The 54,286-nt window shown below is 62.6% G+C and carries 63 protein-coding genes and 2 tRNA genes (2 of these 65 cut by a window edge); 27 read left to right on the top strand and 38 right to left on the bottom strand.

The window, feature by feature from the left end:
• From ugpB to ugpQ, 6 genes are all read left to right on the top strand, one after another.
• Positions 1–1,059: the 3' portion of a sn-glycerol-3-phosphate ABC transporter substrate-binding protein UgpB gene (gene ugpB, locus ACODS0_RS15370; RefSeq protein WP_055399138.1), read on the top strand. It extends 258 nt beyond the left edge of the window; 1,059 of the gene's 1,317 nt are visible here — the last part of the coding sequence; its start codon lies beyond the left edge, outside the window; it ends in the stop codon at positions 1,057–1,059.
• A 120-nt stretch (positions 1,060–1,179) separates the two neighbouring features.
• Positions 1,180–2,061, top strand: a complete 882-nt coding sequence (gene ugpA, locus ACODS0_RS15365; protein ID WP_121422466.1) for a sn-glycerol-3-phosphate ABC transporter permease UgpA — start codon at positions 1,180–1,182, stop codon at positions 2,059–2,061.
• 2 nt (positions 2,062–2,063) lie between these two features.
• Positions 2,064–2,915, top strand: coding sequence for a sn-glycerol-3-phosphate ABC transporter permease UgpE (ugpE, locus tag ACODS0_RS15360; RefSeq protein ID WP_121422465.1), 852 nt, complete (start codon positions 2,064–2,066; stop codon positions 2,913–2,915).
• A gap of 61 nt (positions 2,916–2,976) precedes the next feature.
• Positions 2,977–3,987 carry a sn-glycerol-3-phosphate import ATP-binding protein UgpC gene (locus tag ACODS0_RS15355; RefSeq protein ID WP_055399144.1) on the top strand — a complete coding sequence of 337 codons (1,011 nt, stop codon included), beginning with the start codon at positions 2,977–2,979 and terminating at the stop codon, positions 3,985–3,987.
• Positions 3,988–3,991: 4 nt separating this feature from the next.
• On the top strand, positions 3,992–4,360 hold the full coding sequence (locus tag ACODS0_RS15350) for a bleomycin resistance protein (protein WP_121422464.1): 369 nt from the start codon (positions 3,992–3,994) through the stop codon (positions 4,358–4,360).
• Entirely contained in the window at positions 4,357–5,142 is a 786-nt protein-coding gene (gene ugpQ / locus ACODS0_RS15345) for a glycerophosphodiester phosphodiesterase (RefSeq protein WP_488835865.1), read from the top strand. The genes ACODS0_RS15350 and ugpQ overlap by 4 nt, the downstream gene beginning before the upstream one ends.
• A gap of 111 nt (positions 5,143–5,253) precedes the next feature.
• On the opposite strand, the gene ACODS0_RS15340 is transcribed toward ugpQ, so the two are convergent.
• Positions 5,254–6,222, bottom strand: a complete 969-nt coding sequence (locus tag ACODS0_RS15340) for a Bug family tripartite tricarboxylate transporter substrate binding protein (protein ID WP_055399149.1) — start codon at positions 6,220–6,222, stop codon at positions 5,254–5,256.
• A gap of 176 nt (positions 6,223–6,398) precedes the next feature.
• The gene (locus tag ACODS0_RS15335) at positions 6,399–6,677 is read right to left on the bottom strand and encodes a hypothetical protein (RefSeq protein WP_121422462.1); all 279 of its coding nucleotides are present in this window, start codon (positions 6,675–6,677) and stop codon (positions 6,399–6,401) included.
• 72 nt (positions 6,678–6,749) lie between these two features.
• Here ACODS0_RS15335 and hemA point away from each other — a divergent pair, with 72 nt between their 5' ends.
• From hemA to paeA, 6 genes are all read left to right on the top strand, one after another.
• Positions 6,750–8,069 carry a glutamyl-tRNA reductase gene (gene hemA / locus ACODS0_RS15330; protein ID WP_488835864.1) on the top strand — a complete coding sequence of 440 codons (1,320 nt, stop codon included), beginning with the start codon at positions 6,750–6,752 and terminating at the stop codon, positions 8,067–8,069.
• Between the two features lie 113 nt (positions 8,070–8,182).
• Positions 8,183–9,295 (top strand): peptide chain release factor 1, encoded by a 1,113-nt coding sequence (gene prfA / locus ACODS0_RS15325; protein ID WP_488835863.1) that lies wholly within the window; start codon positions 8,183–8,185, stop codon positions 9,293–9,295.
• Between the two features lie 73 nt (positions 9,296–9,368).
• A complete protein-coding gene (gene prmC / locus ACODS0_RS15320; protein WP_488835862.1) occupies positions 9,369–10,220 on the top strand; it encodes a peptide chain release factor N(5)-glutamine methyltransferase in 852 nt (283 codons plus the stop codon).
• A 61-nt stretch (positions 10,221–10,281) separates the two neighbouring features.
• Entirely contained in the window at positions 10,282–10,605 is a 324-nt protein-coding gene (gene grxD, locus ACODS0_RS15315) for a Grx4 family monothiol glutaredoxin (RefSeq protein ID WP_055399159.1), read from the top strand.
• 155 nt (positions 10,606–10,760) lie between these two features.
• Positions 10,761–11,768: an AAA family ATPase gene (locus ACODS0_RS15310; RefSeq protein WP_055399161.1), complete on the top strand. Its 1,008-nt coding sequence runs from the start codon at positions 10,761–10,763 to the stop codon at positions 11,766–11,768.
• Positions 11,769–11,939: 171 nt separating this feature from the next.
• The gene (gene paeA, locus ACODS0_RS15305) at positions 11,940–13,298 is read left to right on the top strand and encodes a polyamine export protein PaeA (protein ID WP_488835861.1); all 1,359 of its coding nucleotides are present in this window, start codon (positions 11,940–11,942) and stop codon (positions 13,296–13,298) included.
• Positions 13,299–13,433: 135 nt separating this feature from the next.
• Here paeA and ACODS0_RS15300 read toward each other — a convergent pair whose 3' ends face one another.
• Together ACODS0_RS15300 and ACODS0_RS15295 are read right to left on the bottom strand one after the other, a co-directional pair.
• A complete protein-coding gene (locus ACODS0_RS15300; RefSeq protein ID WP_306553531.1) occupies positions 13,434–14,135 on the bottom strand; it encodes a lytic transglycosylase domain-containing protein in 702 nt (233 codons plus the stop codon).
• Positions 14,132–15,874, bottom strand: a complete 1,743-nt coding sequence (locus ACODS0_RS15295; protein ID WP_488835860.1) for a proline--tRNA ligase — start codon at positions 15,872–15,874, stop codon at positions 14,132–14,134. The genes ACODS0_RS15300 and ACODS0_RS15295 overlap by 4 nt, the downstream gene beginning before the upstream one ends.
• Positions 15,875–15,966: 92 nt before the next feature.
• On the opposite strand from ACODS0_RS15295, the gene ACODS0_RS15290 reads away from it, so the two are divergent.
• Positions 15,967–16,635 carry an RNA pyrophosphohydrolase gene (locus tag ACODS0_RS15290; RefSeq protein WP_055399169.1) on the top strand — a complete coding sequence of 223 codons (669 nt, stop codon included), beginning with the start codon at positions 15,967–15,969 and terminating at the stop codon, positions 16,633–16,635.
• 113 nt (positions 16,636–16,748) lie between these two features.
• Here the strand turns inward: ACODS0_RS15290 and proB are convergent, their stop codons facing one another.
• Together proB and cgtA are read right to left on the bottom strand one after the other, a co-directional pair.
• Positions 16,749–17,888 (bottom strand): glutamate 5-kinase, encoded by a 1,140-nt coding sequence (gene proB / locus ACODS0_RS15285; RefSeq protein ID WP_121507427.1) that lies wholly within the window; start codon positions 17,886–17,888, stop codon positions 16,749–16,751.
• Positions 17,889–17,980: 92 nt separating this feature from the next.
• Complete coding sequence (cgtA, locus tag ACODS0_RS15280) at positions 17,981–18,991, bottom strand: Obg family GTPase CgtA (protein WP_233559599.1); 1,011 nt, start codon at positions 18,989–18,991, stop codon at positions 17,981–17,983.
• On the opposite strand from cgtA, the gene ACODS0_RS15275 reads away from it, so the two are divergent.
• Entirely contained in the window at positions 18,920–19,219 is a 300-nt protein-coding gene (locus tag ACODS0_RS15275) for a hypothetical protein (protein WP_233559615.1), read from the top strand. The genes cgtA and ACODS0_RS15275 overlap by 72 nt on opposite strands.
• Before the next feature lie 3 nt (positions 19,220–19,222).
• Here the strand turns inward: ACODS0_RS15275 and rpmA are convergent, their stop codons facing one another.
• Together rpmA and rplU are read right to left on the bottom strand one after the other, a co-directional pair.
• Positions 19,223–19,480 carry a 50S ribosomal protein L27 gene (rpmA, locus tag ACODS0_RS15270; RefSeq protein ID WP_008905145.1) on the bottom strand — a complete coding sequence of 86 codons (258 nt, stop codon included), beginning with the start codon at positions 19,478–19,480 and terminating at the stop codon, positions 19,223–19,225.
• Positions 19,481–19,495: 15 nt separating this feature from the next.
• Positions 19,496–19,807, bottom strand: coding sequence for a 50S ribosomal protein L21 (gene rplU / locus ACODS0_RS15265; RefSeq protein WP_005794184.1), 312 nt, complete (start codon positions 19,805–19,807; stop codon positions 19,496–19,498).
• A 226-nt stretch (positions 19,808–20,033) separates the two neighbouring features.
• Between rplU and ACODS0_RS15260 the strand changes: the two genes are divergently transcribed.
• The 8 genes from ACODS0_RS15260 (at position 20,034) to ACODS0_RS15225 (ending at position 26,798) form a co-directional block, all read left to right on the top strand.
• Positions 20,034–20,963 carry a polyprenyl synthetase family protein gene (locus ACODS0_RS15260; protein ID WP_228898900.1) on the top strand — a complete coding sequence of 310 codons (930 nt, stop codon included), beginning with the start codon at positions 20,034–20,036 and terminating at the stop codon, positions 20,961–20,963.
• 40 nt (positions 20,964–21,003) lie between these two features.
• Positions 21,004–21,080 (top strand) — tRNA-Pro (locus ACODS0_RS15255).
• 133 nt (positions 21,081–21,213) lie between these two features.
• A complete protein-coding gene (pilB, locus tag ACODS0_RS15250; RefSeq protein WP_176888507.1) occupies positions 21,214–22,953 on the top strand; it encodes a type IV-A pilus assembly ATPase PilB in 1,740 nt (579 codons plus the stop codon).
• A gap of 17 nt (positions 22,954–22,970) precedes the next feature.
• Positions 22,971–24,188: a type II secretion system F family protein gene (locus ACODS0_RS15245; protein ID WP_488835859.1), complete on the top strand. Its 1,218-nt coding sequence runs from the start codon at positions 22,971–22,973 to the stop codon at positions 24,186–24,188.
• Positions 24,188–25,063 (top strand): prepilin peptidase, encoded by an 876-nt coding sequence (locus ACODS0_RS15240; protein WP_488835858.1) that lies wholly within the window; start codon positions 24,188–24,190, stop codon positions 25,061–25,063. Before ACODS0_RS15245 ends, ACODS0_RS15240 begins: the two co-directional genes overlap by 1 nt.
• Positions 25,064–25,066: 3 nt before the next feature.
• Positions 25,067–25,687: a dephospho-CoA kinase gene (gene coaE / locus ACODS0_RS15235; protein WP_436131054.1), complete on the top strand. Its 621-nt coding sequence runs from the start codon at positions 25,067–25,069 to the stop codon at positions 25,685–25,687.
• A gap of 85 nt (positions 25,688–25,772) precedes the next feature.
• The gene (gene zapD, locus ACODS0_RS15230; RefSeq protein WP_055399185.1) at positions 25,773–26,528 is read left to right on the top strand and encodes a cell division protein ZapD; all 756 of its coding nucleotides are present in this window, start codon (positions 25,773–25,775) and stop codon (positions 26,526–26,528) included.
• A gap of 51 nt (positions 26,529–26,579) precedes the next feature.
• Positions 26,580–26,798 carry a DNA gyrase inhibitor YacG gene (locus ACODS0_RS15225; protein ID WP_055399187.1) on the top strand — a complete coding sequence of 73 codons (219 nt, stop codon included), beginning with the start codon at positions 26,580–26,582 and terminating at the stop codon, positions 26,796–26,798.
• Between the two features lie 95 nt (positions 26,799–26,893).
• Here the strand turns inward: ACODS0_RS15225 and ACODS0_RS15220 are convergent, their stop codons facing one another.
• The 5 genes from ACODS0_RS15220 to ACODS0_RS15200 form a co-directional block, all read right to left on the bottom strand.
• Positions 26,894–27,364: an NUDIX domain-containing protein gene (locus tag ACODS0_RS15220; protein WP_431151979.1), complete on the bottom strand. Its 471-nt coding sequence runs from the start codon at positions 27,362–27,364 to the stop codon at positions 26,894–26,896.
• The gene (locus ACODS0_RS15215; protein ID WP_176888501.1) at positions 27,357–28,229 is read right to left on the bottom strand and encodes an ATP-binding protein; all 873 of its coding nucleotides are present in this window, start codon (positions 28,227–28,229) and stop codon (positions 27,357–27,359) included. Before ACODS0_RS15215 ends, ACODS0_RS15220 begins: the two co-directional genes overlap by 8 nt.
• Before the next feature lie 56 nt (positions 28,230–28,285).
• Positions 28,286–29,515: a bifunctional glutamate N-acetyltransferase/amino-acid acetyltransferase ArgJ gene (argJ, locus tag ACODS0_RS15210; protein ID WP_488835857.1), complete on the bottom strand. Its 1,230-nt coding sequence runs from the start codon at positions 29,513–29,515 to the stop codon at positions 28,286–28,288.
• Between the two features lie 95 nt (positions 29,516–29,610).
• Positions 29,611–32,364, bottom strand: coding sequence for a preprotein translocase subunit SecA (gene secA / locus ACODS0_RS15205; RefSeq protein WP_488835856.1), 2,754 nt, complete (start codon positions 32,362–32,364; stop codon positions 29,611–29,613).
• 137 nt (positions 32,365–32,501) lie between these two features.
• A complete protein-coding gene (locus ACODS0_RS15200) occupies positions 32,502–33,485 on the bottom strand; it encodes a M23 family metallopeptidase (RefSeq protein ID WP_488835855.1) in 984 nt (327 codons plus the stop codon).
• A 31-nt stretch (positions 33,486–33,516) separates the two neighbouring features.
• On the opposite strand from ACODS0_RS15200, the gene ACODS0_RS15195 reads away from it, so the two are divergent.
• Positions 33,517–33,816 carry a hypothetical protein gene (locus ACODS0_RS15195; protein WP_055399197.1) on the top strand — a complete coding sequence of 100 codons (300 nt, stop codon included), beginning with the start codon at positions 33,517–33,519 and terminating at the stop codon, positions 33,814–33,816.
• A 46-nt stretch (positions 33,817–33,862) separates the two neighbouring features.
• Here ACODS0_RS15195 and ACODS0_RS15190 read toward each other — a convergent pair.
• From ACODS0_RS15190 to petA, 6 genes are all read right to left on the bottom strand, one after another.
• Positions 33,863–33,938, bottom strand: a tRNA-Thr gene (locus ACODS0_RS15190).
• A 51-nt stretch (positions 33,939–33,989) separates the two neighbouring features.
• Positions 33,990–34,541: a ClpXP protease specificity-enhancing factor gene (locus tag ACODS0_RS15185; RefSeq protein ID WP_055399369.1), complete on the bottom strand. Its 552-nt coding sequence runs from the start codon at positions 34,539–34,541 to the stop codon at positions 33,990–33,992.
• 48 nt (positions 34,542–34,589) lie between these two features.
• A complete protein-coding gene (locus ACODS0_RS15180; RefSeq protein WP_007854512.1) occupies positions 34,590–35,201 on the bottom strand; it encodes a glutathione S-transferase N-terminal domain-containing protein in 612 nt (203 codons plus the stop codon).
• A gap of 109 nt (positions 35,202–35,310) precedes the next feature.
• Entirely contained in the window at positions 35,311–36,069 is a 759-nt protein-coding gene (locus tag ACODS0_RS15175; protein WP_055399199.1) for a cytochrome c1, read from the bottom strand.
• 19 nt (positions 36,070–36,088) lie between these two features.
• Positions 36,089–37,501, bottom strand: coding sequence for a cytochrome b (locus ACODS0_RS15170; protein ID WP_055399201.1), 1,413 nt, complete (start codon positions 37,499–37,501; stop codon positions 36,089–36,091).
• Positions 37,502–37,512: 11 nt separating this feature from the next.
• Positions 37,513–38,109, bottom strand: coding sequence for a ubiquinol-cytochrome c reductase iron-sulfur subunit (petA, locus tag ACODS0_RS15165; protein ID WP_055399203.1), 597 nt, complete (start codon positions 38,107–38,109; stop codon positions 37,513–37,515).
• Between the two features lie 145 nt (positions 38,110–38,254).
• Between petA and mscL the strand changes: the two genes are divergently transcribed.
• On the top strand, positions 38,255–38,686 hold the full coding sequence (gene mscL / locus ACODS0_RS15160) for a large conductance mechanosensitive channel protein MscL (protein WP_055399204.1): 432 nt from the start codon (positions 38,255–38,257) through the stop codon (positions 38,684–38,686).
• Positions 38,687–38,868: 182 nt separating this feature from the next.
• On the opposite strand, the gene pdxA is transcribed toward mscL, so the two are convergent.
• Positions 38,869–39,897, bottom strand: coding sequence for a 4-hydroxythreonine-4-phosphate dehydrogenase PdxA (gene pdxA, locus ACODS0_RS15155; protein ID WP_121507436.1), 1,029 nt, complete (start codon positions 39,895–39,897; stop codon positions 38,869–38,871).
• A 94-nt stretch (positions 39,898–39,991) separates the two neighbouring features.
• Positions 39,992–40,753: a Nif3-like dinuclear metal center hexameric protein gene (locus ACODS0_RS15150; protein WP_055399371.1), complete on the bottom strand. Its 762-nt coding sequence runs from the start codon at positions 40,751–40,753 to the stop codon at positions 39,992–39,994.
• A 122-nt stretch (positions 40,754–40,875) separates the two neighbouring features.
• Between ACODS0_RS15150 and ACODS0_RS15145 the strand changes: the two genes are divergently transcribed.
• Positions 40,876–42,027, top strand: coding sequence for a S1C family serine protease (locus ACODS0_RS15145; protein ID WP_488835854.1), 1,152 nt, complete (start codon positions 40,876–40,878; stop codon positions 42,025–42,027).
• A 223-nt stretch (positions 42,028–42,250) separates the two neighbouring features.
• On the opposite strand, the gene tatC is transcribed toward ACODS0_RS15145, so the two are convergent.
• The 8 genes from tatC to hisI all read right to left on the bottom strand — a co-directional run bounded on the left by tatC (position 42,251) and on the right by hisI (position 46,716).
• Positions 42,251–43,045 (bottom strand): twin-arginine translocase subunit TatC, encoded by a 795-nt coding sequence (gene tatC / locus ACODS0_RS15140; protein ID WP_121422440.1) that lies wholly within the window; start codon positions 43,043–43,045, stop codon positions 42,251–42,253.
• Between the two features lie 62 nt (positions 43,046–43,107).
• Positions 43,108–43,569 carry a Sec-independent protein translocase protein TatB gene (gene tatB / locus ACODS0_RS15135; RefSeq protein WP_055399209.1) on the bottom strand — a complete coding sequence of 154 codons (462 nt, stop codon included), beginning with the start codon at positions 43,567–43,569 and terminating at the stop codon, positions 43,108–43,110.
• 43 nt (positions 43,570–43,612) lie between these two features.
• Positions 43,613–43,855, bottom strand: coding sequence for a Sec-independent protein translocase subunit TatA (gene tatA, locus ACODS0_RS15130; RefSeq protein ID WP_055399211.1), 243 nt, complete (start codon positions 43,853–43,855; stop codon positions 43,613–43,615).
• Positions 43,856–43,961: 106 nt separating this feature from the next.
• Entirely contained in the window at positions 43,962–44,318 is a 357-nt protein-coding gene (locus tag ACODS0_RS15125) for a histidine triad nucleotide-binding protein (RefSeq protein ID WP_488835853.1), read from the bottom strand.
• A gap of 164 nt (positions 44,319–44,482) precedes the next feature.
• Positions 44,483–45,547: a patatin-like phospholipase family protein gene (locus tag ACODS0_RS15120; RefSeq protein WP_121507439.1), complete on the bottom strand. Its 1,065-nt coding sequence runs from the start codon at positions 45,545–45,547 to the stop codon at positions 44,483–44,485.
• On the bottom strand, positions 45,540–45,926 hold the full coding sequence (locus ACODS0_RS15115; protein ID WP_055399217.1) for a DUF4870 family protein: 387 nt from the start codon (positions 45,924–45,926) through the stop codon (positions 45,540–45,542). Before ACODS0_RS15115 ends, ACODS0_RS15120 begins: the two co-directional genes overlap by 8 nt.
• Positions 45,923–46,297, bottom strand: a complete 375-nt coding sequence (locus ACODS0_RS15110; RefSeq protein ID WP_055399375.1) for a phosphoribosyl-ATP diphosphatase — start codon at positions 46,295–46,297, stop codon at positions 45,923–45,925. The genes ACODS0_RS15115 and ACODS0_RS15110 overlap by 4 nt, the downstream gene beginning before the upstream one ends.
• Positions 46,298–46,317: 20 nt before the next feature.
• Positions 46,318–46,716, bottom strand: coding sequence for a phosphoribosyl-AMP cyclohydrolase (hisI, locus tag ACODS0_RS15105; protein WP_176889144.1), 399 nt, complete (start codon positions 46,714–46,716; stop codon positions 46,318–46,320).
• Between hisI and ACODS0_RS15100 the strand changes: the two genes are divergently transcribed.
• Positions 46,706–46,948 carry a hypothetical protein gene (locus tag ACODS0_RS15100; RefSeq protein WP_228898915.1) on the top strand — a complete coding sequence of 81 codons (243 nt, stop codon included), beginning with the start codon at positions 46,706–46,708 and terminating at the stop codon, positions 46,946–46,948. The two genes, hisI and ACODS0_RS15100, sit on opposite strands and share 11 nt — an antisense overlap.
• An 8-nt stretch (positions 46,949–46,956) precedes the next feature.
• On the opposite strand, the gene ACODS0_RS15095 is transcribed toward ACODS0_RS15100, so the two are convergent.
• The 9 genes from ACODS0_RS15095 to ACODS0_RS15055 all read right to left on the bottom strand — a co-directional run bounded on the left by ACODS0_RS15095 (position 46,957) and on the right by ACODS0_RS15055 (position 53,946).
• Entirely contained in the window at positions 46,957–47,532 is a 576-nt protein-coding gene (locus ACODS0_RS15095) for a hypothetical protein (RefSeq protein WP_488835852.1), read from the bottom strand.
• On the bottom strand, positions 47,529–48,329 hold the full coding sequence (gene hisF / locus ACODS0_RS15090) for an imidazole glycerol phosphate synthase subunit HisF (protein ID WP_121422436.1): 801 nt from the start codon (positions 48,327–48,329) through the stop codon (positions 47,529–47,531). The genes ACODS0_RS15095 and hisF overlap by 4 nt, the downstream gene beginning before the upstream one ends.
• Before the next feature lie 122 nt (positions 48,330–48,451).
• Positions 48,452–49,192: a 1-(5-phosphoribosyl)-5-[(5-phosphoribosylamino)methylideneamino]imidazole-4-carboxamide isomerase gene (gene hisA, locus ACODS0_RS15085; protein WP_121422435.1), complete on the bottom strand. Its 741-nt coding sequence runs from the start codon at positions 49,190–49,192 to the stop codon at positions 48,452–48,454.
• A gap of 65 nt (positions 49,193–49,257) precedes the next feature.
• The gene (gene hisH, locus ACODS0_RS15080; protein ID WP_055399227.1) at positions 49,258–49,935 is read right to left on the bottom strand and encodes an imidazole glycerol phosphate synthase subunit HisH; all 678 of its coding nucleotides are present in this window, start codon (positions 49,933–49,935) and stop codon (positions 49,258–49,260) included.
• 51 nt (positions 49,936–49,986) lie between these two features.
• Positions 49,987–50,625 (bottom strand): imidazoleglycerol-phosphate dehydratase HisB, encoded by a 639-nt coding sequence (gene hisB / locus ACODS0_RS15075; RefSeq protein ID WP_121422434.1) that lies wholly within the window; start codon positions 50,623–50,625, stop codon positions 49,987–49,989.
• Complete coding sequence (hisC, locus tag ACODS0_RS15070; protein WP_306553168.1) at positions 50,622–51,743, bottom strand: histidinol-phosphate transaminase; 1,122 nt, start codon at positions 51,741–51,743, stop codon at positions 50,622–50,624. Before hisC ends, hisB begins: the two co-directional genes overlap by 4 nt.
• Positions 51,740–52,192 (bottom strand): PIN domain-containing protein, encoded by a 453-nt coding sequence (locus ACODS0_RS15065; RefSeq protein WP_056060234.1) that lies wholly within the window; start codon positions 52,190–52,192, stop codon positions 51,740–51,742. The genes hisC and ACODS0_RS15065 overlap by 4 nt, the downstream gene beginning before the upstream one ends.
• Before the next feature lie 14 nt (positions 52,193–52,206).
• A complete protein-coding gene (locus tag ACODS0_RS15060; RefSeq protein WP_015012682.1) occupies positions 52,207–52,431 on the bottom strand; it encodes a hypothetical protein in 225 nt (74 codons plus the stop codon).
• Positions 52,432–52,491: 60 nt separating this feature from the next.
• Positions 52,492–53,946 (bottom strand): aminotransferase-like domain-containing protein, encoded by a 1,455-nt coding sequence (locus ACODS0_RS15055; protein WP_487255607.1) that lies wholly within the window; start codon positions 53,944–53,946, stop codon positions 52,492–52,494.
• Positions 53,947–54,097: 151 nt separating this feature from the next.
• Between ACODS0_RS15055 and ACODS0_RS15050 the strand changes: the two genes are divergently transcribed.
• A protein-coding gene (locus tag ACODS0_RS15050; RefSeq protein WP_121507443.1) for a DUF2917 domain-containing protein crosses the window boundary here: on the top strand, positions 54,098–54,286 show its start. The gene runs 222 nt beyond the window's last position; only the first 189 of its 411 coding nucleotides appear in the window; its start codon is at positions 54,098–54,100; the stop codon falls past the right edge of the window.

Here is a 54,286-nt window from a genome sequence, read left to right as displayed (position 1 = left end):
CTGCAGGTGTTTGAAGTGGGCACCGCCACCATGATGGCCAGCAAGGGCGCCATCGTGCCCGTCGCCAAGGTATTGAACGACGGCGGCTTCAAGTTCGACCCCACCCAGTACGTGTCAGCTGTGGCTGGCTACTACACCGCGCCCAATGGCCAGATGCTGAGCTACCCGCTCAACAGCTCCACGACGGTGTTCTATTACAACAAGGATGCCTTCAAGAAGGCCGGCCTGGACGCCGACAAGCCGCCCAAGACCTGGCCCGAAGTGTTTGCCGCCGCGTCCAAGCTCAAGGCCAGCGGTCACAGCTGCCCGTTCACCACCAGCTGGATCAGCTGGACGCAGCTTGAAAGCTTCTCGCTGTGGCACAACACGCTGTTCGCGTCCAAGAACAACGGCTTTGACGGCAACGACGCCCAGCTGCAGGTCAACTCGCCATTGCACGTGCGCCACTTTGAGAACCTGGCCAAGGCCTCCAAGGACGGCAGCTTCGTCTACAAGGGCCGTGGCAACGTGCCGGACGCATCCTTCCCCTCGGGCGAGTGCGCCATGATGACGGGCTCCTCGGGCCTGTACGCCCGCGTGGCCAAGGAAGCCAAGTTTGCCTACGGCATCTCGGCCCTGCCCTACTACCCTGACGTGAAGGGTGCCCCCCAGAACACCGCCATTGGTGGTGCCAGCCTGTGGGTGATGTCTGGCAAGAAGGCCGAGGAATACAAGGGCGTGGCCGATTTCCTGAACTTCCTGAACGACACCAAGGTGCAGGCTGCGAGCCACCAGCGCACGGGCTACCTGCCTGTGACCATGGGCGCCTACCAGCTGACTGAGGCGTCGGGCTTCTACACCAAGAACCCCGGCACCGACGTGGCCGTGACGCAGATGATCAAGAAGGCCACGGACAAGTCGCGCGGCATCCGCCTGGGCAACTTCGTGCAGATCCGCGCCATCATCGACGAGGAAACCGAGCAGATCTGGTCGGGCAAGAAGTCGCCCAAGGAAGCACTGGACACCGCCGTGACCCGTGGCAACGAGCAACTGGGCCGCTTCGCCCGCGCCAACAAGTAAACACTGCCGAACATCTGCCGATACCGCCCAGCAGCACTGCCGGGTGGCATCGAAAGCCCGCCGCCCCGTCAACCCTATTGGTTCACGGGGCGGCGGGGTTTTCTTTTTGAGAGTTTCGACATGGAAAAACGCGTTTTATTCCGCTCTGCATGGTTGCCATGGGTGCTTCTGGCACCCCAACTGGCCATCATCAGCGTCTTCTTTTTCTGGCCAGCCGGCCAAGCCCTGGTGCAGTCGTTCCAGATGCAGGACTCCTTCGGGTTTTCGAAGGAATGGGTCGGTTTCGACAATTTCCGGGACCTGTTCCAGGACCCGGGTTACCTGGCATCGTTCAAGACCACGGCCTTCTTCTCGATCCTGGTGGCGGTGAGCGGCATCACGCTGTCGCTGTTCCTCGCGATCTTTGCCGACCGCATCATCAAGGGCGCCATGGTCTACAAGACCGCGTTGCTGCTGCCCTACGCTGTGGCGCCTGCGGTGGCGGGCGTGCTGTGGATGTTCATGTTCTCGCCCTCGCTGGGCGTGGTGGCCTACATGCTGCGCCAGTCGGGTTTCGACTGGAACCACATGCTCAACTCCGACCACGCGATGGCGCTGATCGTGATTGCGGCGGTGTGGAAGCAGATCTCCTACAACTTCCTGTTCTTCCTAGCGGGCTTGCAGTCCATCCCCAAGTCGCTCATCGAGGCGGCCGCGATTGACGGTGCAGGCCCATGGCGCCGCTTCTGGAGCATCCAGTTCCCGCTGTTGTCGCCCACAACGTTCTTCCTGCTGGTGATCAATGTGGTGTATGCGTTCTTCGACACCTTCGCCATCGTGGACGCCACCACGCAGGGCGGCCCGGGCCGCGACACGTCCATCTTGGTCTACAAGGTCTACCACGATGGCTTCAAGGCCATGGACATGGGCGGATCGGCCGCACAGTCGGTGGTGCTGATGGCCATCGTCGTTGTGCTCACCGTCATCCAATTCCGCTACGTCGAGAAAAAGGTTCAATACTAAAAATGGTCGAACGCAGCCCTTATCTCACCGCGTTCTCGCACCTCATCATGGTGCTGGGCGTGATCATCGTCGGCTTCCCGCTGTACCTGGCCTTCGTGGCCTCCACCCACACGGCGCAGGACATCGTGCAGGTGCCCATGCCCATGGTGCCCGGCGGCAACTTCTGGCAGACCTACCACGACGCCTTGTTCGGCGGCGGAACCGGCGCGGGCTCTACCGCACCCGTGGCGCACATGATGTGGGTGAGTTTTGTCACCGCCATGGTCATCACGCTGGGCAAGATCGCCATCTCGCTGTTGTCGGCGTTTGCCATCGTGTACTTCCGCTTCCCTTTCAAGGGCATCTGCTTCTGGCTGATCTTCATCACGCTGATGCTGCCCGTGGAAGTGCGTATCGGGCCCACCTACCAGGTGGTGTCGGACCTCGGCATGCTCAACACCTATGCGGGCCTCACGGTGCCGCTGATCGCCTCGGCCACGGCCACGTTCCTGTTCCGGCAGTTCTTCCTCACGGTGCCCGATGAACTCGTCGAAGCCGCCCGCGTGGACGGCGCCGGTCCGATGCGCTTTTTCAAGGACATCCTGGTGCCACTGTCGCGCACCTCGATTGCCGCGCTGTTCGTGATCCAGTTCATCTATGGCTGGAACCAGTATCTTTGGCCCCTGTTGGTGACCACGTCCGAAGACATGTACCCCGTGGTGATCGGCATCAAGCGCATGCTGGCCGGCGGCGACGCAGGCAACGAGTGGAACATCGTGATGGCCACGGCCCTGCTGGCCATGCTGCCACCTGCCTTTGTGGTGGTGGTCATGCAGCGCTGGTTCGTCAAGGGCCTGGTGGACACCGAAAAATAAAGACAAAACAGGCCCTACCGCTTCATACATCTGCGCTAGCAGCTACATATTTAATAGCAAAATGGCATCCATCTCTCTACGCAACATCATCAAGCGCTACGGGCACGGACCCAAGGCCAACCAGGTCATCCACGGCGTGAACGCCGAGGTCAAGGACGGTGAATTCATCGTGATCGTCGGCCCCTCGGGCTGCGGCAAATCCACCCTGCTGCGCATGGTGGCAGGCCTGGAAGAAATCTCTGGCGGCGAACTGCGCATCGGCGACCGTGTGGTGAACAACCTGGAACCTGCCCAGCGCGACATCGCGATGGTGTTCCAGAACTACGCGCTGTACCCGCACATGACGAACTTCGACAACATGGCGTATGGCCTGAAGATCGCCAAGGTGCCCAAGGACGAGATCAAGGCGCGCGTGGACAAGGCCGCCAAGATCCTCGAACTGGGCCACCTGCTGGAGCGCAAGCCGCGCGAACTCTCGGGCGGCCAGCGCCAGCGCGTGGCCATGGGCCGCGCCATCGTGCGCCAGCCCCAGGTGTTTCTGTTCGACGAGCCGCTGTCCAACCTGGACGCCAAGCTGCGCGCCCAGACCCGCCTGGAGATCCAGAAGCTGCACCGCGAGCTGGGCATCACCAGCCTGTTCGTCACACACGACCAGGTCGAGGCCATGACATTGGCCGAACGCATGATCGTGATGAACGCCGGCAACATGGAACAGTTCGGCACGCCCGAAGAGGTCTACCACACGCCCGCCTCCACCTTCGTGGCCAGCTTCATCGGCTCGCCGCCCATGAACTTGCTCAAGAACGCGCCGAGCGCCGCCCCCGGCACCATCCTGGGCATCCGCCCCGAGCACCTGGATGTGCGCAGCGAAGGCTGGGCGGTCACGGTCGAGACGGTGGAGCTGCTGGGCGCCGAGCGCCTGATCTATGGCCGCATCAATGGCGAGCAGATCATCGTGCGCGTTGAAGAAGGCACGCACTCCCCTGCGCCCGATTCCGTGATCCATGTTCAGCCCCGCGCAGATCGCCTGCACGCGTTCGATGCCACCACCGGCAAGCGCATCGCGGCCTGAACCGATGCCACCCAAGCCAGCTGCCAGTACCGGGGGCAAGGTTCAGGCCACAGTCCCGGTGCTGGCGTCTCTGGACCTTGCAGAAACCCTGCGGTTCTACACCAGGCACCTGGGCTTTGATCCGCTGCTGGAGATGGACAACTACCTGATCCTGCAGCGCGATGGCTGCGAGCTGCACTTCTGGCCCTGCACCGAGCGCCACATTGCAGAGAACACCTCGTGTTATGTGCGTGCCGACACAGAAGCGCTGCACGCGGATTTCACGGCGCGCGGCCTGCAGCTGGCGCCACCTGTTGTCCAGCCCTGGGGCATGAAGGAGATGTTCGTCATCGACCCCCACGGCAACCTGCTGAAATTTGGTGAACCCGCATGAGCGTACCCTCGCCCGCCCTCGCCCCCTGGCCCTACCCCCGCTGGATCGCCCACCGTGGCGCTGGCAAGCTCGCCCCTGAAAACACCCTGGCCGCCTTCCGGCTGGGAGCACAGTATGGCTATCGCATGTTCGAGTGCGATGCCAAGCTGAGTGCCGACGGCGTACCGTTTCTGATGCACGATGCCACGCTGGACCGCACGACCAATGGCGCGCAGGCACTGGGCTCGGCAGCCAGCGCGGTCGGGGGCGATCACCCCTGGGCGGCCCTGTCACAGCTGGATGCTGGCGCCTGGCATTCACGCAGCCACGCCGGCGAGCCGCTCCCCACGCTGGAGAACATTGCGCACTACTGCATTGCCAACGGGTTCTTGCTGAACATCGAGATCAAGCCAACACCCGGCGTGGAGGAAAAGACTGGCCAGGTAGTGGGCGAGCATGCGGCGCGGCTGTGGCACGGCCAGGCGGTGTTGCCCCTGTTCTCGTCATTCCGACCCGAAGCGCTGGCTGGCGCCCGCGCCACAGCACCCCACATCCCCCGCGCCCTGTTGCTGGACACGCTGTGGGACGGCTGGCACAACACGGCCCGCGAGCTGGGCTGCGTGGCCATCGTCTGCAACCACGCGCTGTGGGATGCGGCGCTGGTTGCGCGCATCCACGGCGACGGCCTGCGCGCGCTGAGCTACACGGTGAACGACGACTGGGCCGCACAGCGGCTCATCGCCCTGGGCACGGACGGCATCATCACCGACCGCGTGGACTTCTTTTCGCCCGCCACGCCATAGGGCGCGCCTTCAAACCATCCACGCCCCAAGCCAGTGCCACCCTGGAACCGGCTTCGCCGGGCCAGGGGTCGCGTCCCCCTTCAGGGGGAAGGCGTGCAGCGCCTCAGGGGGTCAGTCCAGCTTCGCGCCCGACTTTTTCACCGCCTCGGCCCAGCGTGGCATCTCGGACGCCAGGAATTTCGCGAAGTCCTCCGAGCCCAGAAACGCCGGGTCGGCCCCCTGGCTCACCATGCGGTTGCGCACATCGGGCATCTGCAGCACTTGGCCGAAGGCCTCGCTGAGCTTGTTCACAGCCTCCTTGGGCGTGCCGGCCGGGGCCAGAAAGCCATAGAAACCCACCACCTCGAATCCCTTGATGCCGCTCTCGATCACCGTGGGCACATCGGGCAGTGCGGGGTTGCGCTCCTTGCTGGTCACCGCCAGGGCGCGCACCTTGCCCTGTTTGTGGTACGCGGCGGCCTGGGGAATGCTCTCGGCCATGAACTGCACCTGCCCGCCCATGAGGTCGGTGAACGCCGGGGCGCTGCCCCGGTAGGGGATGTGCACCATGAACAGACCCGTGGCGGTCTTGAACATCTCGGGCACCAGGTGGCTGATGCCACCATTGCCCGCCGAGCCAAAGTTGACCTGGCCCGGCTTGGCCCGGGCGTAGTCCATGAACTCCTTGAGGCTCTTGGCAGGCACGTTGGGGTTCACCAGCAGCGCCAGTGGCTGCATGGCGGTGCGCGCAATCGGCACAAAGTCCTTGAGGGTCGAATACGGCAACCGGCTGTAGAGCCCCGGGTTGATCACCATCACACCCGTGTTGGCCAGCATGATGGTGTGGCCGTCGGGCGGTGCTTTCATCACGTCCTGCGCGCCCACGGTGCCACCGGCACCGGCCTTGTAGTCCAGCACCACCGGCTGGCCGAGCACGGCCTGCAGCTTATCGGACAGCAGGCGTGCATGCTGGTCCAAAGGCCCGCCAGCCGGGAAGCCCACGACCACACGTATGGGTTTGGACGGGAAAGCCTGTGCGTGCACGGCAGCGGAAAGGGCCAAGCCCGCAGCCAGGGTGATCCAGGTACGCAGCAGCTTCATTGGGAATGTCTCCAGCAGTCGGTGTAGGGGGCTTCGTCAGCGGCGGGTGAAACCGCCAATACCCATGACATGGCACGCCATAGGGGCGGCACCAAGGCTATCAGACACAAGGGCGCCAGAGCCCCCAAAACCACCCCTCGCAAACCCTCAAAACACGTGACGGCTTGCTGAAAGCTTCAAGCTTTCCAGCCCCGCACCAGCACCCACTGGCAGGTAGCGCAGGCCACAACCAGGGCGGCATAGGTCAGCATCTTGCCGTCACGCCCCCACAGCACCAGCCCCGCTGCGAGCACCGCCACACCCACGGCAAACAGAATCACCCAGCGCAGCCACACCGACATCGCCGAGGCACTGCGGGAGCCCACCAGACGGCCCGAAAGCACCAACACCAGCGCCATGGCGGCGGCGGGTGCAACAAAGTTGAGAAGGTGGTTGGCGATGTCCAGTGGACCCATGGAATTGACCCAAATCAAGGCTTGAACAAGCAAGGCCGCCTGTTCGGGCCAACAATTTTATAATCGCAGCTTATGGCAGTCTGGGCCCTCGGCATCAACCACACCACCGCGCCGCTCGATCTGCGTGGCCGGTTCGCGTTCGCGCTCGACCAGATTGCCCCCACGTTGCACGGTTTGCGCCAGTCGCTGGGCACCACCAGCCGCCACCCCGGGGTGGAAACAGCCATCATCTCCACCTGCAACCGCACCGAAATTTACTGCGCGGGCGAGCAGGCAGCCATGGACCATACGCTGGGCTGGCTGGCCCAGAGCGGCGGCGTGAGCCCCGCGCTGCTGCGCTCGCACTCGTACACCCTGGAAGACAGCCTCGTCGCACGCCACGCCTTCCGCGTGGCCAGCGGGCTCGATTCGATGGTGCTGGGCGAGGCCCAGATCCTCGGCCAGATGAAAGACGCCGTGCGCGCTGCCGAAACCGCTGGCGCCCTGGGCACCACGCTCAACCAGCTGTTCCAGCGCAGCTTTGCCGTGGCCAAGGAAGTGCGCAGCAGCACCGAGATTGGTGCGCACAGCATCAGCATGGCCGCCGCCGCAGTGCGTCTGGCGGGCCAGCTGTTTGAAGACATCTCCGAGACCAAGATTTTGTTCGTCGGCGCGGGCGAGATGATTGAGCTGTGTGCCACGCACTTCGCCGCCAAGAACCCCAAGGCCATCGCCATTGCCAACCGCACCCTGGAGCGCGGCGAAAAGCTCGCCACCCGCTTTGGCGGCGAGGTGATGCGCCTGGCCGACCTGCCCGAGCGCCTGCACGAGTTCGACGCCGTCATCAGCTGCACCGCCAGCAGCCTGCCCATCATCGGCCTGGGCGCCGTAGAACGCGCTTTGAAGAAGCGCCGCCACCGCCCCATGTTCATGGTCGATCTGGCCGTGCCGCGCGACATCGAACCCGAAGTGAAAGCGCTAGGCGATGTGTACCTGTACACCGTGGACGACCTGGCCACCGTGGTGCAGACCGCGCAGGCCAACCGCCAGGCCGCCGTGGCCCAGGCCGAGGCCATCATCGACGCGGGCGTGCAGAGCTTCATGCACTGGATGGAGCTGCGCAGCCCTGTCGGCCAAGCCGGTGGTGTGGTACCTCTGATTCAGCAGCTCAACGCCCAGACCGACGAGTGGCGTGCGCTGGAAATCGCGCGCGCCAAGAAGCTGCTGGCCAAGGGCGAGGATGTGGACGCCGTGCTCGAAGCCCTCTCGCGCGGCCTCACGCAGAAGATGCTGCACGGCGCCTTGGCCGAGCTGCGGGCGGGCGACGCCGAGATGCGCGCCCAGACGGCACAGACCGTCTCGCGCCTGTTCCTGCGCTCGCAAAGCAAGACGCCCAGCAACAACGGCCTGTAGCGGCGCTCGCCTGCCCTGCCCGCCCCGATTTTTAGCCAAATCGGCACCTGGCGCCTGACCTACAAGCGTCAATAGCTACAAATTTTGTAGCATTTCATTTTCCTCAGAATTCCATGAAACCCTTTCTCCGAAGCCAGCTGGAGCGCTACGCACAGCGCCTGGGCGAACTCGACTTCCTGCTCTCGCGCGAAGACATCATGAGCGACATGGCGCAGTACCGGCGCATCTCCGTCGAGCATGCCGAAGTCACGCAGGTCGCCGGCCGCTACGCCCGCTACCAGCAGCGTGAGGCCGATCTGGCCGGCGCGCGCGAGATGCTGGCCGACCCCGACATGGCCGAGATGGCGCAGGAAGAAATCACCAGCGCCGAGGCCGAGCTGCTGCAGCTGGAAGACGAACTGCAGCGCCTGCTGCTGCCCAAGGACCCCGACGACGCCCGCAACGCGTTTGTGGAAATCCGCGCGGGCACGGGCGGCGACGAATCCGCCCTGTTTGCGGGCGACCTCACGCGCATGTACACCCGCTACGCCGCCAACGTAGGGTGGAAGGTGGAGGTGGTGAGCGAGAACGCCGCCGAGCTGGGCGGCTACAAGGAAATCGTGCTGCGCATTGAAGGCCAGCCCGGTACGGGCCCCTCCGGTAGCGGTGTGTATGGCGCGCTCAAATTCGAATCCGGCGGCCACCGTGTGCAACGCGTGCCCGCCACCGAAACGCAAGGCCGCATCCACACCAGCGCCTGCACCGTGGCCGTGATGCCCGAGCCCGACGAGCACGAGGCCATCAAGCTCAACCCGGCCGACCTGCGCATCGACACCTTCCGCGCCAGCGGCGCGGGCGGCCAGCACATCAACAAGACCGATTCGGCCGTGCGCGTGGTGCACTTGCCCACAGGTATCGTGGCCGAATGCCAGGACGGCCGCAGCCAGCACAGCAACAAGGCCAAGGCGCTGCAGGTGCTGCAGGCACGCATCCAGGAAAAGGAGCGCAGCGAGCGCGCCGCCAAGGAGGCCGCGCTGCGCAAGGGCCTGATCGGCAGCGGCGACCGCAGCGACCGCATCCGCACCTACAACTTCCCGCAAGGGCGCCTCACCGACCACCGCATCAACCTCACGCTGTACAAGCTGCTGCAGGTGATGGAAGGCGACCTGGGCGATGTGCTGCAGGCCCTGGCCCACGCCCGCGAGGCCGAGCAGCTCGAAGAGCTGGAGATGGGTACCGCAAGCTGAACCATATTCAGAATTTGAACAATATTGGCCTCTAGCGCTTATCTGACCTGCGCTAGCCGCTATTAAATCAATAGTGACCAACACATCCCCCACCCTCGCCCAGGCCCTGAACCAGGCCCACACCCTGGGACTGGCGCGCATCGACGCGCAACTGCTGCTGCTGCACACCCTGGCGCGCCACGACGCAGGCCGCGCCTGGCTGCTGGCGCACGACACGGATGCGATGGAAGAGGCAGCACATGCCCAGTTCATCGCCCTGTGCCAGCGCCGCTTGGCGGGCGAGCCGGTGGCCTACCTCACCGGACGCAAGGAGTTCTACGGCCTGCCGCTGCAGGTGGACGCCCGCGTGCTGGACCCACGCCCCGACACCGAAACCCTGGTGGACTGGGCCCTGGAAGTGATCGCCCCGCTGACATCGCCGCGCGTGGTGGACCTGGGCACCGGCAGCGGCGCGATTGCACTGGCGCTGCAAAGCCAGCGCGCTGACGCCAGGGTACTGGCGGTGGACGCGAGTGCCGATGCATTGGCCGTGGCCCAGGCCAATGCACAGCGGCTGGGTTTGCCGGCGCGGTTTCAGCGTAGTGATTGGCTGCAAGGCGTGGATGGTTTTTTTGACGCGATCATCTCCAACCCCCCCTACATCCCCAGTGCCGACCCCCACCTGGCCGCGCTGACGCACGAACCCCTGCAGGCCCTGGCCAGCGGCGCAGACGGCCTCGAAGACATCCGCACCATCGTGGCCCAGGCGCCCGCGCACCTGCAGCCGGGCGGCTGGCTGCTGCTGGAGCATGGCTACGACCAGGCAGACGCCGTGCAGGCGCTGCTTGCCGCCCAGGGCTTTGCCTTGGTACAAAGCCGCAATGACCTCGCGGGCATTGCGCGTTGCTCGGGCGGGCAGTGGCCGCTGGCGCAGACAGTGAAATAATCCACCCCATTGCGGGCTTTCAAAACCCCACGCCCGCCAGCCCCTTTCAAGGAGTATTCCCATGAGCGACACCCAACAACGCATCGACACCCTCGTCAAATCCAGCGACATCCTGCTGTTCATGAAGGGCAACGCCAGCTTCCCCATGTGTGGCTTCTCGGGCCGCGCAATCCAGATCCTCAAGGCCTGCGGCGTGGACCCCAAGAGCGTGGTGACCGTCAACGTGCTCGAAGACGACGAAATCCGCCAGGGCATCAAGGAATACAGCAACTGGCCCACGATCCCCCAGCTGTACGTGAAGGGCGAGTTCATCGGTGGCTCGGACATCATGATGGAGATGTACGAGTCGGGCGAACTCAAGCAGGTGCTGGGCACCGAAGGCTGATCGACGCGGCCACTACCCCGTGCAAACCAGGCCGCCTTCGGGCGGCCTTTTTGTTTGCCCGCAACAGTGGCACCAATCAGGGGCTTTTCCGGTACTGAAGCGGGCATGTTGTGTGCTTGAATGGTTGCGTGACGTAACCATCACAGGAGCATGCAATGACCAGCCATAGCCTTGTTCCCCAGCCACCCGCCCTGCGCTTGCCGGTGGCCCAGATGCGCAATGTGTTCCACCCCGGTGACGTCGAGCGCAAGCTCGCACGGTTGCAGGAGTCGGGCAACCAGCGCGAATACGAAACCCTGCGCACCGTGTACGAACGCATGCTGGAGCGTGGTCCGGAGCGCTTTCAGGTCAAGCCCTCGGGCATCCCCGACATGGCCAGCCTGTATGAGCAGTTGCCCAACTTCACCGAGGTGCTGGACGACGTCAAGCGCCACGTGGCACTGGCGCAGGACAGCAGCGATGGCCTGGAGGTCACGCCCATGCTGCTGCTGGGCCCGCCCGGCATCGGCAAGACCCACTTTGCGCGCCACCTGGCCGAGCTGCTGGGCACGGGCATGAACCTCTTGCCCATGAGCTCCATGACCGCAGGCTGGCTGCTGTCGGGCTCGTCCGCACAATGGAAAGGCGCACGCCCGGGCAAGGTGTTCGAGGCGCTGGTGGAGGGCGAATACGCCAACCCCGTGATCGTGGTGGACGAGATCGACAAGGCCAGCAGCGATGCACAGTACGACCCGCTGGGCGCGCTGTACAGCTTGCTGGAGTACGACACCGCCCAGAGCTTTACCGATGAGTTTGCGGAGGTGGCCATCGACGCCAGCCAGGTGATCTGGATCACCACCGCCAACGACACGCGCGGCATCCCCGACCCCATCCTGAACCGCATGAACGTGTTCGAGGTGGAGGCGCCCACGCTGGAGCAGGCGCGCACCATTGCCCGCAACCTGTACCAGGGCATCCGCGCAGGGCACGACTGGGGCCGCCTGCTGGATCCGGAGCCGACGGACGACGTGCTGGACCACCTGGCACAGATGCCCCCCCGTGAGATGCGGCGTGCGCTGATGACGGGCTTTGGCAATGCGCGGCTGGACCGCCGGTCCACCGTGGAGATTGCTGATCTGCCCAAGGCGGCGTCAGGGCGCAGCCGCATCGGTTTCGTGCAATAACAAGGCCCCCGCCGCCAGTCCTGCGCTCGCCCGCAGGACTGGCCTTCGGGGCCCCAACCCCGAAGGCCCACCAGCCCCCCCGGTGTGTGCACACCTGGGGTAGGTGCCTGCGGAACGCCCAGATACACTCAGTCATCCGGTGTGCCGCAGCGCCACGCTCCGTCGCCATTCATGACCCTCTCCCAAAGCCTCTTTGTCATCGGGCTGCTGATTGCAGCCAGCGCCTTTTTCTCCATGGCCGAGATCTCGCTCGCCGCAGCGCGCCGCCTGCGCCTGCGGCAGATGGCCGACGAAGGGGATGCCAGGGCGGACCAGGTGCTGCGCATGCAGGAGCAGCCGGGCGACTACTTCACCGTGGTGCAGGTGGGGCAGAACGCCGTGGCCATCCTGGGCGGTATCGTGGGCGAAGGTGCGCTGAGCCCCCACTTCACCACGCTGTTCGGCCTGTGGCTGTCGGAATCAGCCGCGCAGAAGGCGGGCTTTCTCGCCTCGTTCCTGGTCATCACCTCCCTTTTCATCCTGTTTGCCGACCTGTTCCCAAAACGCCTGGGCATGGCCGAACCCGAGCGGCTGGTGGTGCGGCTGGCGCAGCCCATGGCCTGGTGCATGGCGCTGTTGCGCCCCGTGGTGTGGTTCTACAGCCGGGGGGCGGATGCGCTGTTCCGGGTGCTGGGCATGTCGTCGCTGCGGGACGACCGCATCACCTCGGACGACATCCTGGCGATGATGGAAGCGGGTGCACGCGCCGGCGTGCTGGCCGCCCGCGAGCAGCAGGTCATCACGAATGTGTTCGAACTGGACACGCGCATGGTGTCCAGCGCCATGTCGCCGCGCGACCGTGTGGCCTTCTTCTTGCGCGACGAGCCGGACTCCGTGATCCGCCTGCGCATTGCGGCCGAGCCTTTCTCAACCTACCCCGTGTGCGAGGGGGACATCGACCATGTGGTGGGCTATGTGGATGCCAAAGACCTGTTCCAGCGCGTGCTGAACAACCAACCCATTTCGCTGGCCGATGACAGTCTGGTGCGCAAGGTGCTGATCGTCCCAGACCGGCTCACGCTGTCGGAGGTGCTGGAACAGTTCCGCCAGGTGCACGAAGACTTTGCCGTCATCGTCAACGAATACAGCCTGGTGGTGGGCGTGGTCACCCTGAACGATGTGATGAGCACCGTGATGGGCGACCTGGTGGGCCCGGCGGATGAAGAGCAGATTGTGCGGCGCGATGAAAACTCGTGGCTCATCGACGGCGTCACACCGGTCGAGGACGTGCTGCGCGCACTGTCGCTGGACGAGCTGCCCCACGCGGGCGACTACGAAACCCTGGCCGGGTTCCTGATGGTGATGCTGCGGCGCGTTCCGCGCCGGACGGACAGCGTGAGCTGGGGTGGCTACAAGTTCGAGGTGCTGGACGTGGACAGCTACCGCATCGACCAGGTCATGGTGTCTCGCCTCGGTACCGCCCAGTCAGCAGGTTCCGGCCAGACCATCCCGGCCTCGCCAGCAGACAGCGCTGCGCCGACTTCGACCTAGACCTGCGGGCGAATGGGCTCCATCGGCTTTTCGGGAGCTGACTCCTGTTGCCGCATGCAGAATTTCAGAAATTCAGCTAAATTGGCATTTAGCGCTTGATGGATAAGCGCAAGCAGCTATATAAACAATAGCAAACTAGGCAGCGGGCAGCTGTGAACCTTCGGCAAACAACCAGTTGCGCTGTGCGCGAAACACTGCGTCTGGATACGGTGAGCGCCCGCGGCTGCCGTTATAGCGCCCCAGCGCCATGAACAGGTCGCCCCGCTCCCGGTCGATGTAGTGCCGCAAGATCACACAACCAAAGCGCAGATTGGTCTGCATGTGAAACAGCTTGCCCGGGTCACCATCCCCAATCACCCGTGTCCAGAAGGGCATGACCTGCATGTAACCACGTGCGCCCACGCTGGACACCGCGTATTTGCGGAACGCACTCTCCACCTGGATCAGGCCCAGCACCAGGGACACATCCAACCCGGCACGCTTGGATTCGTACCAGGCGGTCTGCAGGAAGTCGCGGCGGACCTCCCATTCGGGCTTGCGGCGGCGCAGGCGGTCGCTCATGGCGGCGAGCCAGCGCACGTAGTGAATGCGGGCTTCGGTGGTGAAAAAATGGGGCTCTGGCGGTGCCTGGTTGGCAATGGCCGAACTGAGGGCGGTGCGCACAGAGTCCATCAGGGGCTCTTCCAGCTGCCCGCCCGCATGGGCCAGCGAGGGCGCCGCCAGCCAAGCCGCAGGTGCAGACAGAGCCGACAGCGCCGTCAGGCACACGCGCCGGGAGACACAGCCCCCATCATCGGGAGCTCTGCCCGCCGCAGAAACCAGCCGCGCCGTGTTCATACCGCCATGCGGCCCTTCACGTGGGCCAGGATGTCTGCCACCGCCACCTTGGTGGCAGCAGGGTCGCGGCGGTGCTGGTACTCGACCACACCGTCTTTGAGGCTCTTGTCGCCAATGGTCACGCGGTGGGGCACACCGATCAGTTCCCAGTCGGCAAACATGGCACCGGGGCGCTCACCCCGGTCGTCCAGGATCACGTCGACGCCCGCAGCCAGCAGGTCGGCATAGAGCTGCTCGGCCGTGGCCTTGACGGCTTCGCTGCGGTCCATGCCCACGGGGCAGACCACCACGGTGAAGGGGGCAATCGCGTCCGGCCAGATGATGCCGCGCTCGTCGTGGTTTTGCTCGATGGCCGCAGCGGGCAAGCGCGTGACGCCAATGCCGTAGCAGCCCATTTCAAAAAATGCGGGCCTGCCATCGTCACCAAGGAAGGTGGCGTTCATGTCCTTGCTGTATTTGGTGCCCAGGTAGAACACATGACCCACTTCAATACCGCGCTCAATCGCCAGCTCGCCCCTGCCGTCGGGCGAGCGGTCGCCCGCCACCACATTGCGCAGGTCGGCCACGGCGTCGGGCTCGGGCAGGTCGCGGCCCCAGTTGACGCCGGTGATGTGGAAGTCCACCTCATTGGCGCCGCAGATCCAGTCAGCCATCAGGGCGACTTCGCGGTCGGCCACAATCTTCAAAGGCTTCTTCAGGCCGATGGGGCCCAGGTAACCGGGCTTGCAGCCGAAATGGTCTTCGATTTCGCCCACCGTGGCAAAACGGAAACCCGCCAGCCCCGGCACCTTGCCCACCTTGATCTCGTTCATGTCGTGGTCGCCGCGCAGCAGCAGCAGCCAGACCTGGGTCTTGACAATTTCGCCGGCTTCGTTGGTTTCGTCTGTAGCCAGCACGAGCGACTTGACCGTAGTGTTCAGAGGCACGCCGAGCAGTTCTGCCACATCGGCGCAAGTGCTCTTGCCAGGCGTGGCCGTTTTGGTCAACTCCTGAGTGGCTGCGCCGCGTGGGCCGGCAGGGGCCAGCGCTTCGGCTTTTTCCATGTTCGCTGCGTAATCGCTCTCTGGGCAGTAGACGATGGCGTCTTCGCCCGTGGCAGCGATCACCTGGAACTCTTCGGAGAGGTCGCCACCGATGGCACCACTGTCGGCCGCCACGGCGCGGTAGGTCAGGCCAAAGCGGTCAAAAATGCGGCGGTAAGCCTGCGCCATGATTTGGTAGCTGGCCTTGGCCGAGGCTTGGTCGCGGTCGAAGCTGTAAGCATCCTTCATGATGAACTCGCGTCCGCGCATCAGGCCGAAGCGCGGACGGCGCTCGTCGCGGAACTTGGTCTGGATCTGATAGAAGTTCTTCGGCAGCTGCTTGTAGCTCTTGAGCTCCTGGCGCGCGATGTCAGTGATCACTTCTTCGCTGGTGGGCTGCACCACGAAGTCGCGGCCGTGACGGTCCTGAATGCGCAACAGTTCAGGGCCCATCTTGTCGAAACGGCCCGTTTCATGCCACAGCTCAGCAGGCTGGACTACGGGCATGGTCAGTTCCACGGCGCCTGCACGGTTCATTTCCTCGCGCACGATGGCCTCTACCTTGCGGATCACCCGCAGCCCCATGGGCATGTAGTTATAGATGCCAGCGCCCAGCTTCTTGATCAGCCCCGCCCGCGTCATGAGTTTGTGGCTGACCACTTCGGCATCCGCCGGAGCTTCCTTGAGGGTGGAAATAAAGAATTGGGAGGCTTTCATCGGAATCGATTGCAGGCAGAACGGGGCCGTCCACTTGCTGCGCGCTAGGCGCCGTGCATAATGGACACAGTTTAAAAATTTGGGGTTTGATTATGCTTGACCGGGACGGCTTTCGGCCGAACGTCGGCATCATCCTGCTCAACCAGAAAAACCAGGTGTTCTGGGGCAAGCGTATACGCACCCACAGCTGGCAGTTTCCGCAGGGTGGCATTGACCGGGGAGAAACTCCCGAGCAAGCCATGTTCCGTGAGCTGCATGAAGAAGTGGGCTTATTGCCCAACCACGTACGCGTGGTGGCCCGCACCCGGGACTGGTTGCGCTATGAGGTGCCTGACCGGTACATCCGCCGCGATGCACGCGGACACTACAAGGGCCAGAAACAAATCTGGTATCTGCTTCAACTGGTAGGACACGACTGGGACCTGAACCTGCGTGCCACCAACCATCCGGAATTCGACGCCTGGCGCTGGAATGACTACTGGGTTCCGCTGGATGTCGTGGTCGAATTCAAGCGTGGCGTCTATGAAATGGCGCTGACGGAACTGGCCCGCTTTCTGCCTCGCCACGAGCAGCGCAACCGCTACCTGCGCAGTGGCATGCGCACGCGCGAGGGCGAACACGCGGGCACCATGTTTCGGACTGGGTCCATGCTGATCAATCCGGGCATGGAGCTTCCACCGGGGGCCAGTTTCGATCCAGATCCGCAGAACAGTGTGCCCGGAGAGCTGGACGGACTGCCTGCGGTCACCACGCCGCGTTAATTCAATGGCGAGGTGATCGCCAGTCCCATGAAAAACGCCTGCGATTTGCAGGCGTTTTTGTTGGTGGACTGATGGTGTCTTTGAGAAGCTACGTTGGCTGCTGGCTTTCGCCGTCAGCTGGCGGCCAGCACCATGTTGTCTCGATGCACCATCTCTGGCTCGGCAACGTAACCCAGAAGCTTTTCGAATTCGGTCGAAGGCTTGCGGCACAACATTCTGGCTTCGGCAGCAGCATAGTTGGCCAGGCCACGGGCAATTTCGGTGCCGGATGCGTCGCGCACGGCAATCACGTCGCCGCGCGAAAAGTCACCCTCCACAGCCGTCATACCGATAGGCAGCAGACTCTTGCCTTCATCACGCACCTTGGCCGCAGCCCCCGCGTCCACCACCACCGAGCCGCGCAATTGAAGGTGGTCGGCCATCCACTGTTTGCGGGCTTGCTTTTTTTGCGTCTGGGCCACAAGGAGCGTACCCAGCGCCTCCCCTTGAACGAGGCGAACCAGCACATCGGATTCGCGCCCCCAGGCAATGACCGTGGAGGCGCCAGAACCAGCAGCACGCTTGGCCGCGAGGATCTTGGTGATCATGCCGCCCTTGCCAATGCTGGAACCCGCACCACCGGCCATGGCCTCCAGCGCTGGGTCGCCAGCCTTGGCTTCGTGCACAAACTGCGCGGACGCATCGCGGCGCGGGTCGGCCGTGTACAGGCCCTTTTGGTCGGTGAGGATGATCAGCGCATCGGCCTCGACCAGGTTCGCCACCAAGGCGCCCAGGGTGTCGTTGTCGCCGAACTTGATTTCGTCGTTGACGACGGTGTCGTTCTCATTGATCACCGGCACCACGCCCAGGCGCAAGAGCGTCAGCAGGGTCGAGCGCGCATTCAGGTAGCGCTCGCGGTCGGCAAGGTCCGCATGGGTGAGCAACACCTGCGCGCTGCCCATGCCTTGCTCGCGCAGCTTGGTTTCGTACATCTGCGCCAACCCCATCTGCCCAACGGCAGCGGCAGCCTGCAGCTCGTGAACTTCGTTCGGCCGCGTGGTCCAGCCCAGGCGCTTCATGCCTTCGGCAATGGCGCCACTGGACACCATCACAACCTCGCGCGGCAACCCGCCATCGCCACGCACCAGAGCCGCCAGCTGACGACTCCACTCGCCAATGGCGGTTTCGTCGAGGCCACGACCCTCGTTGGTCACAAGACTGGAGCCCACCTTGACCACGATGCGGCGGGCGTCACGCAATACGCTGGAAACCATTTTTTAAGTTTTTTTGGCCGCTAGCGCTTATCCAAAAAGCGCCAATAGCTATTATTAATATAGCAAATGAGAACGCAGACCGTGACTGCAAATCAGGCTGGCGCATCCCCTGCAAAACGTGGATCAATTTCCACTGGCTCGTTCTCCACCCGCTGTTCGGACTGCACATGGCGGAAGATGGCATGGATCAGCGGCTCGCAGCCTTCACGCGTGAGGGCAGAAATCTCAAACACCGGCCCCTTCCACTTGAAGCGCTTGACGAAATCCTTCACACGGGCTTCCCGCTCTTCGGTGGGCACCATGTCCAGCTTGTTCAGCACCAGCCAGCGCGGCTTGTTGTACAACTGCTGGTCATACTTCTTGAGCTCGTTGACGATGGCTTTGGCCTGAGCCACCGGGTCCACCGCATCGTCGAAAGGCGCCAGATCCACAATGTGCAGCAGCAGGCGGGTGCGCTGCAGATGGCGCAGAAACTGGTGCCCGAGGCCCGCACCTTCCGAAGCGCCTTCGATGAGACCGGGAATATCAGCCACCACAAAACTCTGCTCCGGCCCCACGCGAACCACACCCAAGTTGGGATGCAGCGTCGTAAAGGGGTAGTCTGCAATCTTGGGGCGGGCGTTGGACACCGCCGTGATGAAGGTGGATTTACCCGCATTGGGCATGCCCAGCAGGCCCACGTCGGCCAGCACCTTCAACTCCAGCTTCAGGTTCTTCTTCTCGCCGGGCCAGCCTGGTGTCTTCTGGCGCGGGGCCCGGTTGATAGCGCTCTTGAAGCGCATATTGCCAAAGCCGCCATCACCACCCTTTGCAATGGTGATGACCTCGCCCGGGTTCAGCAGCTCGTAGAGCACCTCGCCCGTTTCGGCGTCTGTGATGATGGTGCCGACCGGCATCTTGAGGGTGATGTCGGCACCCGCGGCGCCAAACATGTCCGATCCCATGCCATGCTCGCCCCGCTTGGCCTCGTGCCTGCGCGAATAGCGAAAGTCCACCAGGGTGTTCAGGTTCGGATCAGCCACGGCAAACACATGCCCACCGCGACCACCATCCCCACCGTTGGGACCGCCGAATTCCTTGTACTTTTCGTGCCGAAAAGACACGCAGCCATTGCCACCATCACCGGCGGCAATGTCAATAAAGGCTTCATCGACGAACTTCATGGGATATCCAGTTTACAAAAGGGCGCAGCGCCGGCAGCAGACTGCCTGATTCTGTCGGAACTGCGGAACGCCTTGCAGGCGCCGTCTGCCGACGACTTGAGCGCCATCGTACAGACCAAACAACAAAGCCCCGGCAAAGCGGGGCTTCGATGGCTACCGGAGGAATGAACCTCAGGCAGGAGTCACATTGACCGTGGACTTGGACAACGCACCCTTGGTACCGAACGACACGTGGCCATCCACCAGGGCGAACAAGGTGTGATCCTTGCCCACGCCGACATTGTTGCCGGGGTGGAAACGTGTGCCACGCTGGCGCACGATGATCGAGCCAGCGCTGATCAGTTCACCACCGAACGCCTTGACACCCAGCATCTTTGGCTTGGAGTCACGTCCGTTTCGCGTAGAGCCGCCGCCTTTTTTCTGTGCCATGACTAGCTCCTTCGATTAAGCAGCAATCGCACCGATTTGCAGCTCAGTGAACTGCTGGCGATGGCCTTGGCGTTTTTGATAGTGCTTGCGACGGCGCATCTTGAAGATGTGCACTTTGTCGTGCTTGCCGTGGGCCACGACAGTGGCTTTCACGGTTGCGCCGGACACCAGGGGCGTACCAACCTTCAGTTCAGCGCCGTTGCCGACAGCCAGAACCTGGTCGATCACAATTTCCTGGCCTACGTCCGCAGCAATCTGTTCTACTTTAATTTTTTCGCCGGAAGCAACGCGATACTGCTTGCCGCCGGTTTTTATGACCGCGTACATGTTGACCTCTTGATATGAGTTCTGCAGACGAATTTCCGCAGAGCCCAAGAGTATAGCGCATTGCAATACAACACACCACCCCCGCTTTCAGCGACAGCACCGCAGCCTCGATGGTCGCAACGAAGCGCCTCCGGGGCTTCCTATAATCCGGTCTCTTTCTGTGACCACCATCTTGACTGACCACACCGCCCCCGCAGCATCCCCTCTCTTGCTCGTTGCACAAGACATGCACGAGGTCGACAAGGTCATTGGTCAGCGCCTGACGTCCAGCGTCCCTCTGGTGGCCCAGATATCGCAGTACATCATTGCCGCTGGCGGAAAACGCCTGCGACCGGCACTGCTGCTGATGGTCTGCGGCGCCCTGGGGTATCGGGGCGCACATCGGCACGGCCTCGCGGCCGTTGTGGAACTGATCCACACAGCCACACTGCTGCACGACGATGTCGTGGACGCGTCCACCCTGCGCAGAGGCCGCCCCACGGCGAACGAAACCTTTGGCAACCCCGCCAGCGTGCTTGTTGGCGATTTTCTGCACACCCGCTCCTTCCAGATGATGGTCGAGGCCGGCAGCATGCGGATCATGGAGATACTCTCGGAGGCCACCAACGTGATCGCCGAGGGTGAGGTGTTGCAGCTGATGAACATGCATGACGCATCGCTCGACGAAGCGGGCTACCTGCGCGTCATTCGCTCTAAAACCGCCAAACTGTTTGAAGCCAGCGCACGCCTCGGCGCAGTACTCGCCGAGAGCTCGCCTGAAATTGAGGAAGCTTGCGCAACCTACGGACAAGCGTTGGGCACCGCTTTCCAGATCATTGACGACGTCCTCGACTACGACGGGGATGCGACTGAGATGGGGAAAAACCTGGGGGACGATCTGCGCGAAGGCAAGTCCACCCTCCCCCTCATCGCGGCCATGGAGCGCGGCACCGAAATTCAGGCGCAGGTCGTGCGCCAAGCCATTGAACAAGGCTCGACCGACCAACTGGCAGACATCGTGCAAATCGTCCGCGAGACCGGCGCACTGGAAGTCACACGGGCCGCCGCCTTTGGCGAGGCCCGCCGGGCCATGGCGGCTGCAGAGCAATTACCCACCAATGCATATTCAGCAGCTTTGCTAGAATTGGCCGCACAGTTGCTAACAAGACGCAACTGATCTGCCCATTGCATCAGCTTCTGAGCGCAATCGTGGCACACGGGGTGTAGCTTAGCCTGGTAGAGCGCTACGTTCGGGACGTAGAGGCCGGAGGTTCGAATCCTCTCACCCCGACCATAAATACCAGTGCATTTTCAGCAATAGCGCCCTTTTTGTGGTGCTGTTGCCAATCTCGAATCTCTGTACAGCCTTCAGATGATCGGCGATGATAGGATGGTTTCTTTTCCACACCTAACATATTTCCGGTTACATGGCCGCTGTCGATACTGCCCCCAAAGAAGCCTCCGCAGTGGCCCTCCCCGGATTGGGCAGGGCCCTGATGTCTGCTGGCAAGCTGACCCAAAAGGCAGCAGAGGACATTTACAAAAAATCACAAACTAGCCGGACCAGCTTTATTGCCGAACTGACCGGTTCTGGCGCGGTGTCAGCTGCCGACTTGGCCCATACCGTGTCGGCTGTGTTTGGCGCACCCTTACTCGATCTGGATGCGATTGATCCGTTACGGCTTCCGAAAGAACTGCTCGACGGTAAGATATGCCAAGCATATCGGGTTGTTGTGCTCAGCAAACGGAATAATCGGCTGATTGTTGCGACTGCAGACCCTACGGACCAGGAAGCAGCCGAGAAAATAAAATTCACCACCCAGATGGGGGTGGACTGGATTATTGCGGAGTACGACAAGCTCAGCCGCCTGGTAGAAACCACCACCAAATCGGCCAGTGAGTCTTTGGAAACGCTGACGGGTGGTGGTGGTGATTTTGAATTTGACGACGCGCCCATCGAAGAGGCACCAGACAACAACGATACCGGGGCTACTGATGTAGAAGATGCTCCCATCGTCAAATTCTTGCACAAAATGCTGCTGGATGCATTCAATATGCGTGCGTCGGATTTGCATTTTGAACCTTATGAGCATCAATACCGCGTGAGATTTCGGATTGATGGTGAATTGCGAGAAATCGCGTCCCCACCAATAGCCATCAAGGACAAACTGGCATCTCGCATCAAGGTGATTTCTCGCCTGGACATTTCTGAAAAGCGGGTGCCGCAAGACGGGCGCATGAAACTCAAGGTGGGCCCGGACAGAGTCATTGATTTCCGGGTCAGCACCCTCCCGACCTTGTTTGGGGAAAAGATTGTTATCCGTATTCTGGACCCCAGCAGCGCCAAGCTGGGTATTGATGCATTGGGCTATGAACCCCAGGAGAAAGAGCGCCTGCTTGAGGCCATTGGGCGCCCCTATGGAATGATTTTGGTCACGGGCCCCACAGGCTCCGGTAAAACCGTTTCCCTTTATACCTGCTTGAATCTTCTCAACAAGCCAGGTGTCAATATTGCCACAGCGGAAGACCCATCCGAAATCAATCTTCCAGGCGTTAACCAAGTTAATGTGAATGAAAAGGCTGGACTAACCTTTGCGGTAGCCCTCAAGTCCTTTCTGCGGCAAGATCCCGACATTATCATGGTCGGTGAAATCCGTGATCTGGAAACTGCGGACATTTCCATCAAGGCAGCACAAACGGGGCATTTGGTGTTATCAACGCTTCACACCAATGATGCCCCCACTACTTTGACGCGCATGCGCAATATGGGGATCGCCCCGTTCAATATTGCTTCCAGCGTTATTCTCATCACAGCGCAGCGCTTGGCACGCAGGTTGTGTCCCGTCTGCAAAGCGCCCGCCGACATACCACATGAATCGCTGCTCGAAGCAGGGTACAAAGAAGAAGAAATTGATGGAAGCTGGGTCACCTACCGCCCCGTAGGCTGCTCCGCTTGCAACAACGGATATAAGGGACGGGTAGGCATCTACCAGGTCATGCCGATCTCTGAGGACATCCAACGTATCATCCTGCGCGACGGGAGTGCACTTGAAATCGCCGAGCAGGCGAGAGCTGAAGGCGTGCGCTCACTCCGCGAATCCGGCCTGCACAAGGCAAGACTGGGCTTCACTTCCCTAGAAGAAGTGCTTGCCGTCACCAACGAATAACGACTAGAGGGTCCAGCATGGCAACCGCTGCATCACGGGATATCAAGGATTTTGTTTTTGAATGGGAAGGCAAGGATCGCCACGGCAAGATAGTCCGGGGCGAGGTGCGTGCGTCTGGCGAGAACCAGGTGCAAGCCACGCTCCGCCGCCAAGGCGTTTTTCCCACAAAGATCAAGAAACGCCGGATGCGCTCTGGCAAGAAGATAAAGCCCAAAGACATCGCTTTGTTCACGCGTCAGCTTGCGACAATGATGAAAGCAGGCGTTCCACTTCTGCAATCGTTTGATATTGTGGGACGAGGGAATACCAACGCAAGTGTTACAAAACTACTCAACGACATCCGCTCCGATGTCGAAACAGGGACTTCCCTGAATGCTGCATTCCGCAAGCATCCCATGTATTTCGATAGCCTCTACTGCAATCTTGTGGAGGCAGGCGAAGCAGCCGGTATTTTGGAAGCCCTGCTGGACCGCTTGGCCACCTACATGGAAAAAACGGAAGCCATCAAATCAAAAATCAAATCTGCTTTGATGTATCCCATTTCTGTGGTAATCGTTGCTTTTGTGGTTGTTACGGTCATCATGATTTTTGTAATCCCTGCATTTAAGGAGGTTTTTACATCGTTTGGTGCCGACCTGCCTGCTCCCACACTTTTCGTAATGGGTATTAGCGAAGTCTTCGTAAAATGGTGGTGGTTGATCTTCGGTGTAATTGGTGGAGGGTTTTTCTTTTTCATGCAGGCCTGGAAAAGAAATGAAAAAATGCAGATGTTCATGGACCGCGTGCTATTGAAGATTCCAATTTTTGGGGCTTTGATCGATAAATCCTGCGTTGCACGCTGGACGCGTACTCTGTCCACGATGTTTGCGGCAGGGGTGCCACTGGTTGAAGCTCTGGACTCCGTCGGTGGTGCTTCGGGCAATTCGGTGTATTCCATGGCAACCGAAAAAATCCAGCAGGAAGTCTCTACCGGTACTAGCCTGACCGCAGCCATGGGCAACGCTAATATTTTTCCCTCCATGGTCCTTCAGATGTGCGCTATCGGGGAAGAATCAGGTTCCATTGACCACATGCTGGGCAAGGCTGCGGATTTCTATGAGGCAGAAGTGGACGAAATGGTGGCGGGCTTGTCCAGCCTGATGGAGCCCATCATCATTGTGTTCCTGGGTACGCTGATTGGCGGCATCGTCGTCTCCATGTACCTCCCAATCTTCAAACTCGGCCAAGTTGTGTAATGGAGATGCCCGTTTGGTGGAATGCAAGTTTGGGCGGGATATTGGGGCTTGTGATCGGTAGTTTTCTCAATGTGGTTATTTATCGACTTCCCAAAATGATGGAACGCCAGTGGGCTCAGGAAATCCGGGCTGCGCAGGCGGAGCTAACGCAAGAAGACGCTGTTTCCGCGCCTGAGCAGGAGCGGTTCAACCTCATGGTTCCCCGTTCCCGCTGCCCATCGTGTGGGCACATGGTCCAGTGGTACGAGAACATCCCTGTTTTGAGCTACCTTTTTCTGCGCGGGCGCTGCTCCGCGTGCAAGGCGCGGATCTCGGTACGCTATCCCTTGATCGAGATGGCGACGGGGGCCCTTTTCTTCCTGTGCATCCAGCGCTGGGGGATGACGCCCACGGGGCTCGTCTGGTGCGGGTTCTCGGCAGCCTTGGTCGCCTTGGCGTTCATCGACTGGGACACGACGCTGCTCCCGGACGACATCACTTTGCCGTTGCTGTGGGCTGGCCTGCTCGCTTCCGCGCTGCAGTGGATTGAGGTGCCCTTGTATGCCTCCGTGCTCGGAGCGGCAGCGGGGTATCTTTCGCTCTGGCTGGTTTACTGGGGATTCAAGCTCGCAACGGGCAAGGAAGGCATGGGCTATGGGGACTTCAAGCTGTTTGCCGCACTGGGTGCTTGGTTCGGCTGGCAGGCACTGATCCCCATCATCCTGATGTCCTCAGTCATCGGTGCCGTCATCGGTATCGGGATGAAAGTCTTCAGCAGCCTGCGTGAAGGCGGCTACATCCCTTTCGGCCCCTTCCTGGTCGGCGCTGGTTTTACCGCCATGGTGTTTGGCCCCAACGCTATCCTTAACGCTGTCTTGAACCTTCTGGGCCTATAAACGATGAATCCGCGCAGGCGCCCCTTGCGCCTTGGCTTGACCGGGGGCATTGGCAGCGGAAAGAGCACCGTGGGCGGCATGTTCGCCGCGCTGGGAGGCAGCCTGATCGATGCAGACCAACTGGCTCGCGACGTGACAGGCCCGCAAGGGGCGGCCATGAACGCAATCAGAGCCACTTTCGGGGCAGACTTCGTGGATGCCTCCGGCGCACTGGACCGCGCGCGAATGCGTGCTCTGGTCTTCAGCCACCCCGAGGCACGCGCCCAGCTCGAAGGGATCGTGCACCCTCTGGTTACCCTGCATAGCAACGCGAAGGCCCAGCAGGCTGCGGACCAAGGCCATGCCCTGATCGTATTTGACATCCCGCTGCTGGCGGAATCCGGCCGGTGGGCCCGCAGGCTCGATGCGGTCGTGGTGGTGGATTGCTCTGAAGAAACTCAGATCCAGCGGGTCATGCAACGCAGCGGCCTGGCGCGAGAGGTGGTGCAAGGCATCATCGCCTCGCAGGCAAGCCGCACGGCGCGGCGCGCCGTGGCAGATGCCGTGATTGCCAACGACAGGGATTGCTCGCTAGAGGACCTGCGCCTGCAGACCCGGCAAGTGGCCACGCTGTTCGGGCTATGATGCGAACGAAACCGTTTGTGCTTTCACCCCATGCCGTGCGCCACCGGCGTCAGAATACTCCCTGAGCCCCCAGGAACCCGCCAGCGTGATCCTTTACGAATATCCCTTTAACGAGCGTCTCAGAACCTATCTGCGGCTTGAGCAGTTGTTCCGCCGGTTGGGAGAACTGATTCCCCGCTCCCACGCGCTCGACCACCACTTTGCGCTGGTAACCATCTTCGAAATCATGGATGTGGCGGCACGGGCCGACCTCAAGTCGGATGTGCTCAAGGACATCGAGAAGCACAAGCACCAGCTCGATAGCTACCGTGGCAATCCCTCGATCTCCGAAGCGGCCCTTGACGCAGTCATTGCCCAACTCGACCGTTGTTTCACAGCTCTCAACACCCAATCAGGCAAGTCCGGACACTTGCTCACCGAAAACGACTGGCTGATGAGCATCCGCAGCCGGGTGGGCATTCCCGGTGGCACCTGCGGGTTCGATTTGCCTGCGTATTACGCGTGGCAGCACCATGAACCGGGTGTGCGCCAGCAGGCCCTCGAAGAGTGGGCATCGACCCTGGCCCCGCTGGCCGAATCCATCTATGTGTTGCTCAAGCTGCTGCGCGACTCTGGCGTTCCCCAGAAGGTGGCAGCAGAGCGCGGTCAATTTCAGCAGAACCTGCCGCAGGGCCGCACATTCCAGTTGCTGCGTCTGCGCATTGACCCGGCCCTGAACCTGATTCCCGAGATCAGTGGCAACCGCCTGATCGTCTCGGTGCGGCTCATGCGCCTGGAAAGTGATGGGCGCCTGCATGCAAGCAATGAAGATGCGGCCTTCGAGCTGACCCTGTGCGCGTAAGCTGCGGCGCCAGATAGGCAGCAGGCAAGGACATTGAGAACGACGACGAGCATGGCCAACTCTACGCACACCCAACCACGAGCACGCATCGTCACCTGCCCCAGTTGTGGCGGTGACAGTGTCTACAGCCCCGCCAACGTGTACCGCCCATTCTGCAGCGAGCGGTGCAAGCAGATCGACCTCGGCGCCTGGGCCAGCGAGGATTTCCGCATGCCTGCAGAGGCTCCACCCGCCGACGAACCTTATGGCGATCCTCGCCTGCAGCACTGACCTCGACTGGGAATTGCCCAGGATTTCAAACAAAATTGGGCTCTAGCGCGTACCAGTGAGGCGCTAGCAGCTATCAATTCAGCAGCAAACGAAAGTCATTCCGGCGAATATTCCAGGCCACGCTCTTCAGCGAGCCACTGCAGCACCGGGTAGGCACCGGGCAGCACCGGTGACACCGTCAGTGGCATCTGCTGCCACTCCATGGTCTGCCCTTCGCGCATTTCGAACTCGCCCGACCATTCCCAGACCTTGCACCAGTGCAAGCGCACCAGGGCATGTGGGTAGTCGTGTTCCGTGACTTTCCAGACACTAGCAGCGCCGATGGTCACACCCAGCTCTTCCACCAGCTCTCTGCGCAGCGCCTGCTCCACAGTTTCGCCCGCTTCGACCTTGCCGCCCGGAAACTCCCAATACCCGGCATAAGGCTTTCCCGGCGGGCGTGTGGAGAGCAACATCGCGCCATCGGCCCGCAAGAGGATACCGACAGCCACCTCGGTGTGCTTGCGCGCCGTGGTCGCGGCCGGTGTTGCAGGCGCAGCAGCGGATTTGGCAACAGAATCAACCATCGTGGCGCCCCGCATAGTCACGCGCAAACTGGTAGGCCACGCGGCCACTGCGCGAGCCGCGCTCCAGCGCCCAGACCAGCGCCTCGGGCCGGGCCGCAGCAATCGCGGCGCCAGAGACCCCGAAGGAGGCCAGCCACTGGGCGACGATGGTCAGGTACTCCTCCTGGCTGAAGGGGTAGAAGCTCACCCACAGGCCAAACCGCTCTGACAGCGAAATCTTCTCCTCCACCACTTCACCGGGGTGCACTTCGCCATCAGCGGTGTGGGTGTACGTGAGGTTTTCAGCCATGTATTCGGGCAACAGGTGGCGCCGGTTGCTGGTGGCGTAGATCAGCACATTGGGCGTGGCGGCGGCCACCGATCCATCCAGGATCGACTTGAGCGCCTTGTAGCCTGGCTCGCCGTCTTCAAAGCTCAGGTCATCGCAAAAGATGATGAATTTCTCGGGCCGGTCGGCCACCACATCCACGATATCCGGCAGGTCGACCAGATCCGCCTTGTCCACCTCGATCAGGCGCAGGCCCTGTCCGGCGTACGCATTCAGGCAGGCCTTGATGAGCGACGACTTGCCGGTTCCACGCGCACCGGTCAGCAGCACGTTGTTGGCGGGCTTGCCCAACACAAACTGCTCGGTATTGCGCTGAATCTTTTCCTTTTGCCCGTCGATCTCTTTGAGATCCGCCAGCTGCATCGCAGCCACATGGCGCACGGGCTCCAGGGTGCCGTGGCCACTGCTGCGCTTGCGGTAACGCCAGGCGATGGACAAAGACCAGTCCGGCGCTCCCAGGGGCTGGGGCAGCACAGACTCGATGCGGGCGATCAGCTGCTCGGCCCGCTCGATCAGATGTTCAAATTTTTGATTCATTTCGGGCCTAGCGCTTATCTATCAAGCGCCAAAAGCTATCAAAATAGGAGCATTCTTTACGAACGATAGTCCGCATTGATCGTGACGTACTCGTGGCTGAAATCGCAGGTCCACACCGTGTCGGAAGCCTCGCCCCGGCCCAGCAGCACACGCACCGTGATCTCGCTTTGCTTCATCACGCGCTGGCCGTCTTCCTCGCGGTAGGCGGGGTTGCGTCCGCCCTGAATGGCCACGTGTACGTCGTCCAGGTACAGATCAATACCGGTCTGGTCGAGGTCGTCAATGCCCGCGTAGCCCACGGCCGCGAGGATGCGGCCCAGGTTTGGGTCGCTGGCATAGAACGCGGTTTTTACCAACGGCGAATGGGCGATGGCGTACGCCACCTTGCGGCACTCTTCGCCGGTCTTGCCACCTTCTACCTGCACGGTGATGAACTTGGTAGCGCCTTCGCCGTCGCGCACAATGGCCTGGGCGAGCTTTTGCGATACCGCCAGCATGGCGGCCTTGAGGGCCTGGCCCTCGGCGCTTGCCAGAGAAGTGATGGGCGCATGCGTGGCCTTGTTGGTCGCCACAACCACAAATGAATCGTTGGTGGAGGTGTCGCCATCGATGGTGACGCGGTTGAACGAGCCATCGGCCAGTTCGCGAGCCAGCTGCTGCATGACGGCAGGGGCCACGCAAGCGTCCGTGGCCATGAAGCCGAGCATGGTGGCCATGTTGGGCCGGATCATGCCCGCGCCCTTGCTGATGCCAGTGATGGACACGGTGGCACCACCAACCTTCACTTGGGCAGAAAAGGCCTTGGGCAAGGTGTCCGTGGTCATGATGCCTTCTGCGGCGCGCGCCCAGTGGCCCGGCTGCGCGTCGGCAATGGCGGCGGGCAGGCCTGCCTCGATGCGGTCATTGGGCAGCGGCTCCATGATCACGCCGGTGGAAAACGGCAGGATCTGCTCGGGCGCTACGCTGAGCTGGCGCGCGAGGGCAACGCACGTGGCGCGCGCACGCGCCAGGCCATCACCGCCCGTGCCAGCGTTGGCATTGCCGGTGTTGATCAGCATGGCACGGATGGGCTGTCCGCTGGCAAGGTGATCGCGGCTGATCTGCACCGGCGCCGCGCAAAAACGGTTCTGCGTGAACACGCCCGCCACGCTGGCGCCCTCATCCAGCAGGAACACGGTGAGATCCTTGCGGTTGGCTTTGCGCACACCGGCTTCGGCAACGCCAATGCGCACTCCAGCAATCGGGTGCAGATCAGCGGCAACGGGGGCAACTAGATTGACGGGCATGGGGGTCCTTCTGAAAAACTGCGGCCGATTATCCGGAAAACCGTGGCACGCCAATGAAAACACGGGCCGAAGCCCGTGTTGTGTGGATCAGGAAATCAGGCGAGCTTGCCGTGGCACTGCTTGTACTTCTTGCCGCTGCCACAAGGGCAAGGATCGTTGCGGCCCACACGCATGCCCTCCGGCAGCGCCAAGTCCTGCGCCTGCGCATCCACGGTGGTTTGGACCTCGCCCGTTTCGGTCGGCGCGGTATAGGTCACGTTGGCAATGCTTTCGCCGCGGCTTTCCATCTCTTGTGCGGCCTGGTCCAACTGCTCCTGCGACTGCACCTGCACAGTCATGAGGATCTTGGTGACTTCGTTCTTGACCTGGTCGATCAGCTGGCGGAACAGCTCGAAGGCCTCGCGCTTGTATTCCTGCTTCGGTTGCTTCTGCGCATAGCCACGCAGGTGAATGCCCTGGCGCAGATAGTCCAGTGCGGAGAGGTGGTCGCGCCAATTGGAGTCGAAGCTCTGCAGCAGCACCATGCGCTCGAACTGCGTGAAGTTCTCGCGCCCAACCTGCGCCACCTTGGCGTCAAACGAGGCATGGGCAGCGGCCAGCACCTTCTCCAGGATTTCATCGTCGGTGATGGCGCTGGCGCCCTGCACCACCTGCTGCAGGGCAATCGACACCTGCCATTCTTCAGCCAGCACCTTCTCTAGCGCGGCGAGGTCCCACTGCTCTTCCACCGATTCGGCGGGCACATACTGGCGCACCAGATCGGTCATGCAGTCTTCGCGCATGGCGGCGATCACGTCGGACAGGTCAGCCGCATCCAGGATGTCGTTGCGCTGCTGGTAGATCACCTTGCGCTGGTCGTTGGACACATCGTCGTATTCCAGCAGCTGTTTGCGGATGTCGAAGTTGCGGGCTTCCACCTTGCGCTGGGCCGACTCGATGCTTCGCGTCACGATGCCGGCTTCGATGGCTTCGCCATCGGGCATCTTCAGGCGGTCCATGATGGCCTTGACGCGGTCGCCCGCGAAGATGCGCATCAGGGAATCGTCCAGGCTCAGGTAGAAACGCGACGAGCCCGGGTCGCCCTGACGGCCCGAGCGGCCGCGCAGCTGGTTGTCGATGCGGCGGGATTCGTGGCGCTCGGTGGCGATGATGCGCAAGCCACCCAGTTCCTTGACCTTCTCGTGATCGATCTTCCACTGCTCGCGCAACGCCGCCACCTTGGCCGCGCGCTCCGTTTCAGACAGGGTCTCGTCGGCCTCGATGGCCGCCACATCCTTTTCAATGTTGCCGCCCAGCACGATGTCGGTCCCGCGCCCGGCCATGTTGGTCGCGATGGTGATCATGCCCGCACGGCCTGCCTGGGCCACGATGTCCGCCTCCCGTGCATGCTGCTTGGCGTTCAGCACCTGGTGCGGCAGGCCTTCCTTGTTCAGGAGCTGGTCGATGATTTCAGAGTTCTCGATCGACGTGGTGCCCACCAGAACGGGCTGGCCGCGCTCGTGGCATTCACGGATGTCCTTGATGGCGGCTTCGTACTTCTCGCGCGTGGTCTTGTAAACGCGGTCCAGCTGGTCGTCGCGGCGGCTGGGGCGGTTCGGCGGGATGACCACGGTTTCCAGGCCGTAGATTTCCTGGAACTCGTAAGCCTCGGTATCGGCCGTGCCGGTCATGCCGGCGAGCTTGTTGTACAGGCGGAAATAGTTCTGGAAGGTGATCGAAGCCAGCGTCTGGTTTTCGGCCTGGATGTTCACGCCTTCCTTGGCTTCCACGGCCTGGTGCAGGCCTTCGCTCCAGCGGCGGCCCGACATCAGGCGGCCGGTGAACTCGTCCACGATCACGATCTCACCGTTTTGCACCACATAGTGCTGGTCGCGGTGATACAGGTGGTTGGCACGCAGCGCCGCATACAGGTGGTGCATCAGCGTGATGTTGGCCGGGTCGTACACCGAGGCCCCCTCGGCAATCAGGCCCTGGCTAGCCAGGATGCGCTCAGCGCTCTCGTGGCCCTGCTCTGTCAGGAACACCTGGTGCGTCTTTTCGTCGAGCGTGAAGTCGCCCGGCTTGGTCACGCCTTCACCCGTGCGCGGGTCGGCTTCACCTTCCTGGCGCACCAGCAGCGGCACCACCTTGTTCATGGCGATGTACATCGCCGTATGGTCTTCGGCCTGGCCGCTGATGATCAGCGGTGTGCGGGCTTCGTCGATCAGGATCGAGTCCACCTCATCGACGATGGCGAAGTTCAGGCCTTGCTGCACGCGGTCCTGCGCCTCATAGACCATGTTGTCGCGCAGGTAGTCAAAGCCGTACTCATTGTTCGTGCCGTACGTAATGTCGGCGCGGTAAGCCTCCTGCTTTTGCTCGCGCGGCATGTTGGGCAGGTTGATGCCCACCGTGAGGCCCAGGAAGTTGTACAGGCGCCCCATCCACTGCGCATCGCGGTTGGCGAGGTAGTCGTTGACTGTCACCACATGCACACCCTTGCCCGACAGGGCATTGAGGTACACGGGCAAGGTGGCGGTGAGGGTCTTGCCCTCGCCCGTCCGCATTTCGGAGATCTTGCCAAAGTGCAGCGCCATGCCTCCCAGCAGCTGCACATCAAAGTGCCGCATCTTCATGATGCGCTTGGAGCCCTCGCGCACCACGGCAAAGGCTTCGGGCAGGATGTCATCCAGCGATTCGCCCTTGGCCACGCGCTCCTTGAACTCCTGCGTCTTGGCCTTGAGCTGCTCGTCCGACAGTTTCTCGTAGTCGGGCTCCATCGCGTTGATGCGGGTCACCGTCTTGCGGTACTGCTTGAGGAGCCGGTCGTTGCGGCTGCCGAATAGTTTGGTGAGGAAGTTGGTGGCCATGCGAACAGGACCGCTTGCCCCGCTGCAAGCAGCGCGTCAAGCGACCGAAATCCCTAAGATGAATTGAGTTCAGGTGGGTCCATCACCAGGGATTGCAAGCACTGCAATCCCGGGCCGTGAACACCGGACCCGCGATTTTACCTGCCTGCTGCAGGTGTGGCCGGCTGGCCGGGCGATGCGTGCGGCTGGATCGCCGCAACCTGCGCACCCGCAGCCGTGCCGCCAGCGCTGAGAAACTTCTGTGGGTCCTGGAAAACCCCTTGCACCAGCACCTCAAAGTGAAGGTGGGGACCGGTGGAACGCCCTGTGGTTCCCACTTCGGCAATCTTCTGGCCACGGCGCACGATGTCGCCCTGCTTGACCAAGGTGCGCGATGCGTGGGCGTAGCGCGTGACCAGCTGGTTGCCGTGGTCCACCTCGATCATGTTGCCGTAAGCCGGATGGTATTCCTGCGTCACGACTACACCCCCCGCAGCTGCCAGGATCGGTGTTCCGGTATCTGCCTGAAAATCCAGGCCCGTGTGCAAGGCCGACTGGCCGGTGATTGGGTCTACGCGCCAGCCAAACGCCGAGCCCGGCACCCGTCCGGTGACAGGCGCATGGGTAGGAATCATCTTCTTGCGGATGTGCTGGTCAAAAAGGCGCGATTCGAGCACGGTCATCAAATCCACACGCTGGTTGGTCAGGCGCTCCAGCTCGTCAAGGGTGGATTGCAGTTCCTCCATGGAGAGATTGCGTGCACTGACCAACACCCCTCCACGCCCATCGGGCTTCTGGACATCGGCCGGCGCCATGCCTGCAAGGCCCAGCACGCGGTCGCCCAAGGATTCCAGCTGCACCATGCGGGCCTGCATCTCGCCAACGCGGCGGGCCATGGCATCCAGATTGGCACGCATGAAACGGTCCCGCTCTGCAAACTCGTCCTTGACGACCAGCCGTACCAATGACCCCACAATCGGCCAGCCTTCACGCGCGCCCTTGAGAAACACCCAGTGGTACAGCGTCGCAGCCACCAGCATGAGGCACAGCGACAGCAAGAGCCCTGCCAGGATCAGGCGGGTGCCCGACAAGTGAATGGCCCGGCTGCGCGCCAGCCTGGCGTCCGTGATAATCAGATGCACTACGAATTCTCCACGCCCGAAGACGCACACCATGAACCGCCGCCACTACGCCGTCACCCTGCAGCAAGCCAGCGAGGACTCTCCCACGCTGGCCAAGCTCACAGCGCTGACACGCGACTCCAGTGATCGGCTCAAGGCCATTGAAATGCTGATTCCTGCGGCGCTGCGCCCAGCGATCCAGGCCGGCCCCATTGATGGAGACTCCTGGTGCCTGCTGGTCAAAAGCAATGCCGCCGCGGCAAAAATACGCCAACTGCTGCCTGCTTTGCAGGCGCATTTGCGCAGCCGGGGGTGGGAGGTTAACGCGATTCGCCTGAAAGTTCAAACCTGACGGTCAACGCCAGGATCAGGGAATGCGGTGAGGAACAGGAGAAAACTGGTGCCGGTTGTCGGAATCGAACTGACGACCTACCGCTTACAAGGCGGGTGCTCTACCAACTGAGCTAAACCGGCGAAGGCTGCATTTTATCGTGGAAAAAGCAGCCTCAAAAAAACAAGGGGCGGTTATTTCACCCGCTTGAGCGATGGCCGAGCACCACCCGCAGCCGGAGGTGGTCGCGGTGCGTCACCCCCTTCGTCGCCATCTTTCCTGCCGTCATCCGCAGACACCAACTGCACCACGCGGTCCTCGGAAGTTTGCGCTCCACTTGCAGCAGTAGCATCTTCGGAAGACACCGCTTCTGCCAGCATGGGCGCGATGGCCCCGGCAGCAGCCGCACCACCAGCCAGCACATCCACCGGGGGCGGAAACGCCATACCTTGCCCGTTTTCACGGGCATAGATGGCGATCACCCGCCCCACCGGCACGAGGATCTCACGCGGCTTGCCGCCAAACCGGGCCTTGAACTCGATGAAATCGTTGCCCAGTTGCAAGGCACTCGTCGCATCAAAACTGATGTTCAGGACGATCTCACCATCCTTCACGTATTCACGCGGCACCTGCACCGAATCATCGACACGCACCGCCACATACGGCGTCAGCCCGTTGTCGGTGCACCACTCGTACAAGGCACGAATGAGGTACGGGCGTGTGGACGTGGATTCCTGTGCGGTCATGAAGGTGAAAGGCAACTGCTGTGGATAGGGAGCGGGGCAGGCCGCAAGTTACTTGCGCATGACCTTCTCGGATGGGGTCAACGCCTCGATGTACGCAGGGCGCGAGAAGATGCGTTCTGCATACTTGAGCAACGGAGCTGCATTCTTGCTGAGGTCGATGCCATAGTAGTCGAGGCGCCACAGCAGCGGGGCAATGGCCACGTCGAGCATGGAGAAGTTGTCACCCAGCATGTACTTGTTCTTGAGGAACACAGGAGCCAGCTGCGTCAGGCGGTCACGGATGTGCGCACGCGCCTTTTCCAGCGCCTTTTCGTTGCCCTTGGTCGCGCGCGACTCCAGGATGTTCACGTGCACGAACAACTCCTTCTCGAAGTTGAGCAGGAACAGGCGCACACGGGCGCGGTCTACGGGGTCGCCGGGCATCAGCTGGGGATGGGGGAAGCGCTCGTCGATGTACTCGTTGATGATGTTCGACTCGTACAGGATCAGATCGCGCTCGACCAGAATGGGAACCTGGCCGTAGGGGTTCATCACGCTGATGTCTTCGGGCTTGTTGTACAGGTCCACATCGCGGATTTCAAAGTCCATGCCCTTTTCGAACAAGACAAAACGGCAGCGGTGGGAGAAGGGACAGGTCGTACCCGAGTAAAGCACCATCATGGTGGGAGGCTCCTAAAAATCAAAAGAGTGGGACGCCAAAAGCGCCCACTCTGCAAAAAAACCAAGGCACCCCGAAGGGTGCTTTCAATGGATATGACTGCTGCGCGCGTTACTTCACATCTTTCCAGAAGGCTGCGTTGAGCCTCCAGGCAATCACCGTGAACACACCCAGGAAAATCAGCACCCAGACACCCACTCGCTTGCGGGTGTTTTGCGCGGGTTCTGCCATCCACTGCATGTAGTTCACCAGGTCACCCACAGTCTGGTCGTACTGCAGTGGGGTCATCAGACCAGGCCTGACCTGCTCCCAACCCTTGAAAACCTGGGTCTTGTGGCCATGGCTTTCGTGCTCTTCAAACACTGGGCGGCGATCACCCTGCAGCTCCCACAACACGTGGGGCATGCCCACGTTGGGGAACACGAGATTGTTCCAGCCGGTCGGCTTGGTTTCGTCGCGGTAGTAAGTACGCAGGTAGGTGTACAGGTAATCCGCACCCGAACCACCGGCGCCAGCACGCGAACGGGCGATCACGGTCAGATCGGGGGGATTGGCACCAAACCAGGCCTTGGCCTGCTTGGGATCAATCGCCGCCTTCATGGTTTCGCCGACCTTGTCCGTAGTGAACAGCAGGTTGTCCTTGACCTGCTGATCGGTCAAACCGATGTCTTTCAGGCGATTGAACCGCATGAACGCTGCGGAGTGGCAATTCAGGCAATAGTTGACGAAAACCTTGGCGCCATTTTGCAGCGAGGCCAGATCGTTCGTCTTGACGGGGGCCTTGTCCAGCGGAATGCCACCGCCCGCAGCCAGTGCAGAGCCAGCAGCCAGACCCAGGGCGGCCACCAACGTGAGGATGATTTTCTTCATTGTTGTTATCTCCTGGGGCTCAGTGCGCCACAAAGGTCACGCGGTCGGGCACGGCCTTGGCCTCGCCAATACGGCTCCACCAGGGCATCAGCAGGAAGAACCCAAAGTAGAACAGCGTACCCACCTGCGACACACGTTCGCCAATGGGCGAAGGGGGTTGCACACCCAGGTAGCCCAGGATCAGGAAGATGATCACGAACACGCCGTACAGGTACTTGTGCCAGTCGGGACGGTAGCGGATCGACTTCACCGGGCTGTGGTCCAGCCAGGGCAGGAAGAACAGGATGATCACGGCACCCCCCATCACCACCACACCCCAGAACTTGGCATCGATCGACAGCATCAGCACCGCCGCCACGACGGCAGCACCAGCGATGCCGACCTTGATGAAGCTGGGCAACTTGGCCTTGAACACACCAAAGGCAGCACCCGCCAGCACACACAGCACCAGAACGTACATCATCTCGGTCGTGATGGCACGCAGCATCGAGTAGAACGGTGTGAAGTACCAGACCGGCGCGATGTGCAACGGCGTCACCAGCGGATCGGCCGGGATGAAGTTGTTGTACTCCAGGAAGTAGCCACCAAACTCAGGCGCAAAGAACACCACGGCCGTGAACGCCATCAGGAACATGCTCAGCGCGAAGATGTCGTGCACCGTGTAGTAGGGATGGAAAGGCACGCCATCGAGCGGCTTGCCATTGGCATCCTTGGGCGCCTTGGGGCCCTTGATTTCCACGCCATCGGGATTGTTGGAACCCACGTCGTGCAACGCCAGCAAGTGGGCCACCACCAAGCCGAGCAGCACCAGCGGGACAGCGATCACATGGAAGCTGAAGAAGCGGTTCAGCGTGGCATCACCCACCACGAAGTCGCCACGGATCAGCAAGGCCAGATCAGGACCGATAAAGGGGATGGCAGCGAACAGGTTCACGATCACCTGGGCTCCCCAGTACGACATCTGGCCCCAGGGCAGCAGGTAGCCCATGAAGGCCTCTGCCATCAGGCACAGAAAGATGGCGCAGCCGAAGATCCAGACCAGTTCGCGCGGCTTGCGGTAGCTGCCGTAGATGAGCCCACGGAACATGTGCAGGTACACCACCACAAAGAACGCTGAGGCGCCTGTGGAGTGCATGTAGCGGATCAGCCAGCCCCAGGGCACATCGCGCATGATGTACTCGACCGAAGCAAACGCCAGGCTGGCGTCGGGCTTGTAGTGCATGACCAGGAAGATGCCGGTCACGATCTGGATCACCAGCACAACGAGGGCCAGCGAGCCGAAGATGTACCAGAAGTTGAAGTTCTTCGGAGCGTAGTACTCCGACATGTGCACCTTGTAGGCGTCAAAAGCGGTCGGGAAGCGGTTCTCGAACCAGTTCGTGACCTTGGCGCCTGCCGAGGCGTTGGGGGAGATTTCCTTGAATTCAGCCATGTCGATTTACCTCAGGCCTTCTTGTCTTCGCCGATCAACAGCAGCGTGTCGGACAGGTACATGTGCGGCGGCACTTCCAGGTTGTCTGGCGCCGGCTTGTTTTTGAAGACCCGGCCAGCCACGTCGAACGTGGAGCCGTGGCAGGCGCACAGGAAGCCACCGTGCCAGTCGTCTGGCAGCGAGGGCTGTGGGCCGGTCTGGAACTTGTCTCCGGGCGAGCAACCCAGGTGGGTGCAGATGCCCACGCCCACAAACACTTCCGGCTTGATCGAACGGTGCTGGTTCTTGGCGTACTCGGGGGTGGGGTACGTCTTGCGATCCGACTTGGGATCGGCCAGCTGCGATTCCGTCTGAGCGAGAGACTCCAGCTGCTGGGGAGTGCGCTTCAGGATCCACACGGGCTTGCCACGCCATTCAACGGTCAGCTTTTCGCCGGGCTGAAGGGCGGAGATGTCCACCTCTACAGCGGCACCGGCCGCTCTGGCTTTTTCCGAAGGCTGAAAACTACTGACGAAAGGCACTGCAACTGCCACTCCGCCAGCGGCACCGGCACATCCGGACGCAATCAGCCACGTCCTTTTACTGGTGTCGACTGGTGTGTCACTCATGGGGATCCTCGGTAAACATCGCTATTGTTGGGTCAACCGCGAATTGTAGCGGAGTGAAAATGGTTATTTCAAAGTGGGTGACTGTCTTGACAGGGCACCGCGCCGGGCAATACTCCGGCATCACCATTCAAACAAGGAGCACACCATGGGGATGATGCAGGAGTTCAGGGAGTTTGCGGTCAAGGGCAATGTGATCGACCTTGCCGTCGGCGTGATCATTGGAGGGGCGTTCGGCAAGATTGTGGATTCGGTCGTGTCCGACCTGATCATGCCGGTGGTGGGACTGGTGTTCGGCAAACTCGACTTTTCCAACCTCTTCGTGGTGCTGGGGTCCGTGCCACCGGGCACGGCCATGACGCTCGATGCCCTCAAGAAGGCGGGCGTGCCGGTGTTTGCCTATGGCAACTTCCTGACCGTGGCCGTCAACTTCATCATTCTGGCGTTCATCATCTTCATGATGATCAAGCAGATCAATCGCCTCAAGCGCGAAGCCCCTGCGCCAGCCCCCGAAGCCCCAGCCGCGCCCGCCGAAGACATCGTCCTGTTGCGCGAGATCAGAGATAGCTTGAAAAAATAACGCCCCTTTGAGTCGCTACGCGCCTTCCCCCTGAAGGGGGACGCCGCCAGCGGGGCGGAGTGGCCCATGCGCGGTGGCTGCTGGCTCGGGGCGCGCCAGTTTGAAGCCCCATCCCTCAACAATCCGCTATCGAATCGATAGTTTTTTGTTTTTGCGCTTAGCCACAGCGCCATGGGACTGTTTCATCCACAAAGGGTCCGCGCCATGCGCACGGCCTCGATGAGGCTTGCAGCATCGGCAATACCCTGCCCCGCTATGTCAAACGCGGTGCCGTGGTCGGGGCTGGTGCGCACCAGGGGCAGGCCCAGGGTCACGTTCACCCCCTTGTCCACCCCGAGGTACTTCACCGGGATAAGCCCCTGGTCGTGGTACATGGCAATGACCACGTCGAACTCTCCAGCGCGATGGGGCGTACTGCGCGCGCGCATGAACACCGTGTCAGGAGCGAAGGGGCCCTGCACATCCAGCTGCTGCGCGCGCGCAGCGGCGATGGCCGGCGCAATCACCTCGGCTTCCTCGTTACCAAACAGCCCGCCCTCGCCCGCGTGGGGATTGAGCCCCGCCACCGCGATGCGCGGCGCCCGCCCCAGGCTGCGCACCAGGGCAGCGTGCGTGATTTGCAACGTCTGCAGGACGTTGTCCGTGGTGACCTCCGCAATGGCATCGCGCAGCGACATGTGGATGCTGACCAGCACCGTGCGCAGCTCGTCGCTGGCGAGCATCATGCGCACGGGCATTTGCGCCAGCGATACCCCCTGGTGCGCGACGGCCTCTGCCTGCAGCAGCTCGGTGTGGCCCGGAAATGCCACGCCCGCTGCCGCCAAGGCCTCCTTGTGCAAGGGCCCCGTGACCAGCCCCGCCACCTCGCCCCGCAGCGCCGCGCGGGCGGCCCAGACCACGCTGTCTGCGGCGGCACGGCCAGCGGCGGCGCCAATCTGCCCCCAGGGCTGCGGGCCAGGAATGCCTGGCAACTGCAACACCGGAACACAGCGGGGCGGCATGTCCAGCACATCGGCGGGCGCAGCAATCTGTGCCACGGGTACCATGGGCACGCCGGGCCGCACGATGGCCTGGGCCGCACGCCGCAAGGTGGCGACATCGCCCACCACGAAGCAACCCACCAAATCGGCTGGCGCATCGCGAAAGGCCTTGGCCACGATTTCGGGGCCGATGCCGGCAGGATCACCCTGGGTAATGGCGAGAGGCTTCATGGAAGTTTGATTTCAGATAAAAAGTGAACCTAGCGCTTTACTGATAAGCGCAAGTAGCTATTATTTTTATAGCTAAAACCCAGGCTACCAGCGATCAGGCAGGATTGTCGATCTCGATGAATTGGTGGCCCAGACCCAACCGCCCTGCAACCTGCGCCGCCACCGCAGGCGCCCCATAACGCTCGGTCGCGTGGTGCCCTGCGGCGATAAAACCCACCCCCATCTCGCGGGCCAGATGTGCCTGGGGCTCGGAAATCTCGCCGGTGATGAACACGTCGGCCCCAGCCGCAATCGCCGCCTCGAAGTAGCCCTGCGCGCCTCCTGTGCACCAGGCCACGCGGCAGACTGGCCGCTGCGCAGCAGCGCCTTCCGGCGGCACCCAGGTGACGGGACGGCCCAGGGCCTGCGCGACATGGTCTGCCAGGGCCTGCCCATCGGCAAACGCGGCAGGCCCGGCAAAGCCCAGATCGTTCTCGCCAAACCGCGCGTCGGCCACGAGCCCCAGCACCCGGCCTAGCTGGGCGTTGTTGCCCAGCTCCGGGTGGGCATCCAGCGGCAGGTGGTAGGCAAACAGGTTGATGTCATGCGCGAGCAGCAACTGCAAACGCTGCTTCATCCAGCCCGTCACCCGGCCGTCTTGCCCGCGCCAGAACAGGCCATGGTGCACGAAGATGGCATCCGCTTGGGCAGCAATGGCCGCGTCGATCAGGGCGCGGCTGGCCGTCACGCCGCTGACGATGCGGCTGATCTCGGCCTTGCCCTCCACCTGCAAGCCGTTGGGGCCATAGTCCTTGAAGCGCTCGGGTTGCAGCAGGCTGTCAAACGCCTGCAAAAGTTTGGTGCGGGAAATGCTCATGCAGCTATTGTCGCGCGTGGCCCACGCCCACACATGGGGGACAATGCTTTTCTCCGGGAGGCAGCCGTGGCATGCACACCGCCCGCCGCCCCTTCTCCAGCCCATCACCTGTACAGAATTTCATGAAACGCATCTGGCTGATGTTCTCGCAGGCCGTCACGGTGTTCGTTGCGGCCTACTTCGTTGTCGCCACCCTGCAGCCGAGCTGGCTGGGCCGGGGCGCCACCACACGCTCCGGCGCGGGCATTGCGCTGCTCGAAGCACCCCCTGCCCCGGCCAATGCGCAGCCTGCGGCGGGCAGCTTCAGCGCTGCGGCGCGCCAGGCGGCGCCTGCGGTGGTCAGCATCAACACCAGCAAGGCCGTGCGCCATCCGCGCAGCAACGACCCCTGGTTCCAGTTCTTCTTTGGCGACCAGGGTGCCCAGGCGCAGGCCGGGCTGGGCAGCGGGGTGATCGTGAGCCCCGACGGCTACATCCTGACCAACAACCACGTGGTGGAAGGCGCCGACGAGATCGAAGTGACGCTGACCGACAGCCGCCGCGCCCGCGCCCGCGTGATCGGCACCGACCCCGACACCGACCTGGCCATCCTCAAGATCGAACTCGACAAGCTGCCCGTCATCGTGCTGGGCAACTCGGACGTACTCGCCGTGGGCGACCAGGTGCTGGCCATAGGCAACCCGTTTGGCGTGGGCCAGACGGTGACCAGCGGCATCGTGAGCGCGCTGGGCCGCACACAGCTCGGGATCAACACCTTCGAGAACTTCATCCAGACCGATGCGGCCATCAACCCTGGCAACTCGGGCGGCGCGCTGGTGGATGTAAATGGCAACCTCATGGGCATCAACACGGCCATCTACTCGCGCTCGGGCGGCAGCATGGGCATCGGCTTTGCAATCCCCGTGTCTACGGCCCGCATGGTGCTGGATGGCATCGTGCAGGACGGCCAGGTCACACGCGGCTGGATTGGCGTGGAGCCCAACGAACTCTCACCCGAACTGGCAGAAACCTTCGGCGTGAAAGCCACCGAGGGCGTGATCATCACCGGCGTGCTGCAGGACGGCCCCGCCGCCCAGGCGGGCATGCGGCCCGGCGATGTGATCGTGCTGGTTGAAGGTAGGAAGGTGAGCAATGTGTCCGAGTTGCTGACCGCCGTGGCGGGGCTCAAGCCCGGCACTGCGGCACCATTCAACGTGCAGCGTGGCGACAAGATGGTGGAACTGAGCATCAACCCCGGCGTGCGCCCCAAGCCTCAGCGCAATGTGAGGCGGTAAGCCCCCTCTGAGGCGCTGCGCGTTTTCCCAAAGGGAGACGCCTCCAGCGGCCTCGCAAAGCCGGTTCCGCGGTGGCACTGGTATTGGGCACGCGCCAGTTTTTAGGGGCTGCGCGCAGAACATCGCGACATGGCCGCTGATGCAACCCGTCAGCTATTAAAAATATAGCTTGGAGCGCTTATCCAACAAGCGCTAGAGCTCATTTTCACGAGAAACTCAACCTTCAGGCGTTGGAGGCGGGCTCGCTACCCTCTTCCGGGGCTTTGGTGTGCTTGATGAAGATCTGCGCCGCCCAGATGCCCACCTCGTACAGCAGACACATGGGGATCGCCAGCGACAGCTGCGACACCACATCGGGCGGCGTGACGATGGCAGCGATCACAAAGGCGATCACAATGAAATAGCCACGAAACTCCCGCAGCTTCTGCACGCTCACGATGCCCATGCGGGCCAGCACCACCACGGCAATCGGCACCTCGAAGGACAAGCCAAACGCCAGGAACATCGACAGCACAAAGCTCAGGTAGGCCTCGATGTCTGGCGCGGCGGTGATGCTCTTGGGCGCAAAGCTCTGAATAAACGCAAACACCTGGCCAAACACCAGGTAGTAGCAAAACGCCACCCCGATGAAGAACAGCAGCGTGCTGGAGATCACGAGCGGCAGCACCAGCTTCTTTTCGTGCGAATACAGGCCAGGCGCCACAAAGGCCCACACCTGCCACAGCACAAACGGCAGTGCCAGCAAAAAGGCCGACATCAACAATATCTTGAGCGGCACCATGAACGGCGAGATCACCGACGTGGCGATCAGCGTGGCGCCCTTGGGAAGGTGGGCCACCAGCGGCGCCGCCAGAAAGTCATACAGCGCGCCGGGGCCAGGGAAGAAGAACAAAATCGCCGCCGCAATCGCGATGGCAATGATGGCCTTGACCATCCGGTCGCGCAGCTCCATCAGGTGCTGCACAAACGGCTGCTCGGTACCGGCCAGCTCGTCTTCTTTGGAAGGGGTTTCGGACATGTTGGGTTTTCGTGGGCGTCAGGGCCGCCCATGCAGCGCGCGGTGCGCTGGTGGCTGCTGCATCAATGGAATTTACGGGGACGGAAACGCGCCACACGGGCCGCGCCGGACTGTGCCTTGGTGCGCACACCGCTTCGGGCCTTGTACCACTGGGGCACCGCACCCCGCTTGAGGCGCCAGTTCTTGCCGGGGTGTTTGTAAGCCGGCACGACGGCGGTCTGGTCCTGCAACGCCGAGCTGGCGGTGTCGGTAGCCTCGGCCCAGTCCTTTTCGAACTCGCTGGCGCTGGTCTGGATGGAGTTGTGCACATCGCGTGCGGCGTTCTCCACCGTGTCCTTCATTTTCTTGAGCTCGTCGAGCTCCATGGACCGGTTGACCTCGGCCTTCACATCGGACACGTAACGCTGGGCCTTGCCCAGCAGGGTGCCCACCGTGCGGGCCACACGGGGGAGCTTCTCGGGCCCGATGACTATAAGAGCCACCGCGCCGATCAGCGCCATCTTGGACAGGCCAATATCAATCATGGATCAAGCGCAAAGCGTGCGGGTGCCAGCGGGAACAGCCCGCTCAGCTCTTTTGCTTGGCTTCGACATCGATGGTGGTCTTGTCGGTCGCAGGGTTGTTGGCAACCTGGCCTGCGGGTGGGGTGGTGGTGGCTGCCGCGTCGGCCGAACCGTCTTTCATGCCGTCCTTGAAGCCCTTGACGGCGCCCCCGAGATCGGAGCCCATGTTCTTGAGCTTCTTGGTGCCGAACACCATGACGACGATCAGCAGCACGATCAGCCAGTGCCAGATGGAAAAAGAGCCCATGGAATATCTCCTAACGAATTGCAATCATTTTAGACGGGGGGCGTGACAGGAGTTCACAGCCCAAGCAGAACTGCGGGAATCTCCCTGCACGACCCGTCAGCCTGGTTCAGCCTTTGAGCCACGGACGGGGACCGCCCATCACATGGATATGGAGGTGGTGGATTTCCTGCCCACCTTCAAGCCCCGTGTTTACCACGACGCGAAAGCCACCCTCCGGGTACGGGTTGCAGCCCTGCTCCATTGCCAGCTTCGGCGCCAGCGCCATCATGCGCCCCAGCACACCCGTGTGTTCCTCGGTGACCTGCGCCATCGAAGGGATATGCAGCTTGGGCACCATCAGAAAGTGCACCGGCGCCCAGGGGTGGATGTCGTGGAAGGCGAAAATTTCTTCGTCTTCATAGACCTTCTTCGAAGGAATCTGGCCTGCGATGATTTTGCAGAAGAGGCAGTTCGGATCGTGCATGAGGAAAATGTCAGTACAAAATTAACAGGTCACCAGGCGCTGCTCGCCATCCAAAGCGGTCGCAACCGGCGCGCGCGAAGCCAGTGCCACCGTGGAACTGGCTTTGCCAGGCCACGGGTGGCGTCCCCCAAGGGGGAAGGCGCCGTAGGCGGCACAGGGGGGCTTCATGTATTTTCAGCGATATTGATGGTGGGCCGCACACCCACATCCTTGCGGTGCGCGTGCAGCCATTCCTGCCCGGCCGTGCGGCCGAGGGCGAAAAGCTTGCGCACAAAGGCCATGTCTGCACGGGCCTTGCTGTCGGCGCCAAAGGGCTCCAGCACGGCGCCGCCGTCGATGCGGTGCATGCGCACGCTTTTGTAGCGGCGCGCATCCAGCTTGCCCTCGGCCAGCAGACGGCGCACGAACTCGATGGCGCGCAACTCGGCCAGCAGGCTGGCATTGAAGGTGACTTCGTTCATGCGCTCCATGATTTCCTGGCCTGAGTGGGGCAGATCCAGATGTTCGATGGGGTTGATCTGCACAAGCAGGATGTCGGAGGTCTCGGTCTGATAGATCAGCGGGTGCAACGCAGGGTTGCCCGAATAGCCGCCGTCCCAGTAATGCTCACCGTCGATTTCCACGGCCTTGAACAGCGCTGGCAGGCAGGCCGACGCCATCACGGCATCCGCGCTCAGCCGGGGGCCAGAGAAGATTTCGCCGCGCCCGGTGCGCACGTTGGTGGCGCACACAAACACCTTGGGCCCGCCCGCCGCAGCGCTGGCGCGGCGCACAGTGCACAGCAGGTCAAAGTCCACCTCGCGCTCCAGCAGGCGGCGCAGCGGGTTGATGTCGAGCGGATTGGTCTGGTAGGGCGAGAGCCACTGGCGCATCAGCCCCATCATGGGGTTGGCGGCCGACAGGGGCGAGCCCCACATCAGGCTGCCCAGCGTGCCCACGCCCTCCCACAGCCGGGTAAGCGTTTCACGCGCCTGGACGCAACCGGCCAGGTGCGCTTCGTGCGGGTCTTTGTGCTCCTGCGCGGCTTTGGCAAAGCCGTGCGCCATGGCCACGGCATTCATCGCGCCGGCGCTGGTGCCGCTCACGCCATCAAACTGCCACTGGCCATCCTCCAGCAAGGCATCCAGCACACCCCAGGTGAGCGCACCGTGGGAGCCCCCACCCTGCAGGGCCAGGTTCAGCCGCGGCAGGGATGACAGGTGCGACAGGGACGCCGTCGGTTCAGGCATCCACCGCCTGGTTCTTGCTCATGGCCAGCATGCCGCGCACGATGCGGTACAGGAACCACAGGGAGATCACAACCCATACGGGGTTAAAGAGAAACAATCCCAGCAGCCAGAACGGCGCGGTGACGATGTAAAGCACGCCCGCCCAGATCACGGTGCGGATGCGCCACGAAAAATGATTGGCCTGCCAGGTGCCTTCGGCATCGCCGCGTTTGACGAGATCGAGCACCAGCGCAATGACGAGCAGCAGCGCGCTGGCTTGCGCACCCGGCAGCACGGCCCCCACGGCCACGATGAGGTGCAGCACATAGCTGACCCAGCCGATGTTCTTCAGGCCCTGGGCTTTTTGCTCATTGCTTTGCACGTCGATGATGTCGTTCATGGTGCTCCTTCTTCGGCAGTGCGCGCAACCACCTTGCGCAAGGCTTTTTCCTCGATGCCGCTGGTGCCCTCGCGGCGCTCCAGCTCGGTCAGAACATCGGCAGGCGTGAGGCCATAGTGGGCCAGGGCCACCATGGAGTGGAACCACAGGTCGGCCACTTCGTAAACCAGCTTGGACTTGTCGGCGCCGTGGTCCACATCCTTGGCCGCCATGACGACTTCGGTGGCCTCCTCGCCGATCTTCTTCAAAAACGCATCCGGCCCCTTGTGCAGCAGGCGCGAGACATAGCTCTTGTCGGGATCGCCACCGTTGGCAGGCTTGCGGCTTTCAATCACATCGGCAAGGCGTGCGAGGGAATCGTTGGAACTCATGGTCTTGTCGTCCATTGCCATTACTTGTAGATGGATTCAGGGTCTTTCAAGACCGGATCGACCGCGTGCCAGGCTCCGTCCTTGAGCACGCTGAAAAAACAGCTGTGGCGGCCTGTATGGCAGGCGATGCCAGGCTCGTGGCCGAGCTGGGTGACCTTGAGCAGCACCACATCGTTGTCGCAGTCCAGGCGGATCTCGTGCACGGTCTGCACGTGGCCGGACTCTTCGCCCTTGAACCACAGCTTCTTGCGCGAGCGGCTGAAGTACACGGCGCGGCCGAGTTCTGCCGTCTTAGCAAGGGCCTCGCGGTTCATCCAGGCAAACATCAGCACGTCGCCCGTGCCCTGCTCCTGCGCAATCACGGGCACCAGGCCCTGCGCGTCCCATTTCACTTCGTTGAGCCAGTTCATGGGCGGGATTGTCGGTGATTTGAATGACCAGCCCGCCTGCCGGGCGAGCGGTTTTGAGGTCATTTTTGCCTCTAGCGCTTATCCATCAAGCGCTAGCAGCTATCAAAATGAGAGTTCAATGAAAAAACAGATGCATCGTCGGGCAGCTTGCAGCCAATTGCAGCACTGCGCAGCGCGTAAATCTGACTACAAAAACAATAGCTATCAGCGCTTTCACACTCAGCGCCAGAACCACTTTTGATCGAAGATTTACTTTGCCACGGTCAAAAACACCCACTTGCGATCCCAGTTCTTGCGGCCCAGGTACTTGATGGCAAACGCATAGCGCCCCGGGGGCAGAAAATCCTGCGTGAGGGTTTCCTGCTGCGTCACCACGGGCTGGCCATTGACGCGCACGCTTTGCTGCGCTACCAGCTCCGATTCGCTCTCCAGGTCTTGGCCGTCTAGGGCATAGACGGTGACATCGGGCTCTTCCTTCTCATCGCCCACCAGCGGCAAACCCAGCGTGTTGGCGCGGGTTTCCACGTCCAGCGCGAGCGTGCCCAACACGGGTTCGCGCACGATCCAGTGCACGTCACGCACATTGCTGTTCAGCGTCTGGAGCAGGGCCTTGAGCCTCTCGAATTCGGCCTTGTCGGCAATCACCTCCACCGGCTTGCCGCCGATGGTCGCGTCAAAGCAGCGGCCAATGCGGTGCACGCAGGGCAGGCGCTCAGAAAAACTCGCATACGACGGGGGCGGCACCTGCTGCGCCGCAGCGGGCAGTGCCATGGCCGCCAGGGCCACCACCAGCGCCCAACGCGCGCCCGCGAATGGCGTCGTCACAGACGCACCGGAATGCCGCGCTCGGCCATGCGGGCCTTGGCCTGGCCCACGGTGTATTCGCCGTAATGGAAGATGCTGGCGGCCAGCACCGCGTCGGCACCACCGGTCTGGATGCCGTCGGCCAGGTGGTCCAGGTTACCCACCCCGCCCGAGGCGATCACGGGCACGCTCACCGCATCGCTCACTGCGCGGGTCAGCTCCAGGTCAAAGCCTGCCTTGGTGCCGTCGCGGTCCATGCTGGTCAGCAGGATTTCGCCCGCACCGCGCTGCGCCATCTCGGTGGCCCAGGCGATGGCGTCCAGGCCGGTGTTCTTGCGCCCCCCGTGGCTGTACACGTCCCAGCCCGCACCCACGGGCTGACCGTTGGCGCCCAGGCGCTGCGCATCCTCGGCCGAGCGGCGCTTGGCGTCGATGGCCACCACGATGCATTGAGCACCGTACTTGGCAGACACGGCGTTGATGACGTCAGGGTTGGCAATCGCGGCCGAGTTGAAACTGGTCTTGTCGGCGCCCGCATTGAGCAGCCTGCGTACGTCTTCCACAGTGCGCACGCCGCCACCCACGGTGAGTGGAATGAACACCTGGCTGGCCACGGCCTCGATGATGTGCAGGATGAGGTCACGGCCATCGCTGGTGGCGGTGATATCGAGGAAGGTGAGCTCGTCAGCGCCCTGCGCGTTGTAGCGCGCGGCAATTTCGACCGGGTCGCCTGCGTCGCGCAGCTCGACGAAATTGACGCCCTTGACCACACGGCCTCCGGTGACGTCAAGACAGGGAATGATTCGTTTTGCGAGCATGTCAGTGAGCGATTCGTTGATTAGGCGCTACCGAGGCCAGCAGACGCCGTGGAACTGGCTTCGCCAGGCCACTGGCGTCGTCCCCTGGGGGAAGCGGCGAAGCCGCTCAGGGGTGATCGGTTTCAGCCGTTCAGTTCGTCGGCACGCGCTTGCGCCGCAGCAAAGTCGAGGTCGCCGCTGTAGATGGCACGGCCACAGATCACACCTTCGACGCCTTCGCTCTCCACCGCGCACAGCTGCTCGATATCGGTCATGTTCGACAGGCCGCCCGAGGCGATCACGGGGATGCTCAAAGCCTGGGCCAGCTTCACCGTGGCGTCGATGTTGATGCCCGAGAGCATGCCGTCGCGGCCGATGTCGGTGTAGATGATGGATTCGACGCCCCAGTCCTCGAACTTCTTGGCCAGGTCCACGACCTCGTGGCCGGTGAGCTTGCTCCAGCCGTCGGTAGCGACCTTGCCGTCCTTGGCGTCGAGCCCCACGATGATGTGGCCGCCGAAGGCGCTGCAGGCGTCCTTCAGAAAACCGGGGTTCTTGACCGCAGCCGTGCCGATGATCACGTAGCGCAGGCCGCCGTCGATGTATTTCTCGATGGTGTCCAGGTCGCGGATACCGCCGCCCAACTGCACGGGAATGTCGTCGCCCACCTCTTTCAGAATGGACTTGATGGCGCTGTAGTTCTTGGGCACGCCCGCAAACGCACCGTTCAAGTCCACCAGGTGCAGGCGGCGTGCACCGGCATCCACCCATTTGCGCGCCATGGCGGCGGGGTCTTCACCAAAGGTGGTGGATTGGTCCATATCGCCTTGTTTGAGGCGTACGCAGTGGCCGTCTTTGAGGTCGATGGCGGGGATGAGCAGCATGGTGGTGAAGTTCGGGTGAAAAAGGGCGAGACGCAGCTCGGCCCGAACGGGTGGCGGTTAAGGGATCAGGGATTCCAGTGCAGAAAATTGCGGTACAGGGCCAGGCCATGCTCCGCGCTTTTCTCCGGGTGAAACTGGGTCGCAAAAATATTATCGCGTGCAATGGCGGCGGCGAACAAACCGCCGTAGTCCGTTTGCCCTGCGCAGTGGGCAGGATTTTGCGGCACGGCGTAGAAACTGTGCACAAAGTAAAAGTAGCTGCTGTCCGGCACGCCAGCCCACACCGGGTGCACGCCACCGCCGTGGTGGGCGTGGGGCATCTGCCGCACCTGGTTCCAGCCCATCTGGGGCACTTTGAAGCGGCTGCCGTCAGGCTGGGTGCGGCCTGCCAGGTCAAACTTGAGCACGTCGCCAGGGATCAGGCCCAGGCCCGGCGTATCCCCCTCGGCGCTGTGGTCCAGCAGCATCTGCATGCCCACGCACACGCCGAACATTGGCTTGGAGGCCGCGGCTTCGAGCACCGATTCCTGCAGGCCGGACTCGCGCAGCTCGCGCATGCAGTCGGGCATGGCGCCCTGCCCTGGCAGCACGATGCGCTGGGCGGCGCGCACGTCTTCGGGGCGCTGGGTGACGACCACGGTCCAGCCCGTGCCCTCGGCGGCGGCCTGCACGGCCTGCGACACCGAGCGCAGGTTGCCCATGCCGTAGTCCACGACCGCCACTGTTTTTGCTTCCATATTCATAGCTACTAGCGCTTATCCATCAAGCGATAGCGCCTGATTTAACCCAAAATTTCACAACGAACCCTTGGTGGAGGGGATGACACCGGCCGAGCGCGGATCACGCTCCAGCGCCGCACGCAGCGTGCGCCCGAACGCCTTGAAGATGGTCTCGCACTGGTGGTGTGCGTTGACGCCCTTGAGGTTGTCGATGTGCAGCGTGACGCCCGCGTGGTTCACAAAGCCCTGGAAGAACTCGAACACCAGTTGCGTGTCGAGCTGGCCGATGCTGCCGGAGGTGAACTTCACATCCATGTGCAGCCCGGGGCGGCCCGAGAAATCCACCACCACACGCGACAGCGCTTCGTCCAGCGGCACGTAGGCATGCCCGTAGCGGCGGATGCCTTTCTTGTCGCCCACGGCGCGCGCAAAAGCCTGGCCCAGCGTGATGCCCACGTCTTCCACGGTGTGGTGGCCGTCGATGTGCAGGTCACCCTCGCAGTCGATGTCGAGGTCGATCAGCCCATGGCGGGCGATCTGGTCGAGCATGTGGTCGAAGAAGCCGATGCCGGTGTGCAGCTTCGCCTGGCCGGTGCCGTCGAGGTTGATGCGCACACTGATGCGCGTTTCGGCGGTGTTGCGGCTGACCTCGGCGATGCGGTCGGCCATCGGGTCGGCCGATGGGGCGGAAGGTACGAGTGCGGAGGAAGTCATAGGGAGGCTTGGAGTGCGGCCAGCATCTGCGCGTTGTCTTCGGCATTGCCTACCGTCAGGCGCAGGCAGTTGGCCAGCAATGGGTGCATTGTAGAAACGTTCTTGACGAGCACCTTGCGGTTTTTCATGCCCTCGTAGGCCTTGGCGGAATCCGCCACACGGATCAGCACCATGTTGGCCTCGCTGTCCCAGCACTTTTCGACACCCGGCATCTGGCGCAGGGCTGCGATGAGCGTGGTGCGTTCGGCACGGATCTCAGCGGCCTGGGCGGCAAAAACCTCGGTATGTTCCAGCGCAAACAGGGCGGCTTCGCAGTTGAGCACGCTCACGTTGTAGGGCGGGCGCACCTTGTCGATCTCGCTCACGAACGCCGAGGGCCCGATGAGGTAGCCCAGGCGCACGCCTGCCAGACCAAACTTGCTGAGCGTGCGCATGAGCAGCACATGGGCGTTGCGCGCGGGCTCGGCCCGCATGCGGTCGATCCAGGTGCGGCTGGCAAAGGGCTGGTAGGCCTCGTCCATGACGACGATGCCGCCCTGAGCGCCCGCGGCGTCGATGATGCGCTGCACTGCGCCCTCGTCCCACAGCGTGGCCGTGGGGTTGTTGGGGTAGGCGATGTAGGTGATGGCGGGGTTGTGCTGCGCGATGGCGGCCAGCATGGCGGGCTCATCCAGCTCGAAGTCGGGCGTGAGCGGCACGCCGACAAAGTCCAGGCCCTGCAGCTGCGCAGACAGCGGGTACATCACAAAACCCGGCATGGGCGCCAGCATGGTGGCGCGCTGGCCCGTGCCGGGCTGTGCGCAGGCCAGGGCCAGCAGGGTGATGAGTTCGTCCGAGCCATTGCCCAGCACCACGCCGTAGCCCTCGGGCATCCCGGCGTATTTCGCGAGCGCCGCCTTCAGGTCCAGCAGGCGGTCGCCGGGGTAGCGGTTGAGCGCCACCGCGCCCAGGCGCTGGCCCAGCGCGGCCTGGAGGTGCGCGGGCAGGCGGAACGGGTTCTCCATCGCGTCCATCTTGAGCATGCCGGTGGAGGGCTGCACGCCGTAAGCGTGCATGGCGCGCACGTCGGGGCGGATACGGGCCAGGGCTTGGAGAGGAGACGACGCAGGAGTAGTCATTCGGTGGTGTCCAGTTCGTTGGGGGTGACAAGAAAAGGGTTGATCGGCCGCACGGCGTCCATCGGCTGGTCGTGTGGCAACGCTTCGGTGAGCAGGTAGCGGCAGCCCTGCTGGTGGGCGGACGAGAGGATGAGCGCATCCCAGTAGCCCAGGCGGTAGCGGTCCTGCAGGTCCCAGGCGCCGTCGACGGTGTAGGAATCGAGGTGCGGCGGCAGCCACACGCGCAGGCGGCGCACCTGGGCGCGTACCTGCTGCAGCACGTGGGGGCCATCAAAACGCTGGATGGCCTGGTTGTACAGCTCGTTGAGCACCTGCGAGCTGATGCGGCCGCTGCGCGTCTGCCAGCAAAAGCTGATCCATTCGCGCGCCCGCGCCTGGCGCTCGGCATCGCGGTCGTCCACGCTGGCGAGCAGGATTTCGGTATCGACAAAGATGGGGACGGTGGCCATGCGTTTTGCCCGGTTCAGCGCAGAAACAGGGTTTCGCGCGGCACATAGGGCCCACTGGACGCGCCCCAGGATTCAAACCCAAGTGCCTCGCGCATGGCCTGTGCGTAGGCGTCTTCCTGGCGCATCTTTTCGGCCAGCCATTCACCGAGCAGGCGCGAGACGCTGCTGCCGCGCTTGGCGGCTTCCACGCGCACCCATTCGGCAACGGTGTCGTCCATGGTCACGGTGATGTTTTTCATGGATTAAATATTACACGAACTTCGTGCACCACGAACTTCGTGTTGATTAAAACACCACAATCAAGCCGCCTTGCGCTGTGCCCCGCCCTGCAGCATCTGGCACGCCATGTCACCCACGGTGCGCAGCGCCTCCAGATGGGCAGGCGACCAGTCGCCGCCCACGCCAATGCGCAGGCAGTTGCGGAACCGCCCGCTGGCGCTGAACACCGTGCCGGGTGCGATCAGGATCTGCCGGGCCAGGCAGGCCTCGTGCAGTTGCACGGAATCGAGCGCGCGCGGCAGCTCCAGCCACAGCAGCAGGCCGCCGGGCGGGTCACTCACGCGCGTACCCTGCGGGAAGTGCGCGGCAATCACATGGCGCACCTCATCCATGCGCGCCGCCACGGCCGCACGCAGCTGGCGCATGGCGGCGGCGTGGCCCGTCTGGGTGATGAGGTCGGCCAGGGCCAGCTCCAGCACGGCGGACTGGCCACCCGCCTGCAGGTCCTTGATGGCGCGCAGCTTGTCGGCCCAGCGGCCGGCCTCCAGCCAGCCCAGGCGCAGGCCCGGCGCCAGCGTCTTGGAGAACGAGTCGCACAACATCACATGGCCTGTGGTGTCGTACGACTTGACGGTGCGGCGCATCTCGTCCACCTCGACCAGGTCGTTGTAGATCGCGTCCTCGATGACCGCCATGTCGTGCCGCGCCGCCATCTGCACCAGGCGCCTGCGCTCGGCCTGGGGCATGCAGCTGCCCAGCGGGTTGCTGAGCGTGGGCACCACCATCACAGCCTTGACGGGCTGGGTGTCCAACGCCAGTTGCAGCGCATCAAGAGACAGTCCGTTGCGCGGGTGGGTGGGAATCTCCAGCGCCTTGAGGTGCAGGCCCTGCAGCACCTCCAGAAACGAAAAATGCGTGGGTGACTCCAGCGCCACCACGTCGCCCGGCTGCGTCACCGCGCGCAGACACAGCGCAATGCTGTCCATGCAGCCCCCGGTGATCACGATGTTCTCGGGGTCCAGGCTGCAGCCCAGGCTGACGGCGTAGCGCGCCAGCGCACGGCGCGCGTCCTCATGGCCCGACGAACCGGGGTAAGTGCACAGCAGGTTGCGGTGGCGCTGCGCGGCGCGCACCACGGCGCGGCGCACGCGGTCGGGGTTGAATAGCTCGGGGCCAGGCGTGCCGCTGCTGTACGAAATGATGTCCACCGGCTGGTTGCGCCCCAGGATGCGCTGGCCCAGCCAGTCCACCGACACCTCGCGCGGGCGGCGCATCGGGCGCGGTGTGCTGGGCTCGGGCAGGCTCACCGGCCGCGCCGCCACAAAAAAGCCTGAGCGCGGGCGCGCGGTGATCAGGCGCGCATCCTCCAGCCAGTGGTAGGCCTGCACCACCGTGGTCTGCGCCACGCCGTGCTGGCGGGCCAGTTCGCGCACCGACGGCAGCTTTTCGCCGCGCGCGAGCGTGCCATTGCGGATCAGCTGCGCGAGTTGCTCGGCAATCTGGAGGTACAGCGGGGGTGCGTCATCGGTGGCCATGCTGCATTCTGTACTGGCCCTCTGGTCGATAGACAGTACAGAGGCATCCCAGTACGACCAGTACAGATGGGTTGGTTTGCTGTTCTGTACTGGCCCAGATTGTGCAGGCCTGTGGCTGGTGGCGCATCGCAGGTGGCCGCACAGTGAAGGCATGAACACGCTGCACACCCCCACCCCACCGTCGCCCGCACTGCCCAGCCAGCCTGCGGTTCCTCTCACGCTGCAATGGAAGCGCCAGCCCCTGCCGCCGCTGCAGGCCGTCCAGGTGCTGGACTTCCGCGCGGGCGAGATCGCCCTGCTCGAAGTCGAACAGGGCCGCGTCTGGGTGACCTGTGATGGT

Source organism: Acidovorax sp. FG60 (assembly GCF_057808995.1).
The sequence above is the reverse complement of the archived record's forward strand: the minus strand, read 5'-3'. Positions and strand labels throughout refer to the sequence as shown.

Coding starts and splice junctions, on each gene's coding strand:
- ugpA (WP_121422466.1), top strand. CDS start 1,180: ATGGAAAAACGCGTTTTATTCCGCTCTGCATGGTTGCCATGGGTGCTT.
- ugpE (WP_121422465.1), top strand. CDS start 2,064: ATGGTCGAACGCAGCCCTTATCTCACCGCGTTCTCGCACCTCATCATG.
- ACODS0_RS15355 (WP_055399144.1), top strand. CDS start 2,977: ATGGCATCCATCTCTCTACGCAACATCATCAAGCGCTACGGGCACGGA.
- ACODS0_RS15350 (WP_121422464.1), top strand. CDS start 3,992: ATGCCACCCAAGCCAGCTGCCAGTACCGGGGGCAAGGTTCAGGCCACA.
- ugpQ (WP_488835865.1), top strand. CDS start 4,357: ATGAGCGTACCCTCGCCCGCCCTCGCCCCCTGGCCCTACCCCCGCTGG.
- ACODS0_RS15340 (WP_055399149.1), bottom strand. CDS start 6,222: ATGAAGCTGCTGCGTACCTGGATCACCCTGGCTGCGGGCTTGGCCCTT.
- ACODS0_RS15335 (WP_121422462.1), bottom strand. CDS start 6,677: ATGGGTCCACTGGACATCGCCAACCACCTTCTCAACTTTGTTGCACCC.
- hemA (WP_488835864.1), top strand. CDS start 6,750: ATGGCAGTCTGGGCCCTCGGCATCAACCACACCACCGCGCCGCTCGAT.
- prfA (WP_488835863.1), top strand. CDS start 8,183: ATGAAACCCTTTCTCCGAAGCCAGCTGGAGCGCTACGCACAGCGCCTG.
- grxD (WP_055399159.1), top strand. CDS start 10,282: ATGAGCGACACCCAACAACGCATCGACACCCTCGTCAAATCCAGCGAC.
- ACODS0_RS15310 (WP_055399161.1), top strand. CDS start 10,761: ATGACCAGCCATAGCCTTGTTCCCCAGCCACCCGCCCTGCGCTTGCCG.
- paeA (WP_488835861.1), top strand. CDS start 11,940: ATGACCCTCTCCCAAAGCCTCTTTGTCATCGGGCTGCTGATTGCAGCC.
- ACODS0_RS15300 (WP_306553531.1), bottom strand. CDS start 14,135: ATGAACACGGCGCGGCTGGTTTCTGCGGCGGGCAGAGCTCCCGATGAT.
- ACODS0_RS15295 (WP_488835860.1), bottom strand. CDS start 15,874: ATGAAAGCCTCCCAATTCTTTATTTCCACCCTCAAGGAAGCTCCGGCG.
- ACODS0_RS15290 (WP_055399169.1), top strand. CDS start 15,967: ATGCTTGACCGGGACGGCTTTCGGCCGAACGTCGGCATCATCCTGCTC.
- proB (WP_121507427.1), bottom strand. CDS start 17,888: ATGGTTTCCAGCGTATTGCGTGACGCCCGCCGCATCGTGGTCAAGGTG.
- ACODS0_RS15275 (WP_233559615.1), top strand. CDS start 18,920: ATGCCCACCGCGACCACCATCCCCACCGTTGGGACCGCCGAATTCCTT.
- rpmA (WP_008905145.1), bottom strand. CDS start 19,480: ATGGCACAGAAAAAAGGCGGCGGCTCTACGCGAAACGGACGTGACTCC.
- rplU (WP_005794184.1), bottom strand. CDS start 19,807: ATGTACGCGGTCATAAAAACCGGCGGCAAGCAGTATCGCGTTGCTTCC.
- ACODS0_RS15260 (WP_228898900.1), top strand. CDS start 20,034: ATGCACGAGGTCGACAAGGTCATTGGTCAGCGCCTGACGTCCAGCGTC.
- pilB (WP_176888507.1), top strand. CDS start 21,214: ATGGCCGCTGTCGATACTGCCCCCAAAGAAGCCTCCGCAGTGGCCCTC.
- ACODS0_RS15245 (WP_488835859.1), top strand. CDS start 22,971: ATGGCAACCGCTGCATCACGGGATATCAAGGATTTTGTTTTTGAATGG.
- ACODS0_RS15240 (WP_488835858.1), top strand. CDS start 24,188: ATGGAGATGCCCGTTTGGTGGAATGCAAGTTTGGGCGGGATATTGGGG.
- coaE (WP_436131054.1), top strand. CDS start 25,067: ATGAATCCGCGCAGGCGCCCCTTGCGCCTTGGCTTGACCGGGGGCATT.
- ACODS0_RS15225 (WP_055399187.1), top strand. CDS start 26,580: ATGGCCAACTCTACGCACACCCAACCACGAGCACGCATCGTCACCTGC.
- ACODS0_RS15220 (WP_431151979.1), bottom strand. CDS start 27,364: ATGGTTGATTCTGTTGCCAAATCCGCTGCTGCGCCTGCAACACCGGCC.
- ACODS0_RS15215 (WP_176888501.1), bottom strand. CDS start 28,229: ATGAATCAAAAATTTGAACATCTGATCGAGCGGGCCGAGCAGCTGATC.
- argJ (WP_488835857.1), bottom strand. CDS start 29,515: ATGCCCGTCAATCTAGTTGCCCCCGTTGCCGCTGATCTGCACCCGATT.
- secA (WP_488835856.1), bottom strand. CDS start 32,364: ATGGCCACCAACTTCCTCACCAAACTATTCGGCAGCCGCAACGACCGG.
- ACODS0_RS15195 (WP_055399197.1), top strand. CDS start 33,517: ATGAACCGCCGCCACTACGCCGTCACCCTGCAGCAAGCCAGCGAGGAC.
- ACODS0_RS15185 (WP_055399369.1), bottom strand. CDS start 34,541: ATGACCGCACAGGAATCCACGTCCACACGCCCGTACCTCATTCGTGCC.
- ACODS0_RS15180 (WP_007854512.1), bottom strand. CDS start 35,201: ATGATGGTGCTTTACTCGGGTACGACCTGTCCCTTCTCCCACCGCTGC.
- ACODS0_RS15175 (WP_055399199.1), bottom strand. CDS start 36,069: ATGAAGAAAATCATCCTCACGTTGGTGGCCGCCCTGGGTCTGGCTGCT.
- ACODS0_RS15170 (WP_055399201.1), bottom strand. CDS start 37,501: ATGGCTGAATTCAAGGAAATCTCCCCCAACGCCTCGGCAGGCGCCAAG.
- petA (WP_055399203.1), bottom strand. CDS start 38,109: ATGAGTGACACACCAGTCGACACCAGTAAAAGGACGTGGCTGATTGCG.
- mscL (WP_055399204.1), top strand. CDS start 38,255: ATGGGGATGATGCAGGAGTTCAGGGAGTTTGCGGTCAAGGGCAATGTG.
- pdxA (WP_121507436.1), bottom strand. CDS start 39,897: ATGAAGCCTCTCGCCATTACCCAGGGTGATCCTGCCGGCATCGGCCCC.
- ACODS0_RS15150 (WP_055399371.1), bottom strand. CDS start 40,753: ATGAGCATTTCCCGCACCAAACTTTTGCAGGCGTTTGACAGCCTGCTG.
- ACODS0_RS15145 (WP_488835854.1), top strand. CDS start 40,876: ATGAAACGCATCTGGCTGATGTTCTCGCAGGCCGTCACGGTGTTCGTT.
- tatC (WP_121422440.1), bottom strand. CDS start 43,045: ATGTCCGAAACCCCTTCCAAAGAAGACGAGCTGGCCGGTACCGAGCAG.
- tatB (WP_055399209.1), bottom strand. CDS start 43,569: ATGATTGATATTGGCCTGTCCAAGATGGCGCTGATCGGCGCGGTGGCT.
- tatA (WP_055399211.1), bottom strand. CDS start 43,855: ATGGGCTCTTTTTCCATCTGGCACTGGCTGATCGTGCTGCTGATCGTC.
- ACODS0_RS15125 (WP_488835853.1), bottom strand. CDS start 44,318: ATGCACGATCCGAACTGCCTCTTCTGCAAAATCATCGCAGGCCAGATT.
- ACODS0_RS15120 (WP_121507439.1), bottom strand. CDS start 45,547: ATGCCTGAACCGACGGCGTCCCTGTCGCACCTGTCATCCCTGCCGCGG.
- ACODS0_RS15115 (WP_055399217.1), bottom strand. CDS start 45,926: ATGAACGACATCATCGACGTGCAAAGCAATGAGCAAAAAGCCCAGGGC.
- ACODS0_RS15110 (WP_055399375.1), bottom strand. CDS start 46,297: ATGAGTTCCAACGATTCCCTCGCACGCCTTGCCGATGTGATTGAAAGC.
- ACODS0_RS15100 (WP_228898915.1), top strand. CDS start 46,706: ATGGGCGGGATTGTCGGTGATTTGAATGACCAGCCCGCCTGCCGGGCG.
- hisF (WP_121422436.1), bottom strand. CDS start 48,329: ATGCTCGCAAAACGAATCATTCCCTGTCTTGACGTCACCGGAGGCCGT.
- hisA (WP_121422435.1), bottom strand. CDS start 49,192: ATGCTGCTCATCCCCGCCATCGACCTCAAAGACGGCCACTGCGTACGC.
- hisH (WP_055399227.1), bottom strand. CDS start 49,935: ATGAATATGGAAGCAAAAACAGTGGCGGTCGTGGACTACGGCATGGGC.
- hisB (WP_121422434.1), bottom strand. CDS start 50,625: ATGACTTCCTCCGCACTCGTACCTTCCGCCCCATCGGCCGACCCGATG.
- hisC (WP_306553168.1), bottom strand. CDS start 51,743: ATGACTACTCCTGCGTCGTCTCCTCTCCAAGCCCTGGCCCGTATCCGC.
- ACODS0_RS15065 (WP_056060234.1), bottom strand. CDS start 52,192: ATGGCCACCGTCCCCATCTTTGTCGATACCGAAATCCTGCTCGCCAGC.
- ACODS0_RS15060 (WP_015012682.1), bottom strand. CDS start 52,431: ATGAAAAACATCACCGTGACCATGGACGACACCGTTGCCGAATGGGTG.
- ACODS0_RS15055 (WP_487255607.1), bottom strand. CDS start 53,946: ATGGCCACCGATGACGCACCCCCGCTGTACCTCCAGATTGCCGAGCAA.